The sequence below is a fragment of the Nostoc sp. 106C genome (genome assembly GCF_002154725.1).
In the GTDB taxonomy this organism is placed as follows: domain Bacteria; phylum Cyanobacteriota; class Cyanobacteriia; order Cyanobacteriales; family Nostocaceae; genus Aulosira.
Map to the genome: position 1 here is coordinate 1 of NZ_MTAW01000089.1, position 57,671 is coordinate 57,671.

At 42.2% G+C, this 57,671-nt stretch carries 46 protein-coding genes and 5 tRNA genes (1 of these 51 running past the window's edge); 30 read left to right on the forward strand and 21 right to left on the reverse strand.

The annotated features are described in order from the left end of the window. Window positions 1–612 precede the first annotated feature (612 nt). The gene (locus BV375_RS10120) at window positions 613–921 is read left to right on the forward strand and encodes a WGxxGxxG family protein (protein ID WP_086759995.1); all 309 of its coding nucleotides are present in this window, start codon (window positions 613–615) and stop codon (window positions 919–921) included. A gap of 119 nt (window positions 922–1,040) precedes the next feature. On the opposite strand, the gene BV375_RS10125 is transcribed toward BV375_RS10120, so the two are convergent. Further along, on the reverse strand, window positions 1,041–3,704 hold the full coding sequence (locus tag BV375_RS10125; protein ID WP_086759997.1) for a chloride channel protein: 2,664 nt from the start codon (window positions 3,702–3,704) through the stop codon (window positions 1,041–1,043). Window positions 3,705–3,866: 162 nt separating this feature from the next. Continuing rightward, on the reverse strand, window positions 3,867–5,267 hold the full coding sequence (locus tag BV375_RS10130; RefSeq protein ID WP_086759999.1) for a hypothetical protein: 1,401 nt from the start codon (window positions 5,265–5,267) through the stop codon (window positions 3,867–3,869). A 301-nt stretch (window positions 5,268–5,568) separates the two neighbouring features. Between BV375_RS10130 and BV375_RS10135 the strand changes: the two genes are divergently transcribed. Then, window positions 5,569–6,780: a type I restriction endonuclease gene (locus BV375_RS10135; protein ID WP_086760000.1), complete on the forward strand. Its 1,212-nt coding sequence runs from the start codon at window positions 5,569–5,571 to the stop codon at window positions 6,778–6,780. 128 nt (window positions 6,781–6,908) lie between these two features. Here BV375_RS10135 and BV375_RS10140 read toward each other — a convergent pair whose 3' ends face one another. Beyond that, window positions 6,909–7,442: a DUF6174 domain-containing protein gene (locus BV375_RS10140; protein ID WP_243713902.1), complete on the reverse strand. Its 534-nt coding sequence runs from the start codon at window positions 7,440–7,442 to the stop codon at window positions 6,909–6,911. A gap of 363 nt (window positions 7,443–7,805) precedes the next feature. Continuing rightward, window positions 7,806–8,882 carry a magnesium-protoporphyrin IX monomethyl ester (oxidative) cyclase gene (acsF, locus tag BV375_RS10145; protein ID WP_086760004.1) on the reverse strand — a complete coding sequence of 359 codons (1,077 nt, stop codon included), beginning with the start codon at window positions 8,880–8,882 and terminating at the stop codon, window positions 7,806–7,808. A gap of 764 nt (window positions 8,883–9,646) precedes the next feature. Between acsF and BV375_RS10150 the strand changes: the two genes are divergently transcribed. Beyond that, window positions 9,647–10,144, forward strand: a complete 498-nt coding sequence (locus tag BV375_RS10150; protein WP_243713909.1) for a TM2 domain-containing protein — start codon at window positions 9,647–9,649, stop codon at window positions 10,142–10,144. 171 nt (window positions 10,145–10,315) lie between these two features. Here the strand turns inward: BV375_RS10150 and BV375_RS10155 are convergent, their stop codons facing one another. From BV375_RS10155 to hemW, 3 genes are all read right to left on the reverse strand, one after another. Next, window positions 10,316–11,002: a DUF2996 domain-containing protein gene (locus tag BV375_RS10155; protein ID WP_086760006.1), complete on the reverse strand. Its 687-nt coding sequence runs from the start codon at window positions 11,000–11,002 to the stop codon at window positions 10,316–10,318. A gap of 259 nt (window positions 11,003–11,261) precedes the next feature. Continuing rightward, a complete protein-coding gene (locus BV375_RS10160) occupies window positions 11,262–12,305 on the reverse strand; it encodes a low specificity L-threonine aldolase (protein WP_086760008.1) in 1,044 nt (347 codons plus the stop codon). 143 nt (window positions 12,306–12,448) lie between these two features. Continuing rightward, the gene (gene hemW / locus BV375_RS10165) at window positions 12,449–13,633 is read right to left on the reverse strand and encodes a radical SAM family heme chaperone HemW (RefSeq protein WP_086760011.1); all 1,185 of its coding nucleotides are present in this window, start codon (window positions 13,631–13,633) and stop codon (window positions 12,449–12,451) included. A 252-nt stretch (window positions 13,634–13,885) separates the two neighbouring features. Between hemW and BV375_RS10170 the strand changes: the two genes are divergently transcribed. Further along, window positions 13,886–14,962 (forward strand): PIN/TRAM domain-containing protein, encoded by a 1,077-nt coding sequence (locus BV375_RS10170; protein ID WP_086760013.1) that lies wholly within the window; start codon window positions 13,886–13,888, stop codon window positions 14,960–14,962. Between the two features lie 105 nt (window positions 14,963–15,067). Here the strand turns inward: BV375_RS10170 and BV375_RS10175 are convergent, their stop codons facing one another. Next, window positions 15,068–15,862: an Rpn family recombination-promoting nuclease/putative transposase gene (locus BV375_RS10175; protein WP_086760015.1), complete on the reverse strand. Its 795-nt coding sequence runs from the start codon at window positions 15,860–15,862 to the stop codon at window positions 15,068–15,070. On the opposite strand from BV375_RS10175, the gene BV375_RS10180 reads away from it, so the two are divergent. Further along, the gene (locus BV375_RS10180; protein WP_086760017.1) at window positions 15,849–16,088 is read left to right on the forward strand and encodes a hypothetical protein; all 240 of its coding nucleotides are present in this window, start codon (window positions 15,849–15,851) and stop codon (window positions 16,086–16,088) included. The genes BV375_RS10175 and BV375_RS10180 overlap by 14 nt on opposite strands. Before the next feature lie 12 nt (window positions 16,089–16,100). Here the strand turns inward: BV375_RS10180 and BV375_RS10185 are convergent, their stop codons facing one another. The 3 genes from BV375_RS10185 to BV375_RS10195 are packed head-to-tail and all read right to left on the reverse strand — an operon-like array spanning window position 16,101 to window position 19,068. Continuing rightward, window positions 16,101–16,487, reverse strand: coding sequence for a VOC family protein (locus tag BV375_RS10185; RefSeq protein ID WP_086760019.1), 387 nt, complete (start codon window positions 16,485–16,487; stop codon window positions 16,101–16,103). 47 nt (window positions 16,488–16,534) lie between these two features. Then, a complete protein-coding gene (locus tag BV375_RS10190; RefSeq protein WP_086760021.1) occupies window positions 16,535–17,815 on the reverse strand; it encodes a VWA domain-containing protein in 1,281 nt (426 codons plus the stop codon). Next, window positions 17,812–19,068: a VWA domain-containing protein gene (locus BV375_RS10195; protein ID WP_086760023.1), complete on the reverse strand. Its 1,257-nt coding sequence runs from the start codon at window positions 19,066–19,068 to the stop codon at window positions 17,812–17,814. Before BV375_RS10195 ends, BV375_RS10190 begins: the two co-directional genes overlap by 4 nt. A gap of 98 nt (window positions 19,069–19,166) precedes the next feature. On the opposite strand from BV375_RS10195, the gene BV375_RS35895 reads away from it, so the two are divergent. The 4 genes from BV375_RS35895 (at window position 19,167) to BV375_RS10210 (ending at window position 21,720) form a co-directional block, all read left to right on the forward strand. Next, window positions 19,167–19,367, forward strand: coding sequence for a hypothetical protein (locus BV375_RS35895; RefSeq protein ID WP_143842046.1), 201 nt, complete (start codon window positions 19,167–19,169; stop codon window positions 19,365–19,367). A 157-nt stretch (window positions 19,368–19,524) separates the two neighbouring features. After that, entirely contained in the window at window positions 19,525–20,187 is a 663-nt protein-coding gene (locus BV375_RS10200) for an ATP-dependent Clp protease proteolytic subunit (protein ID WP_086760025.1), read from the forward strand. A gap of 84 nt (window positions 20,188–20,271) precedes the next feature. Continuing rightward, the gene (locus BV375_RS10205) at window positions 20,272–20,865 is read left to right on the forward strand and encodes an ATP-dependent Clp protease proteolytic subunit (protein ID WP_086760027.1); all 594 of its coding nucleotides are present in this window, start codon (window positions 20,272–20,274) and stop codon (window positions 20,863–20,865) included. A gap of 228 nt (window positions 20,866–21,093) precedes the next feature. Then, a complete protein-coding gene (locus tag BV375_RS10210; protein WP_086760029.1) occupies window positions 21,094–21,720 on the forward strand; it encodes a J domain-containing protein in 627 nt (208 codons plus the stop codon). 25 nt (window positions 21,721–21,745) lie between these two features. On the opposite strand, the gene BV375_RS10215 is transcribed toward BV375_RS10210, so the two are convergent. Beyond that, window positions 21,746–23,077, reverse strand: coding sequence for a Rieske 2Fe-2S domain-containing protein (locus BV375_RS10215; protein WP_086760031.1), 1,332 nt, complete (start codon window positions 23,075–23,077; stop codon window positions 21,746–21,748). A 459-nt stretch (window positions 23,078–23,536) separates the two neighbouring features. Here BV375_RS10215 and BV375_RS10220 point away from each other — a divergent pair, with 459 nt between their 5' ends. The 6 genes from BV375_RS10220 to glmU all read left to right on the forward strand — a co-directional run bounded on the left by BV375_RS10220 (window position 23,537) and on the right by glmU (window position 31,040). Then, complete coding sequence (locus BV375_RS10220; protein WP_086760308.1) at window positions 23,537–23,797, forward strand: MoaD/ThiS family protein; 261 nt, start codon at window positions 23,537–23,539, stop codon at window positions 23,795–23,797. A 134-nt stretch (window positions 23,798–23,931) separates the two neighbouring features. After that, window positions 23,932–24,348: a hypothetical protein gene (locus BV375_RS10225; RefSeq protein WP_086760033.1), complete on the forward strand. Its 417-nt coding sequence runs from the start codon at window positions 23,932–23,934 to the stop codon at window positions 24,346–24,348. Window positions 24,349–24,951: 603 nt separating this feature from the next. Continuing rightward, window positions 24,952–25,407: a hypothetical protein gene (locus BV375_RS10235; RefSeq protein ID WP_086760035.1), complete on the forward strand. Its 456-nt coding sequence runs from the start codon at window positions 24,952–24,954 to the stop codon at window positions 25,405–25,407. Next, entirely contained in the window at window positions 25,404–27,776 is a 2,373-nt protein-coding gene (locus tag BV375_RS10240; RefSeq protein ID WP_086760037.1) for a tetratricopeptide repeat protein, read from the forward strand. Before BV375_RS10235 ends, BV375_RS10240 begins: the two co-directional genes overlap by 4 nt. An 81-nt stretch (window positions 27,777–27,857) precedes the next feature. Beyond that, entirely contained in the window at window positions 27,858–29,252 is a 1,395-nt protein-coding gene (locus BV375_RS10245) for a TldD/PmbA family protein (RefSeq protein WP_086760039.1), read from the forward strand. A gap of 432 nt (window positions 29,253–29,684) precedes the next feature. Then, a complete protein-coding gene (gene glmU, locus BV375_RS10250) occupies window positions 29,685–31,040 on the forward strand; it encodes a bifunctional UDP-N-acetylglucosamine diphosphorylase/glucosamine-1-phosphate N-acetyltransferase GlmU (RefSeq protein ID WP_086760041.1) in 1,356 nt (451 codons plus the stop codon). A gap of 110 nt (window positions 31,041–31,150) precedes the next feature. Here glmU and BV375_RS10255 read toward each other — a convergent pair whose 3' ends face one another. From BV375_RS10255 to BV375_RS10265, 3 genes are all read right to left on the reverse strand, one after another. Beyond that, window positions 31,151–32,137: an isoaspartyl peptidase/L-asparaginase gene (locus BV375_RS10255; protein ID WP_086760044.1), complete on the reverse strand. Its 987-nt coding sequence runs from the start codon at window positions 32,135–32,137 to the stop codon at window positions 31,151–31,153. Window positions 32,138–32,169: 32 nt separating this feature from the next. Continuing rightward, window positions 32,170–32,340 (reverse strand): DUF2256 domain-containing protein, encoded by a 171-nt coding sequence (locus BV375_RS10260; RefSeq protein ID WP_086686751.1) that lies wholly within the window; start codon window positions 32,338–32,340, stop codon window positions 32,170–32,172. A gap of 412 nt (window positions 32,341–32,752) precedes the next feature. Then, a complete protein-coding gene (locus tag BV375_RS10265; RefSeq protein ID WP_243713903.1) occupies window positions 32,753–35,644 on the reverse strand; it encodes a GAF domain-containing protein in 2,892 nt (963 codons plus the stop codon). 201 nt (window positions 35,645–35,845) lie between these two features. On the opposite strand from BV375_RS10265, the gene BV375_RS10270 reads away from it, so the two are divergent. Then, window positions 35,846–36,988 (forward strand): quinone-dependent dihydroorotate dehydrogenase, encoded by a 1,143-nt coding sequence (locus BV375_RS10270; RefSeq protein ID WP_086760316.1) that lies wholly within the window; start codon window positions 35,846–35,848, stop codon window positions 36,986–36,988. Window positions 36,989–37,169: 181 nt separating this feature from the next. Here the strand turns inward: BV375_RS10270 and BV375_RS10275 are convergent, their stop codons facing one another. Continuing rightward, the gene (locus BV375_RS10275) at window positions 37,170–37,901 is read right to left on the reverse strand and encodes a hypothetical protein (RefSeq protein ID WP_086760046.1); all 732 of its coding nucleotides are present in this window, start codon (window positions 37,899–37,901) and stop codon (window positions 37,170–37,172) included. 627 nt (window positions 37,902–38,528) lie between these two features. On the opposite strand from BV375_RS10275, the gene BV375_RS36745 reads away from it, so the two are divergent. From BV375_RS36745 to BV375_RS10295, 7 genes are all read left to right on the forward strand, one after another. Continuing rightward, a tRNA-Ile gene (locus BV375_RS36745) sits at window positions 38,529–38,653 on the forward strand. Between the two features lie 69 nt (window positions 38,654–38,722). Next, window positions 38,723–38,847 (forward strand) — tRNA-OTHER (locus BV375_RS36750). Between the two features lie 23 nt (window positions 38,848–38,870). Beyond that, a tRNA-OTHER gene (locus BV375_RS36755) sits at window positions 38,871–38,993 on the forward strand. Window positions 38,994–39,084: 91 nt separating this feature from the next. Further along, window positions 39,085–39,226: transfer RNA gene (locus BV375_RS36760), tRNA-OTHER, on the forward strand. Window positions 39,227–39,298: 72 nt separating this feature from the next. Beyond that, window positions 39,299–39,422 (forward strand) — tRNA-OTHER (locus BV375_RS36765). Window positions 39,423–39,459: 37 nt separating this feature from the next. After that, complete coding sequence (locus tag BV375_RS10285) at window positions 39,460–41,064, forward strand: TROVE domain-containing protein (RefSeq protein WP_086760050.1); 1,605 nt, start codon at window positions 39,460–39,462, stop codon at window positions 41,062–41,064. 676 nt (window positions 41,065–41,740) lie between these two features. After that, window positions 41,741–42,190: a response regulator gene (locus BV375_RS10295; RefSeq protein ID WP_086760054.1), complete on the forward strand. Its 450-nt coding sequence runs from the start codon at window positions 41,741–41,743 to the stop codon at window positions 42,188–42,190. Window positions 42,191–42,246: 56 nt separating this feature from the next. Here the strand turns inward: BV375_RS10295 and BV375_RS10300 are convergent, their stop codons facing one another. Both BV375_RS10300 and BV375_RS10305 read right to left on the reverse strand, forming a co-directional pair. Then, complete coding sequence (locus BV375_RS10300; RefSeq protein WP_086760056.1) at window positions 42,247–44,391, reverse strand: hybrid sensor histidine kinase/response regulator; 2,145 nt, start codon at window positions 44,389–44,391, stop codon at window positions 42,247–42,249. A 571-nt stretch (window positions 44,392–44,962) separates the two neighbouring features. After that, entirely contained in the window at window positions 44,963–47,305 is a 2,343-nt protein-coding gene (locus BV375_RS10305; protein WP_086760058.1) for a serine/threonine-protein kinase, read from the reverse strand. Between the two features lie 734 nt (window positions 47,306–48,039). On the opposite strand from BV375_RS10305, the gene BV375_RS10310 reads away from it, so the two are divergent. Further along, complete coding sequence (locus tag BV375_RS10310; RefSeq protein WP_086686744.1) at window positions 48,040–48,561, forward strand: NYN domain-containing protein; 522 nt, start codon at window positions 48,040–48,042, stop codon at window positions 48,559–48,561. 93 nt (window positions 48,562–48,654) lie between these two features. Then, window positions 48,655–50,259, forward strand: coding sequence for a 2-isopropylmalate synthase (locus BV375_RS10315; RefSeq protein ID WP_086760060.1), 1,605 nt, complete (start codon window positions 48,655–48,657; stop codon window positions 50,257–50,259). 487 nt (window positions 50,260–50,746) lie between these two features. On the opposite strand, the gene BV375_RS36770 is transcribed toward BV375_RS10315, so the two are convergent. Next, window positions 50,747–50,899 carry a hypothetical protein gene (locus BV375_RS36770; protein WP_166507422.1) on the reverse strand — a complete coding sequence of 51 codons (153 nt, stop codon included), beginning with the start codon at window positions 50,897–50,899 and terminating at the stop codon, window positions 50,747–50,749. An 80-nt stretch (window positions 50,900–50,979) separates the two neighbouring features. On the opposite strand from BV375_RS36770, the gene BV375_RS10320 reads away from it, so the two are divergent. Next, entirely contained in the window at window positions 50,980–52,425 is a 1,446-nt protein-coding gene (locus BV375_RS10320; RefSeq protein WP_086760062.1) for an ATP-dependent DNA helicase RecQ, read from the forward strand. A 147-nt stretch (window positions 52,426–52,572) separates the two neighbouring features. Here BV375_RS10320 and pheS read toward each other — a convergent pair whose 3' ends face one another. Further along, window positions 52,573–53,565, reverse strand: coding sequence for a phenylalanine--tRNA ligase subunit alpha (gene pheS, locus BV375_RS10325; RefSeq protein WP_086760064.1), 993 nt, complete (start codon window positions 53,563–53,565; stop codon window positions 52,573–52,575). A 251-nt stretch (window positions 53,566–53,816) separates the two neighbouring features. Between pheS and surE the strand changes: the two genes are divergently transcribed. Both surE and BV375_RS10340 read left to right on the forward strand, forming a co-directional pair. Then, the gene (gene surE, locus BV375_RS10330) at window positions 53,817–54,614 is read left to right on the forward strand and encodes a 5'/3'-nucleotidase SurE (protein WP_086760066.1); all 798 of its coding nucleotides are present in this window, start codon (window positions 53,817–53,819) and stop codon (window positions 54,612–54,614) included. 294 nt (window positions 54,615–54,908) lie between these two features. Further along, complete coding sequence (locus tag BV375_RS10340) at window positions 54,909–55,805, forward strand: MBL fold metallo-hydrolase (RefSeq protein WP_086760070.1); 897 nt, start codon at window positions 54,909–54,911, stop codon at window positions 55,803–55,805. Window positions 55,806–55,859: 54 nt separating this feature from the next. Here the strand turns inward: BV375_RS10340 and BV375_RS35905 are convergent, their stop codons facing one another. Beyond that, entirely contained in the window at window positions 55,860–56,126 is a 267-nt protein-coding gene (locus tag BV375_RS35905; RefSeq protein ID WP_143842048.1) for a hypothetical protein, read from the reverse strand. Between the two features lie 147 nt (window positions 56,127–56,273). Between BV375_RS35905 and BV375_RS10345 the strand changes: the two genes are divergently transcribed. Beyond that, window positions 56,274–57,419 carry a bifunctional riboflavin kinase/FAD synthetase gene (locus tag BV375_RS10345; protein ID WP_086760072.1) on the forward strand — a complete coding sequence of 382 codons (1,146 nt, stop codon included), beginning with the start codon at window positions 56,274–56,276 and terminating at the stop codon, window positions 57,417–57,419. 204 nt (window positions 57,420–57,623) lie between these two features. Then, a protein-coding gene (locus tag BV375_RS10350) for a MoxR family ATPase (protein ID WP_086760074.1) crosses the window boundary here: on the forward strand, window positions 57,624–57,671 show its start. 861 nt of this gene lie beyond the right edge of the window; only the first 48 of its 909 coding nucleotides appear in the window; the start codon lies at window positions 57,624–57,626; its stop codon lies beyond the right edge, outside the window.

Sequence of the window (57,671 nt, forward strand, 5' to 3'; positions counted from 1 at the left end):
TGACGTTATTTTCAGCTTAATACCTGTCCCTTTCCTTATCCCGAACTCAGGTTAAATAATCTTTGCTTCTCCTTGAGAAAAACTAGTATGCTCGTGCTTGAGCTTCTTACTGGTTTCACATTTTTACTGACAGTATTCAACACAATCAATAGCCTTGAGATACTTCCATTCACAACAATTAGGCTGGTTGCAAAAATCCGAATAGAGATAAAAGGAACCACAGATAAATATAGATGAACATAGATAAATAACGGTATTTATCTATGGTTTGATAAGCTGTTACAGTTTTAACTTGCATTATTAAGGCGGGCAAGATGCACACCCCACAAGATTTATAGACGTTTCAGATATGCAAACTTAGTGTGGTTTAGTTTATTGAAAACATTGACTTATGCAATAGGTCGATTGAATTTAAAAAACTTTTGGTAAGTTTTTCGTTGAGGTAAGTGCTGACGATCAAAAAATCAACCTTTAGGATTCTGCCAACAAAGCAACTAATAAAAAATGCGACTTTAAGTTGATATACATCTCCAGCTAACGAATGATTCTAGTTCCTAAAAAAATCCATAAGCTGTAACTATTGCTGAAAGAAATTCAAGTAGGGGCTTAATCATGAAACACTCTAATTTAACCAAAGTTTTAGGAAGTACAGTTTTAGCGCTAAGCTTAGCGATTGTACCTACAGTTGTACCTGCTTCTGCTCAAACAACTACCAATTCCGATAGCACAACTACAGGTACATCTACAGGTACTACTACCACAGACCGCCCTGTTACCGATGGTAACTATGCAGATGGTGATTGGGGCTTGCTCGGTTTACTCGGTTTGTTTGGTCTATTTGGACGCAAGAACCGCAAACACGATGAAACCGCTTATAGCAACCGTGATGTAGTAGGCTCTTCTTCACGTTCTAATTTTTAATACCAAGACATCCTGCAATTTCCCGTAAATCCTACCAAGAAGTTTAAGTTGCAGCCTGCCTTTGCAGGCTTTGTTTTTTTGTAAGAGTTAGGGTGTGGTAGGTTTTTTCGTTGATTGGTCTAATTGTTGATCGCACCTCTAACCAAAATCACTGTACTTTCCACACCAGAGGCGATCGCTTCGGGAATATTACCTTGAATCGCCTGCTGTAATAAGCCCTCACGGGAAGCCCCCAAAACTACGACATCATAACCTTCGGCTTTCACCAGGTTAATTACACCTTGGGAAACTGAATCAGCTTTGACTGGAGAAGCAACTACAGTACTAGATAATTTGCGACGGCGGATAAGGTGGCGAATGGCTTGTTCTAAAACTGTCATGTCTGGTGCTAACTCAGATGGTTTAAACACCCTTGTCAGTCGGATTTGGGGGTCTGTTCCCAATGTAACTAGAGCAGGAAGTAATTTAATTGCCATTCGTGCATTGGGTCCCCCTGCCATTGGCACTAGCCAGCTGTTGAAAGAGTGCTGATTATTAAGTGCTGAGTTTTTGCTTTTAACTCTTGAGTCTTGACTGTTGACATTTGACTGTTGACTATTACCTAGTTTCACCAACACAACATCGCAGGTGGCTTGGCGAATTATTGTATCAACAACAGTACCAAAAATACGCCCAGGGGTAGAAGTGTTACCTTTCCAGCCCATTAAGATCAAGTCGATGTGACGTTCGTCGATTGTCTCTAAAATTGCTTGAGCGACATCGTGAGCTACACGAATCTGTGTATGTAGAGGAATTTGCCACTTTTTCGCTAAGACTTCTGCTTGTCGTAATAAGCGACGACTTTTTGCTGTCCTGACTTGGGTTTCTGTGGGGGAGCTGTGGCGCGATACTAAAATAACTTGTACACACTCAATTTCATAGTGGCGATCGCTCGCAATGGCTGCGGCCATTTGTAGTAAAGTACCTGCTGTTTCAGGATTAGCGACTGTCACCAACAATCTACCTCTACCGATGCTTGGTGCTCGTGTTTGGTAAACCACATAAGATGGTTCCGGTTGTGGTCCCATAGTGGCATTGTCACAATTAAGATGGTCTGCTTCGGCTCGGATAATATCTGCACGGGTAATAATACCAATGAGTTTCCTTCCTTCCACCACTGGTAAGCGACTAATTTGATAGCGATCGAGCAAATAAAGCACATTACGCAGATTGTGTTTTGGTGTGACTGTCATCGGGCTGGGTGTCATAATTTCTCTGATGGCAGTATCGTTTGGGGAATTGCGATCGCGAATTTTGAGTAAATCTGTTTGAGTAACAATCCCTACTAGCTTGCCTTCTTCCACTATAGGAAACCCCCGATGATGGGAGCGAGAGAATGCTTGGATGGCTTCATCCATAGTCATATCGACATCAAGTGTTTCCACCCGTTGTTGCATTACATCTTTAGCAGTTAAAGTTGTGAGTATTCCCTCTATAGGAACGTTTGCAGCCAGTGTGATGCCGTTCAACTGTAAAAGTTTTTCATAAAGTGAACCTGGAACTACTTTCTCTGCAACTAAGTAAGATGCTACAGACACAATCATTAAAGGTAGCACCAGGTTAAAATCTGTAGTCATCTCAAACACAATCACAATTGCTGTGATTGGTACTTTAGAAACGGCGCTAAAAAATCCCCCCATTCCGGCTAAAGCATAGGTAGTGGGGGAACCTCCTCCCACAAGCTGGGACTCAAACACACCAACAATGTGTCCTAAACAAGAACCCAAGATGAGGCTGGGAGCAAATAAACCTCCAGGTGCGCCAGAACCAAACGCTACCAAAGTGAGAAGAAACTGAGCTACAAAAGCGATCGCTGCTAATAAAGCATTTGAGTCACCAGTAATTAAGTACTCACGCAAGCCTGTATTATCACGGAAAGAAGCAGGGAGCATTGCCACGACACAACCAGAAATAAAGCCAGCTAAAGCTACTCTTAGCGGTAAACTGACGTGCAATCTCCGATAAATTTTTATACTAAAAAGTAGACCTTGATGAAATAAGCCACCCAAAAATCCAGCTAAGACACCCAACAGTAAAAAAAAGGGAATTTCTGGAATCGAAAATTGACTGAGAGATTGAGTTAAGTGCAGATTTAGATCTAGACTACCGCCACCTAATAACCGAGAGATCACCCCACCAATAAACGAGGCGATAATTGCAGTTCCTAGAGTTATTCCCGATAAGTCTTGGAGTAACTCTTCCACGATAAACAGTACACCAGCGATCGGAGCATTAAAAGCGGCGGCTAAACCTGCACCTGCACCCGCAGCAATCATCTGCCGTCGATGATCTGGAGAAGTAGGAACCCAACGACTCATTCCGGCTGCCAAACCTGCCCCAACATGAACGGTAGGGCCTTGTCGCCCTAGAGTTATACCCGAACCTAAAGCGATAATGGCGCTGATTAACTTTACAGCTGCCACACGCCAAGATAGGGTCATCGGCACATTAGCCAACGTAGCTTTAACTTGAGGAATACCGCTACCTGACGCCTCCGGAGCAAACCGCTGCACTAGCCAGCCTGCGAGAAATCCAAAACCCATCCCAACTAAAGGTAACGCCAGCCATGCTGGTAAAATGCTGGCACTATGGACTCGCCATGTCCCCAACCATCCCGACCCCACTTTGAGAAATACCGCTGATAGGGCAGCAACAAGACCAATCACAGAAGCCTCTGCGATCGCTAAACCTCTTCTTGGCTGCCACAGACTGCGAAAGCGCTGAGTCAGAACAGGAAGCGACATACAAGTTTACATATTAAATTATTGATAAGTAAAATCATATTTTAGATTTGGTAATCTTTCTTACCGATATCTATAAAAGATTTCAATAAGTAGTCATTGGTCATTTGTCATTGGTCATTTGTTATTTATTATTTTTCAGTATTTCTGTGTTCCCGTTGCCCCTTATCTGTTACGAATCTGACCTTGCCAATTAATGTTTTGCTTTGCCGAACGTCCTCCTAATGAGCGAGTTGCTAGCACTTCTATATCAACTTTTACCCCAGGATTGAGGGCGGTAGCTGGAACTGGTAGCTTGCCTAAAGCGATAATAAAACGGTTATAGTCGCGGGTCACAAGTTCAGCCGGGATATCACCTTCATATACAGTTCGATAATCAGACAAGCCGGAAGAATTATCTTGTGCCCGAAATTTGACGCGAAACTGAGTCTGAATAGCATAAGATTTTGCTGCCAAATCTACTATTTTTAAGTTGAGATTTTGTTCTACACCAGCAAATTCTGCCACGGCTAACCGCGTTACATCTTTTTTAGGAATTGCATTATTCACAGTAAAGGTGGTCAAGTTGGCTTCAGTTTTGCTGCCACCTTCAATCCATAAATCTTCAGGAAAAGTAATTTCGACTTCTTTGTTGTCATTAAGATTCAGCTTTGCAACTTGATTACCAAAGCTCGTTATAGGTTGCTTCTCCTGCCAAACCAATTGAAAAGTCCCTTCTAAGCGTTGCTCAAACACTCGATATTCATCTGCGATCGCAGAACCAGGAGCAAGTAAAGAAGTTGCTCCGGTGCGGAGATTCCACTTATTTTTTGAGAGGTTGAATTGCTTTGCTGTAAGTTCCGAAATTGCTGTTTGTAAAGTTGGAATATCATCCGCCAAGGATTCTTTACCTTGAACAATACTCAAAGTTCCTAAGCTACCTCGGCTACCATTGCTACCATCATTGCCATATCGCCCATCGCTGCCATCGTGGCATCTATAGGTCTTTTCTGTACATTTATAATCTGGACTACCAGGAGTTCCTGTACAAGTTTTTACTTCCCATCTGCGTCTGCGACAATTACAACCGACTCCGCCATTAGCACCTCGTCCACCGCGTCCACCTTCGCCTCCTACTGCACGAACTGAAATTTTCCGTAAGTCTGCCAAGTTACTGTAATAGACGGTGAGAGAACCACCATTCCCCCCATCTCCGCCTTTACCACCATCACCACCAGCACCGCCATCCGGTGCGTGAATGTCGTGGGTTACATTATCTGGTTGATCACCGCAGTCAGGCTTATAACCACGTTGCCCATCTTCACCATCCTCACCATCCTGACCTGATATATCGAGATTGATTAGTGAACCGTCAACAGAAATAGTTTGGTTTTCGCCGTTACGACCACTTCTACCCGATCTTCCATCAGTTCCTTTGCTACCATCTGTGCCATAATCTCTGCCTGTTCTACCGTATTCTTCATGGGCAAATGCAGGACAGAAAACCGCTCCAGAGGCAGGCAAAAAGCCAGTAAATAAGCAGAATGTCAATAGCAGTGGCAGCTTACTCGAAAATCCCTTATGCATCGGTGGATATTTAAATTATTGCAACTATTTCGTCATCTGACGCTGATTTCCAGGATTTTGCTCCCGATTATCAAGTGGTGCTTGATACTAATTTCTTTAATCTGTGACAAGTGCGATCGCATACGTAGCTAAGTTATGAATGTTACAGCCTGGTAGCCATTCGGGAATACTTTTATAGGAGTGAATAGGAAGGCGATCGCACTAAAATCTTGCAATCAACCGTACTACATCATCTTACAATCACTTCTATTTTGTAAAAAATATTGCATCAATAAATACTTAACTATCAGGAGCAAGCAACATGGGATTCACTGAAGATATTTCCAGGCTATCTGAACAAGTGCGTAAGCGAGCTGATCAGGTTGTTGGTGAAGAAGCTACTAAGATGGCACTAATTGTCCCTTTCTTAAGCGCTCTTGGGTATGATGTCTACGATCCAAGCGAAGTAATGCCGGAATATGTAGCGGACTTTGCTACTAGAAGAGCAGGGCAGTTTGAAAAGGTAGATTATGCTTTAGCTATTAACGGTACTAAAGTTATGCTTGTAGAGGCAAAAGCCCGTGGACAAAAAGCCGAAGCACATGATGGGCAATTGAGTAAGTATTTTAATGCACTTGTGACAACAAAAGTAGCTATTGTCACTAACGGTATAGAATATCGTTTCTTTACTGATCTGCGTGACAAAAATGTCATGGATAAAGAGCCATTTTTCACTTTTAGTATCCTTGAATTTGAATCAAAAGATATTGATAACCTCAAATTTTTCCATCGTGACAATTTTGATGTTGCAGCAATTGCCAGCCATGCTGGAGAAATGGTTTATGTAAAAGGTATGACTCAGCTTGTAGATAATCTTTTACGTTCTCCCTCTGATGAGTTTATTCGCTTTTTGGTGTCTGAACTTCGGACTTCTGCTCCAAGATATGAATTTGAAGGTAAAATTAATACCAGGGTTATTGAGAAATTTAAGCCTATCGTTAAAAAGTCTATTCAGGGAAGTTTACTTTCATTAATGACAAGCTCACTGAGCCGGGAAATGGCTCAACCAGAAGAAATCGAAGTAGAAGCAGAAGTTGAGGAAGACGAGAAACAGCAAGAAAATCTAGAATCAAAAATAGTAACAACGGCTGAAGAAATTGAAGCTTTTGAAAAAATACAAGCGATTACAAAAACTTCAAAAAATTATAATTTTGAAATTAAATACAAAGACACTACTTCCTATCTGGGGATAAATCTTGGTAAAACTACCTGGTGGTTTCTGCGGCTGTATCTGTCTTCTCAGAAGAAAAGTATTATTACTCGGCTGACTGTAAATGAAGTTAAGTCTTTAGCACCAAATATTGAAGTTCAGGAAGTAACTGCTTCGTTAGGAGATGCAGCGTCAAAAGTAACTATTTCTTCTGTAAGTGATATCGATAAGCTTGCATCACTTATTCTCAGATGTTACGAGGTAGAGGCTGCCAAACATCAAGTAGTATTATCAAATGTAATTAGAATGGAAAAATCTGCTTAGAGCAACTCGTCTAAATAAATTTAGACGAGTTGAAAAACTTTGTAGATATGGGTGGGTGCGTATTGCCCACCCTACTTATTTATTATTTTTTACAAACGATTGAGAATTGCCATAATATTTCAAATTAATTACTGAAGAGGTGTGAATCCACTAACAGTAATTTTCCTGCCAACAAAACCAATTAATGTGCAATACTCCCCCAGAATTTGACTGCGCCAGTAACCAAAATATAACCAGCGTTGTTGTGGCTTTAATCGAAATTCAAGTTGATTTGGGTATCCATATTTAGCATCATAAATTGCATCTATACCCACTGGCCCATCGCAGGCACATCCATTTGGCCCGCATTCTTTGCCATTGACCGCAGATTCAATTTGAGCGAACAACTCAGCCACAGTTTGCGGAGGTATGATTGAGCAAGTATTTTGTTTAACAGCAATTACTTTATGCTCTTTAATTTCCACCTCTTGCTGGCAATCATGCTGGGAATAATTAAGAGTTAAACGATAATGTGTAACATTCTGTGCTTCCCATTTTTTCTTGGCTGCTGTTAATTGTTTTATGGATGTATTGCTGAATAATGTATAGTTAGTAAAAATTGCAATTCCACTAGTTAAAAGTATGGTAATAATAAGTGCCCATCGCAGCTCGGGTTTATTCATAACAGCCATATTTTTTATATATAGTTAACTCTGGAATATTTTCGGATATTTTAAAACACAAGATTTCCCGCTCACATTCCGGAGGTGATATCATGTCCGGCAAATTAGTTGTGATATGTCATTGCGAGTGCAAAGAAGTGGAACGAAGCAATCGCAAGGGTTTTGGGATTGCTTCGCTTCGCTCGCAATGACAACTGTTTAACCGCACATGATATGAATTAGAAAATCTGGTTATAAGTGCGATCGCAACTTCAGAACATCCCAGTGCATTATAAAAAGATAGTGACTGACACGCGCAGCGCAACAAAAAAGTGGCTCTGCGATCACACAGAACCACTAAAAATTAAGTAAAACCGTTATCAATTAACGGGCCATACCTTGAGCAGAAACAGCATCAATTGGTTTCATCAGGTACAACCGTAGCATGTGCCAACCAATGGAGGTTAAAATTGGTAACTTCTGGAAGAATTGCAGGAATTTAGGAGTTTTAGAATTAGTGATCGCGTTCAATTTTGCCATCTTTTCCACACAATCATCTAACCGCTGATAAAACTCTGGATTCTCTACATCCAGTATCAACGGGAAAACTCTTCCTGCGGTTTCATTAGTCTTTTTGATCACATAGATGTCGTATTCCCGCGCATCCAGACCAATTGACGCGTAAAAGTCTTTGCGCTGGATGTCATTGAGATACATTGTCACAAATACTGACAACAGGAAGAACCGACTCCATAGCCTTGCCTTCCAATCATTCAACATTTGCGGTTGGGATTTCATTATTGCATCGAAGAAATCACCATGACGGTTTTCATCCTGACACCAGTTCTCAAAGAACCGGAAAATCGGATAAATCCGGTCTTCAGGATGTGCTTCTAAATGACGATAAATGGTGATATACCGCCAATAACCAATTTTTTCTGAAAGATAAGTAGCGTAAAAGATAAATTTTGGCTTAAAGAAGGTATAGTCCCGACTCTTTGTCAAAAACCCTAAATCTAGGGAGAGATTAAAATCTGACATCGCTTTATTCAAAAAGCCTGCATGACGTGCTTCATCCCGTGACATCAAGTTGAAGCATTCTGCCAAAACTGGACTTTTGTCCTTCAAGCGGCGTCCGAGTTCTTTATATAGCAAAAACCCAGAAAACTCGGCTGTACAAGAACGTTCTAGAAATTCAACGAACAAACGGCGAGTTTCCCCATCAATATGATCCCAGGATTTTTCAAACTCGGCATCCCGAACAAAATGATGGCGGTTATAGTCTGCACGAAACTCTTCGAGAATGGCTCTTAACTCGTCTTCGTTGACGGAGATATCCATCCGCGCCATTTCATCAAAGTCGGTTGTGTAAAACCGGGGTGTTAATAGTGTTTCTTTTGCCGGGACCTTGATCCCTGGACGCAATTCTTCAAAGCCTGGTTTTTTTAGGGAATCTACCATGTCTTAATTGCTCTTTTGTCTTTATTATCTTGAGTACACCAGAAAGCCAAAGTCAGTCTTTGACAAGGCGCAACTAGATGACAATAAACCATTTGTATAAAATTCAGTCTACCAAGGTGCTGGATCAAAACAGGTAGAAGAAACGTTAAGAGTTGCAACAATACTTCAATGTTGGTGGAACTAAGAATTGGCGATCGCTAGTCTATTGATGAGAAACCCCAGATCGGCCCCTAGTGCATTTGCACACGCCCAGACTGTCGAAACTGTAAAATTTTTGTAAAACAACCATACTAGCAAAGCTATCAATGAGTAATTATTCGGATAAGGTGCGCATAGGCTGGGAGCGACTCCAAAAAGCTGGCAACGACCCGGAATTACTGGGTTACGCTTTGGTTAGTTTTCACGGTGCTTTAGAAGACTATTTTCGGGACTGGCTGGCGGCAAATCATTCTGTTGAGGCGGAAACGCGTTACAAAGTCTTAGACCGACAAACAGCGCACTGGCAAGAGTTAATGGATTTGATGCAACAGTATGGCAATCTAAGCTACGAGGCGCGTAGTCGTATCATCAACGGCAACAGGCTGTGTCAGGAGGTTGCTCACGGTAATCGATTCCAAGGAACACGTGCCGATGTAGAAGACTACGGCAAATTTGTTCAAAAACTGATTGCCAATCCTTACGTAGCAGCTCCTACTTCACCAAATGGGAACGCTACCAGCTATAAGCCTACGAATGCATTACAGGTAAATAGTTTATCTGAGGCTTTGAGAAACGAAATTAATCGTAGCAACAACAATCCAGTTATTACTTCCTACTTATTGTGTGCAGTTGGTTTTGTAGGTATAGGAGGACTGCACCGTTTATACAACGGCAAAATATTAACGGGTTTTTTATGGCTGTTTAGCGGTGGTTTATTTGGCGTAGGGCAGTTCGTAGATCTTTTCCTTATCCCTCGGATGGTAGAAGAATACGAACAACAACTCAGAGCCAAAGCAGGGGTATCTCCCTTTGGTGTGCCACTACACCAGCCAGTAGTTGCGACCTCGACTTACCGTCCTAATGGTAACCAACTCATGGTTAAACTGATTGAAGCAGCGGAGAAGAATGGTGGCTCTCTCACTGTTACTCAAGGTGTCAAAGCAACAGGAGTCGGCTTTGCTGAAGTGGAAAAAAGCCTCAAGGAGATGTTCAAATCAGGTTATGTAAGAATAGATAACGACCCCATTACTGGAGCCGTCACCTACCATTTCCACGAACTTTAATTGTCATTTGTCATTTGTCTAAAACTAATGACCCTTCAGGTACTCTACGAGAACCCCTGCGGGGAACATCAGTTGCTCATGGGGAAAACCCCATCGCCCTTGGCGTCTCCCCTTGGGAGAAGAACGCACTGGTTCACCAATGACGAATGACTAATGACCAATGACTCTTGACTAATTTCTACCTAGCCACTTTTGACCGTTCAAGCGCTGCACTAAACCAAATACCAACAAGTCAAGAGTAATTTTACGTTCATCAATTAAGAAGGACTCAAGAGTGCTAGGTTTTTTACCTTCATTACAAGAAAATCCTTTTTTACCTTGAATATCTTCCTCAGGGAAATAAAGGTTAAATTGGCGCAAACCATTTTGCCAACTTCCTATAAGCTGCCACCATTCTTCAGCGGATTCAAAGCCAGTGATGGGAACCTTCTGTTTCGCAAAAGACAGCTGTAAATCTGACACCCCCTGCTGATTAATCGCCTTTTGCACGGCTGGCAAGTAATCTTGCTGTATGAACTCTACAAAGGGCTTATCTTCTAAAGCTGGGGCTTTTTCCTTTTTTGCGGCGGCTTTAGCGGCGGGTTTTTCTTCTGCATCAGCTTTAGCGGCAGGTTTTACCCCTGGTGCTTTAGCAGCAGCGGGTTTTTCTCGCTTGGGGGGTGCAGTTGTGGTTTTAGCAGCATTCGGGTTAGTTTCTGGGTTCGCTGCTTTGGGATCTGGCGCGTTGGCAGTAGGGAGGTCTGTCGCTACTGGTTCGTCGGTGCTAGGAGCGTGTTCTTCAGCGACACTGGGGGCCTGTTTGTCAACAGTGCTGGGAGCTACCTCTCCCGCTTCATTATGATTGGTTGGTTCTGCCATAGCTCAGGTCAATCCTTTATCTAGCTTTCAGAGCGATCGCTCACCTTAAAAGTATTAGTCACTTTTATTTTGGCATAGGAGAGCTTGGCTATAGCTAGTAAACATAATTTCCTCGCGCTACTCTAAATTCAAGTAGCGTGTGTCAGGTACACTCACCAGTGAGGTTTTTGAGTATTGCACGAATTTTTACGCCGTAACGCATTGCCTGCGTTTTCATGAAGCGTTATGCACCCCACAGACTTAAGATTTACTTTATAAATCAACTCTCAGCGATCGCACTTTTTATATCATTGACCAATTCATCAATTCTTAATTGGGTTGTATTCCAAGAAGACATAAAACGGACTCCTCCCACACCAATAAATGTATAAAACTGCCAGCCTTTTGCTTTTAAAATTTGAATGGCATGTTCAGGTAGTTTGGCAAAAACAGCGTTTGCTTCTCTAGGAAACATCATTTCAACGCCATCTATGCTCAATAATTTATTCTCCAGATATTCAGCACATTGATTTGCATGTCGCGCATTTTTCAGCCACGCGCCAGTTTCTAATAAACCCAACCAAGGAGCAGAAATAAATCGCATTTTTGAAGCTAATTGCCCTGCTTGTTTGCAGCGATAGTCAAAATCTTCGGCTAAACCTTTGTTAAAGAAAATTATAGCTTCACCTAATGCCATTCCATTTTTCGTACCACAAAAACATAGCACATCTACACCGCTCTTCCAAGAAATTTCCGCAGGGCTTTTATTCATGGCGGCGACTGCATTCGCAAAGCGAGCACCATCCATATGAATTTTTAAGTTATGCTTGCTAGCAATTTCTTTAATACTTAAAAGTTCGTCAATCGAATACAAAGTTCCTACTTCAGTAGATTGGGTAATGCTAATAACTTTTGGTTTGGGATAATGAATATCAGTGCGTTTAGTGACTAGTGATTCTATAGCTTCTGCTGTTAACTTGCCATTTTCGCCTTGAGCTAGTAGTAATTTAGAACCATTAGAAGCAAACTCCGGTGCGCCACATTCATCCGTTTCAATGTGAGATGTTTCATGGCAAATTACGCTGTGATATGACTGACAAAGTGCAGCTAAAGATAGCGAATTTGCTGCTGTACCATTAAAGGCAAAAAATACTTCGCAATCAATTTCAAAGAGTTCACGAAAATAATCGGTTGCTTTTTGCGTCCATTCATCATTACCATAAGCAGGAGCACTACCTTGATTAGCTTTAAGCATGTATTCTAGTGCTTCAGGACAAATCCCAGAGTTATTATCGCTAGCAAATTGTTCTAATTGATTATTCATAAATTTTGTTCTAAATTTAATCTATTCGCTAGATCCGCTGCTAGCGTTTTTAAATTAGTAAAAATTGATTGGCTACTTAAGCTACAATCTCATTCCAAACTCTAGTCTTGGCAAATTTTCACAACATTGTGCTTCTTCACAGTTTACTCACTCAATTCTGCAAACAACTCTGCTAACACAACATTAGAGAATAAAAACCCTTGGGGATCGCTCAAACGCAACCTTTCCTCAACAACTTTTACCCAACCTTTCACCAAATACGGCTGTAAAAACTTGTAAATTTCCTCTACCTTCTTCTCTCCAAACTCCGCCGCCAACTTCGCTAAACTCACACCTTCAGCCAAACGCAATCCTAACATTAAGGTTTCTAACAAAACCTCATTTGAAGGTGTTACTTCACAATCAATTACAGCCCCAGCTTTTACCCATTGGTAATACTCCTTAGTCTTACGCGGACGAGTGAACCGCTTCTCCTCAACATAACTAGCCGCACCCATACCAAAACCATAATAAGGACGATTTTCCCAATAAACCCGATTGTGCTGACATTGATGACTAGGCTGGGCATAATTAGAAATTTCATAATGCTCATAACCTGCACTAGTCAAAACTTGCTGTGCCATTTGGTACATTTTGACTGTGGTTTCATCTGTGGGCAAAGGGAGATCGCCTGGTTTGTAATAACGACCAAAAGCTGTACCTGGCTCAATGGTAAGGTCATAGATAGAGATGTGCGTTGGAGATATCCCTACAGCTTTTGCTAGTGAATCCTGCCAACAATCCAAAGACTGATGTGGTAAACCAGAAATCAAGTCTAAACTAAATTCGGGAATCTCGACTTTGCGGACTAATTCCACTGCTGCAAAAATATCTGCAATTGAGTGCGATCGCCCAGCAACTTTTAGTAAGTCTTCTTGAAAAGCTTGTACACCCAGACTTACGCGATTCACCCCTAAATTACGGTAACCTGCTATATGTGCTAAATCGAACGTGCCAGGGTCCATTTCCATTGAAATCTCTGCCCCTGGTAAAATACCAAAACGCCTTTCTAGCGCTTCTAGTATTTGCTGTAACTGGTCTATTGAGAGTAACGAAGGAGTACCACCACCAAAGAAAATAGTCTTTAAGGGTTGACCAAATGTCGGTGTAATGCTGATTTCTTGAGATAGTAGTTCCACATATTGAGAGATAGTACCAGATGTTTCACCACGCAAGCGATCGCCCACAACAGATATGGGAAAATCACAATAAAAGCACCTACGCCTGCAAAATGGAATATGCACATAAGCAGAATTAGGAATGCTATAAAAATTAACTTTTTGATCCATTGTGAGAAAGAATAAAATTAATCATACTGAGAATTACAAACGATAAAAATTAGTAGTTTATTTACAGGTTTTATCGTTTTACAACAAAACGATGAAGAATATTAAGTTAAAACTATTTCGTTATAATATTTGCAGATATTGCCTGCTTAAACCCCTAGAGTTAAGTAAACATTTATCAATCTGTTTTGCCGATGAAATAAAAAATACTTACACTCTCTCGGTTAATACCAGTTGCAGGAAAACAACAAAACCATGCTGGATGCAATTATTATTCTCTCATTTATCCTAGCAGCAGCGGGAATAGGGTTCTATAGCATTGAACTACTACCCAATGGCTCGCTAGACCGGGTGACAAACTTAGAAGCTTTACGCTTCGTTGTTGCCGTCTTTAGCGCTATTATTGGCGGTGCAGTTGGGCTGAGTTTCCAAACGACATATCGTCGCTTAGAAGCACAAGTCCGAGAAATGCCTCTGGAAATGATCTTAACGCGGGCGATCGGTTTAGTGATTGGACTATTGCTAGCTAACTTGATGCTAGCCCCGCTATTTTTGCTACCTATTCCACCTGATTTTAGTTTTATTAAGCCATTAGTGGCAGTTGTCGGCAGTATTATACTGGCTGTCACTGGCATGAATTTGGCTGATACCCACGGGCGAGGTTTATTGCGATTCATTAATCCCAACACCGTAGAAACGATGGTAGCGGAAGGGACACTCAAACCTGCCAATACTAAAGTTTTAGATACTAGCTGTATTATTGATGGTCGCATTGAAACCCTTTTAGAAACCGGCTTTCTAGAAGGGCAAATTATCGTACCGCAATTTGTCTTGCAAGAATTGCAACAAGTAGCTGATGCTAGTAAAGACCAAAAGCGGGTGCGAGGAAGGCGAGGACTAGAGATTCTCAACCGCATCAAAGAAGCTTATCCCGATCGCATTCTTATTAACCCAGCAGACTACGAAGATATTCCCACCGTAGATGCGAAGTTAGTGCGATTCGCTCAAGAAATCAACGGTACGCTACTAACTAACGACTACAATCTATCGAAAGTTGCTAGCGTGCAGAAAGTACCAGTATTGAATGTGAATGATTTAGTTAACGCTGTGCGTCCCACCTATTTACCAGGTGATAACCTTGATTTGAAGATTCTCAAGGAAGGCAAAGAACCCAGCCAGGGAATTGGCTACTTAGACGATGGCACAATGGTTGTCGTAGAGGAAGGTAGTAGTTATGTAGGTGGTGAACTGCGAGTTGTAGTCACCAGTGCTTTGCAAACTACAGCAGGACGCATGATTTTTGCTAAACCACAGGCTTCAGCATTGGCATAAGACAACAGAATGTTTAATTCATGTGAATTTAGCGATCGGTGCAGGTTAACTGCACCGATTGTTTATTATATTCATGAGACTAACTTAATCAAGAAATAATGAACATTATTGGTTATCGTCGCTTCCTAATTCCGCCTGTAAATTTTCTAACCGATCCGTTGATAAGCCTGTAACATTTGCTATTTGTTCTAATGGCATACCAGTATTAATTAGATTTCTGGCCACTTCAAGTAAAGCCTCAGCTTTACCTTCGGCTTTGCCTTCCGCCTTACCCTCTTCTAAAATATCTTGATAAATCACTGATTCACGCATAATATCTGACCTCAAAACTCGTTTGATGACCTCTTTATCTAATACTAAACCAGCTAAAACTGCTGTAGCAGCAGCGATATTAGTTTGAGCTTTTAATTCCGTTATGGTGTTAATTTGCTGTGCGACATCATTAAGAACCACTTCTGGATCAATTGTACTACTTAATGCAGCAAAAGGTAAAAGTCCGGGCGTTCTTATAAATACTTCAGTCGGTTGTTCCCAAAGTCTGATAACTGTAAATTCATGGTGCGTCTTAGGAATTGAAAATGTATTTTGTTGCACCAAATCTGAATTCGTCTGTTTCAGGTAAATTACGACTTGATGCATTGCTTTTTTTGGGAAGCGACGATAAACGCGAACTCGATAATCTAGCATCCGAAAAGGAATTTCAGCATCGGCTTGTGTTTGAAATTTTAGATGCAATACATTTTGTGCTGACTGTAGCAAAATTAGAGCATCGGCACGAATGGGTTCAAGAGATAATTCTTGAGGGCTAAGTTCAGTTAAAGTGATAGGTTCTCCTAACAACCAGGTGGCGAAGTCGGAGGAGAAGTTTTCAGCGAGGAATTTGCAAATGTTGTCAAACATCTTGCAATTTTACCAAGTAGTGTATCAATGCTGTATTTGGATAAGTAAAATGCGAGTTAAATTGTGCGATCGCTGTAGTCAATCTGCACCAATTTTGTACAGGGTGAAATATGAACAAGGCGGACAATGGATATTTGTTTGCCCTGACTGTTGGTCTTCAGTAAGTGACAACAACCCATTTTATGTTTACGGAGGAACGTGGAAAGCTCAGAAAAATAAAAAGTAAGAAAAAGATATTTTAATGTTCATAAATCTCTAATGGCAAGCCATCAGGGTCTTTAAAGAAAGTAAATTTCTTGCCTGTGATTTCATCAATTCTAATATCTTCTACTTCTATACCTTGCGATTGTAATTCAATAACGGTTTGCTCAATATTATCAACTGCAAACGCCAGATGCCTTAAACCGCAAGCTTCTGGATTACTAGGTCTTTGGGGAGGGTTGGGAAAAGAAAATAGCTCAATTTGGGTGTTTTCGCCAACTTGTAAATCTAATTTATAAGAATTTCTGCGATCGCGAAAAGTTTCTTGGATAATTGGAAAGCCCAAAACCTCTACATAAAATTTTTTTGAGCGTTCGTAGTCAGAACAAATGATAGCTATGTGATGAATGTTATTGATTTTCATAAATTACGAATTACGAGGGCAGGCGATCGCCCACCCTACCCTATAAATTATTCTTGTAAAATCGTCTTTGATACAATCCTAGTCTTCTTGCGGTCGGCTTCCGACAGTTCTTCACCAGCTTGTAGACGGGTGGCAGAAGTTTGTAAGACTGTGGCTGCACCTTTATCTCCTATTTGTAGGGCTGTTTTAGCGGCTGTTTGCAGCATGGTTGCTGCACCGATGAGATCGCCTTGTTGTAATTTCGCTTCTGCTAACTGAGTTTGGCGATACTTGGCTAATGCTAAAATTGACTGCTGTACTTGGGGATTAGGATTTGGCTGGTAAACGCGAACCACATCTGCATACACAGGTGCGATCGCAGAAAGTAAGTTTTGTTGATCTACAGCCGGATCGTCGTAGCGGATTTGAATATGCCCAATCTCTTGTCTACCTTCTGGTAAATTGCCTAGATAAATATTGGCTAAAACTACCCGTTCGACATCTTGCATCAAGTCTCCCAAGCGCACAATAAAGCGCCCATCAGCTTCTTGTTGCACGGGTAACTCAATGGTATCTGGGGCTACTTGGGCAATCGGTTTGAGTTCTGCTAGCCGGACATTTGGCATCAAGGACAATAACAAGTAGGCATTAGTTAGCCCAACAGACTGAATGCGTCTAAATAAACGGCTAAATTCATCTACTGCTTGTTCAGGATGCTCAATATAAGCTAGAGTTCCACCACCAGCATCGGCAATTTTTTCTAGTAGATCCTGGTTCCAGCTACTCCCAAACCCCAAGGTATTGAGAGTTAAGTTGAATTTAGTAGCCTTATGGGCAAGTTCCAGACAGCGTTTGTTATCATCCGGGCCTAACTCCCACTTCCAAATCCGCAAGCTGCTTTCGCCATGTCCATCTGTCAGCAAAAACGCCTGGGAAACAGATCCTCTTGTACCTTTCATCAGTTCTGTAATTCCCAGCGCCAAACCTTCAGCAATTACCGTACCACCGCTAGCGTTAAGTTTATTTTTAATTTGTGATTTAATGCTTCCCAAGTCTTGAACTACTTGGTTGGGGACAATAACTTCAGCAGAACCAGCAAAAGCCACAACCGAAATGCGATCGCCTGGTTTTAGTTGATCGAGTAATCCCTCTACTGCTTGAATTACGGTGTTGATTGGTTGGCCATGCATGGAACCACTCTTATCGAGAATCAAGCATAAGTTGAGGGGCAAATTGCTATCAAATTCGCCAGCGATTGCAGAAATCGAAATTCCGATTTGACGCTGACTATTCGCTTGCCCTACATCAACATTACTATCATTCAGCACCGACAGTAATTTAACTTTCATTGGTGAGGAGTATCCTGCAAAACTGTTTTTGAAACAATTCTAGTTTTCTTGCGATCGCTTTCCGATAACTCTTCACCAGCTTGCAAGCGAGTGGCAGAAGTTTGCAACACTGTTGCTGCACCTTTATCTCCCATTTGCAAGGCAGTTTTAGCAGCAGTTTGTAGCATTGTTGCCGCACCAGCGCGATCGCCTTGTTGCAATTTCGCCTCTGCTAACTGAGTTTGGCGATACTTCGCTAATGCCAGGATAGAATGTTGCACTTCTGGATTAGCAGCGGGTTGGTAAACTCTAGCCACATTTACATAAACTGGGATGTTAGGAGTGAATAACCCTGTCTTGTTGTTAGCGGGGTCATCGTAGCGGACTTGCAGATTTGCGATCGCTTGTTTGCCTTCGGGCAACTGTCCTAGATAAATATTAGCTAAAATTACTCGTTCCACATCTTTCATTAAGTCTCCCAAACGCACCGCAAAGCGTCCATCGCCTTCTGGTTGTACTGGTAACTCAATTGTATCTGGAGAAACTTGGGCAATCGGTTTAAGTTCCGCTAGCCGAACATTTGGCATTAGGGAAAATAGCAGATAAGCATTAGTTAAGCCAATTGTTTGAATTCGGTTAAACAATCGGCTAAATTCCTCCACTACTTGATCGGGCTTTTGAATGTAAGACAGTGTACCTAGTCCAGCATCGGCAATTTTTTCTAAAATATCCTGATTCCAGTTGTCACCAAATCCCAAGGTATTTAAAGTCAAGTTATAGTTAGCAGCCAAGTGGGCAAATTTTAAACAGCGATCATTATCGCCATGTTCATTTTCGCCATCAGTTAATAAAAAAACTTGAGAAACAGTATCTTTTTTCCCCTTTGCCAACTCCTCAATGCCCAAACGCAAACCTTCATCAATTGCCGTACCACCATCAGCACTCAAGCGGTTAATTTGCTTTTTGATGTGTTCTCGGTCTTCGATAACTTGATTAGGTACTAAGACTTTGGCACGGTGATCGAAAACTACAACACTCAAGCGATCCCCAGGATTGAGTCTGTCAACCAAGCGATTTGCCGCTTGCTTGACAGTTTCTAGGGGCCGCCCATTCATCGAACCACTATGATCGAGAATTAGACATAAATTAACAGGGACATTGCGATCCAAAATTTCGCCGATCGCAGAAATCGAAAGGGATAACTGACGCTGACTGTTCGGTTGATTTGCGTCTAAATTACTATCATTCAGGACGGGCTGCAAGTTAACTTTCATAACGCAAAGTTCCTAGTGAGGATATACATTTTTATAAATAACTTCAAAACGCAACATTAGAACTACGGAAAACAAATACATTAATAAGCTGTAACGTCTTGAAACGTCAAAAGCTCAGAGTCAAGAAAAACTCTAAACCCTTGGCAGAGATGCTATTAATCGCGTCTCTACTGTTGACAGTCAATCATAGGCGATCGCCCATAACTAAGCATCAAAAAGGAATATTCCTTAAACCTCTGTACCTTTACACCCCTACACCTTTTTTCGAGCTAGCCTTAACGAAAAAATATGCAACTTAAAATCGCAGTAGCTTATATTCAAGAATATCTTAGAAGCTAAGGATTAGCAGATGTTCAGCCCCCTGACTCATTAGCCAGAAATCCGCACCTTAAAGATAGCTAGCATCGCGCTAGTATGTATTACAGTTAACGGCATAATTTCAGGCGCTCAGTTGCTATGGACATTTCCCCCATCAAGGCTGTTCAAGCCCCCTATTACGGCGATAACTCTTACCGGACACCGCCGCCAGATTTACCCTCCCTGTTGTTGAAGGAGCGAATTGTCTATCTTGGGATGCCCCTGGTGCCTGCTGTCACGGAGTTGATCGTCGCTCAACTACTATATTTACAGTCAGACGACCCCGAGAAGCCGATTAAAATCTATATCAACTCAACCGGCACATCCGGTTATAGTGGCGATCCAATTGGTTTTGAAACCGAAGCTTTCGCTATCTATGACACAATGAAATACATCAAGCCACCCATCCATACTATCTGCATTGGTTCAGCAATGGGTATGGCAGCGATGCTACTCGGTGCTGGTACTAAAGGTTGCCGCGCTAGTTTACCCAACGCTAATATTATCCTGCACCAACCTAAGAGCTACGCCCAAGGTCAAGCAACGGATATTCAAATTCGCGCGCGAGAAGTTCTGGCAAACAAGGCATCAATGGTTGATATCCTAGCTCACACCACTGGACAAGCCCCAGAAAAAATTTCCAAAGATATGGATCGCCTCTTCTACATGACTCCCTATCAAGCTAAAGAGTACGGTTTGATTGATAGAGTGTTTGAAAAAGAAGAACTTGCCAATCCACCTTTGCCTGCAAGCATCCTTTGATTTGTCATTTGTTATTTAGCCTTTGTATTAGGCAAATGACTAATGACTAATGACTAATAACTAATTACAAACGGAGTAGCGAAAATGCCTATAGGTGTTCCTAAAGTTCCTTACCGGATGCCCGGGGGGCAATTTACAGATTGGATTAGCATCTACGATCGCCTCTACCGAGAAAGAATTATTTTCTTGGGGCGAGATATTGATGACGAAATTGCCAATCAAATTATTGCTGTTATGCTATACCTGGACTCGGAAGATCCAGGTAAGGACATTTATTTGTACATCAATTCTCCTGGTGGTATGGTTACCTCAGGCTTGGCAATTTATGACACCATGCAACACATCAAATCAGATGTGGTAACAATATGTGTGGGTTTAGCTGCCTCAATGGGGTCTTTCCTGTTGGCTGCTGGCACTAAAGGCAAACGTATGGCATTGCCTCACTCACGGATTATGATTCACCAACCTTCTGGCGGAACCCGTGGACAAGCAACTGATATCGAAATTGAAGCTAGAGAGATTCTGAGGATTCGTAACCAGCTCAATCAGATTTATGCCAACAACACTGGTCAGACCATAGCCAAAATTGAAAAAGACATGGATCGTGACTTTTTCATGTCGGCCCAGGAAGCTAAAGAGTACGGTTTGATTGACCGTGTAATTGAAGAACGCCCGTAATTGGTGCAGGGGAGATGGGGAAGTGTGGGGAGAGAGGGGAGAAATGAACCATACTTTCTTTCTTAGCTCCCCCCATCCTCCCACACTTGCCACATTCCTTGTTTGCCCCATGCCCAAAATAAATTGTCAATACTGAACTTTCAATTAGAATATAACTCTTTATTATTAATTACTTCAGACTTTAAGTTGAAAGCTTGAAGCTGAATATTCGATAGCTGATAGCTCAAGATGGATCTTGGAGATTACTACCGTATATTAGGTTTAAGATCGGGGGCCTCTTTTGCCGACATCAAAGCGTCTTACAGACGATTGGCGCAGCAATATCATCCCGATATCAACCCAGATGACCACAAAGCTAAAGATAAATTTATTGCCTTGACAGAGGCTTACAAACTGCTGTTGACGGTAGTAATACCAGAAGATACGGTTGGCACACAGTCGAGTCAATCGCCAGTAGCTGCGCGTCAGGAAACAAAGGCAACACCTCAGGAGAAAGCACCAGCAGCTTCGGTAAAAACCCAACAGGCGACGACACCAAAACCACCAAGTGTTACAGCAATAGAACAGCGCCTAAAGTGGAAGACTTACGAGCAGTTGCAACGGTTTTTAAAAGAAAAACGTTATCCCCAAGCGATCGCCTTAGTAGAAGCTTTGGCTGATCGTTTACCAGACGATGCAGAAGTTCGTCAGTGGCAAGCTATTGCTTATCAAGTTTGGGGACGAGTGCTAATTGATCAACATCAGGTGCTCAAAGCCAGAATTTATCTCAAAAAAGCCCTCAAGACTGACCCCAACAACAAAGCTCTGTTCAATGAAGTGCAACGGGATTTCCAACGCTTGGATCAGATTTTTTAAGATATTACATAAAATTTATCAGAGTTTATCTTTGGGCGTGTACATAGTCTACAAAGTAAAATTTAGGACTTAGCCAGAATCTTAGCCAAGTGTAAACGCTGAGGCTGGCTATTGCTGTAATCATCAAAGGTAAACCAAGCTTCATTCGCAATGTATCAGGAAGAATGGCAACTCCTGAGACTACTGTGACAAAGTATGCCAAAAGTAACACTTGTAAGCGCTGGATATTTTTTAGCGCTCCACGACAGCTACTACAGTGCTGGGTATGTTGTTTGTAGCGATCGAGCATTACCGAGCGATTATCGTTGATTGTTGGGCTTTCTGGAACTTTAATTCCCGCTTCGTTCCAAGGTAGTTGCCCGTGACAATACTTATCAAACCAATTCCGAAATTCAATTACTAAGCGATCTGCGCTTGTAGCTAGTTTGTAAGCTGTTTTCCAACTTTCAACGGATGTTCTTTGTTGAAGAAAGTACTCTTGTTGTTGCAAGAGTACCATATCACCATCGAGAACCGAATTTCGAGTTTTAATATGTGTCCACCAACGTGGTATTAAACGTTGAAGTCTTGTAGCAAAATTGCGGGGAAATTGCGCTACAATTCTTGATTTACCTGGAGAAACGGGAATGCAGTAGGTGACAAGTCCTAACTGCTTACCAGAGTTACCAAGACCGATTGCATATTCCAAGTGGCAAGGTGGTTCAAATGTGATTGTTGTTTTGTTGTTTCTGTCGATATATACTTCAATTAAATTTGGCGTTGATTGTGCAACTTTTAGAGGAATAGGTTTTCCTTGTTGGCGATCGCCTTGAACGCCATGATGGGCAAAAGGAACATGGCTAGGATCTGCGACATTTTCTACAAGGGTTTGCCAATCGTATTCTAAGTCCCGTACAAAAGAATCCCAAACAAAACCTTTACTAGCATCTACTAAAGGTGATAAAGGTAACGATGTGGTAGCAGCATTTTCAGTTGATTTAGCATCCGGCCAGACCCAAAGTAAATCATTTTCTTGGCGAACTGGCAGCGAAATTGCGCACAAATTTTGTTGATTTTTGGTAATAACTTGTGAATCTTCAGCTTGGGGAATTTGGGTACAGATTCCTTGGGAATCAAATTGCCAGCCGTGATAGCTACACATTAAATTGCCTGTTTGCTCGTCAACACGTCCCTCACTCAAGGGAGCTAGGCGATGGGGACATCGATCTAGAAATACACGGTAAGTTTCAGATGTTTTAGGCTTCCAGATGACTAAGCGAAGCCCCAAAAGAGTTACTGGGGTTGGTTGCTTGGGATCGAGATCTTCAATTGGTGAGAGAGGATACCAGTGCTGAAAGAAGTTGAATTCAGATTGCATTTTACTTTTAATACCTTTAATGATTTAATCAATTAGATTTGATAACAAACGCATCTAAAATATCTTTTAATGGCATATTTCATCACTATTTATCATGTTGGAAAAGTAACACTTGTGTTACATATCTGATTGAAGAAGCCTTATTTAAGTTTACTAACCTGTTCTCAGCCTTTTCTCTACTCGCAGGTTTAATTATTGTATATAAATAATAAAAAATCTCTATAATTCTACTTTTAATTGTTTTGGCGAGACAATGATTAGCTACTCTTAAAAATGGGATACTGACAAAATGTAACTTGACGATCTCGAAAGTAGTATTATAAGTTTTAGAGAATTACATGTTTCAAAATTAAGTCTAAAGCATAACAATATTACCTTGTATAGGTGAAAACCTATCAAGGAGACTGCAATCTGGAAACTAAAAATCCCCGGATTTACGACTGGGGAATACTAAAGTTTATGTCTAATTCTACAATTACTATAACTGTCAAGTTATTTGCTGCTTACCAAGAAGCCTATAAGGCCTCAGAACTGGTACTAGAATTTTCCAATGGTACGCCAGTGAGAGCAGTATGCGATCGCTTGATTGCGGAACATCCAGAACTGAGCCAATTGCGAGATATTACCCGCTTTGGAATTAATCTGATATTTGTTGAACCGGATACACCCCTGCAAGATGGGGATGAAGTGGTGTTAATTCCACCAGTCAGTGGTGGTTAAGGACTTCTAGCTAAAAAAGGCAGAGGGGCAGGGAGCCGGGGGAGGAAGGAAATTATTATTATCTGAGTAAATTGGATAATTTATTTTCTGGCAGTCCCTTAACATAAATAGGCGATCGCTAGTAATAAAATCTGATGACTAAACCAATAGTTTGGGTACATGGTGACTGTCTGAGTCCCCACAATCCTGCATTGCAAAAATATCCCGACGTCCCAGCTATCTGGGTTTGGGACGATGCTTTGATAGCAGAATGGCAACTGAGCCTCAAACGCATCACCTTTATCTACGAATGCTTGCTAGAGTTACCTGTTGAAATTCGGCGTGGTAATGTAGCACAGGAAATTATCGCCTTTGCCCAAGAACATGATGCCGACTTAGTTGTCACCACCGCAAGTCCCAGTCCGCGCTTTGCGAATATCTGCAAGGAAGTTGAATCTTCTTTAGCTATGGAAGTGCTAGAGGTGGAACCGTTTTTTGATTACGACGGGTATATCGATCTCAAGCGGTTTTCCCGCTATTGGAAAGTTGCCGAGAAGTATGTTTGGGAATAAGCAGGCGAATGGAATTCGCAGCTATACAGACAAAACCCACCGCCGTGGGTTTCAAATTCTTTGAGTCCGCTTAGGCGAAGGGTAGCCACGATTTTTAATTGCCTGGTATATTTGCAAAGCTGAGATGCTTCCCTTATTCACGAGTATCAAAGGCTCATTAATGGAGTTAAAAGGCTCGTTGACGGAGTTATAAGCCTCATTCACGAGTATCAAAGACTCGTTGACGGAGTTATAAGCCTCATTCACGAGTATCAAAGACTCGTTAACGGAGTTATAAGCCTCATTCACGAATATCAAAGGCTCGTTGACGGAGTTATAAGCCTCATTCACGAGTATCAAAGACTCGTTAACGGAGTTAAAAGCCTCATTCACGAATATCAAAGACTCGTTAACGGAGTTCAAAGACTCATTCACGAGTATAAAACACTCAACCGCATAACATCTTGTTAAAAAAATATTCCTAAACTCCGGCTGAGAGCAAGAAATATCGTGGTTAGGAGCAGAAAATTGTTGTGCTACTAAGTTGGTATCACTATCTCCCTAAGTTTACTGAAAAAATTCCTTATAATCGTTGGTAATGGTCTAATATCGTACCAAATTACTATGGAACCAATTACCGTCGGTGCGATCGCTCTTTTAACTTTTATCGGCAATAAAGTCATTGATTGGTCAACAGAAAAGGCTTTGGATGCTGGTTTAGACAAAGCCAAGCAAGTTCTTAAAGCTAAATCACCCGAAACAGCCGCCGCTTTAGAAACCGCAACCGCACAAGCAGCCTTACCACCAGGAGAACGAGAATATATTGGCGAAGCTGTATTAGTAGAAGAGGTAAAAAAAGCAGCAGCAGCAGACCCGGAAATTCAGGAAGCTGTCGAAGCATTAGGAAATCAAGCCAGTACTGCTGCACAAGCTAACCCAGAACTGGCAAAGGCTATTGCAGAGTTAACCGCAGCTATTAAAGCGCAAAGTCCGACAACGTTAGTCAATCCGCAAGGTGTAATCACTACGGGTGGTCAGACTACAGTCAAGGGTTCCACATTCAACTTTGGCAGCAAATGAGCAATGAGAATTTGCAAGGGATAATTACCCAAGGTGGAAAGGTCATTGTTCAAGACTCAACATTTAATTTTGGGTCATCACAACAGACTTCTCCGCCAAATATCCCCAATAATCTAATTTACAAAGGCGCTATTAACTTTGTTGGGCGGGACAATGAACTTACCGACATCCATCAGAAATTGCAGCAGTCGGGTAAAGTGGCAATTTCGGCGGTGGCTGGGATGGGTGGTGTCGGTAAAACAGAACTAGCAACCCAGTATGCACTAAGACATGAAGCTGATTATCCTGGCGGTATCTGCTGGCTGAATGGGAGAGAATCGGAGTTAGCCGCTAGCATTGTGCAATTTTATTTGTTGTACATCGGTCAAGAAATCCCAAAAGAACTGGGCGGAAAACTGCTGAATCTCCAAGAACAAGTACGGTGGTGTTGGCAGCATTGGCATCCATCCGAGGGTTTGGTGTTGGTAGTATTAGATGATGTCACTAATTTAGAGAATCTGCGAGAGGTACAGCCAACAACCAACCGCTTCCGGGTACTCGTCACCACCCGGTTACGCAACCTCAACCCCAATTTTGTGCAGGAAATTTCCTTAGATGTACTCCCGGAAATCAAAGCGTTAGAACTGCTAACAGCTTTTGTGGGTGAAAAGCGGATACAACGGGAAGAAACAACCGCTAAACAATTGTGTCAATGGCTGGGATATTTACCCTTGGGGTTGGAATTAGTCGGACATTATTTAGCTGAAGATCCAGATTTATCTTTAGCAGAAATGTTAGAACGGCTGAAGGTGCAACGGCTAGAGGATGAAGCACTGGAACGAAGACAGCCAACCCTGAGTGCAGCACAGCTGGGAGTGAAAGCTGCCTTTGAATTAAGCTGGCGAGAACTGGAGGACAAAACTCAGCTTGTGGGTGCGTTATTGAGTTTATTTGCACCTAATGTTATTCCTTGGCAATTGGTAGAGTTTAGCAGTGAGTTGCTGAATTGGGCCAAGACAGATGTCACGGAAGCCAAAAAGCAACTCTACAAACGTCATCTTATTCAAAGCTTAGAAGATAAAAACGCTTGCTATCAAATTCATCCTTTAATTCGGGAGTTTCTCCAAGGGAAATTCGCACAAATTAGCCTCTTTGCTGCTGGGGAAGAGTTAGGAGTAAAATTCAAACAAGCTTTTGCAGCCGTGATAGTAGCAAAGGCAAAAGAAATTCCTGAAACTCCCACCCGTGAATTTATTGAGTCAGTGCAAGATACTATTCCTCATATTCAGGAAGTAGCCCAAAATTTGATTCATGTCGTCAAGGATAAAGATTTAACTTGGGTGTTTGTTAGCTTGGGTAGATTTTATGAAGGACAGGGTTTGTATGCATTAGAAGAACCTTGGCATATACAGTGTTTATCAATAGTCAACGTCCGTTTGGGAGAAGAACATCCCGACATCGCCAGCAGCCTCAACAACTTGGCATTATTTTACGAATCCCAAGGCAAGTACGCCGAAGCTGAACCCTTGTATCTGCAAGCTTTGGCAATGAGAAAATGCCTGTTGGGAGAAGAACATCCCGACATCGCCAGCAGCCTCAACAACTTAGCTAATCTCTACGAATCCCAAGGAAAGTACACCGAAGCCGAACCCTTGTATCTGCAAGCTTTGGCAATGAAAAAACGCCTGCTGGGAGAAGAACATCCTGACATTGCCACTAGCCTCAACAACTTGGCTACTCTCTACGAATCCCAAGGAAAGTACGCCGCAGCTGAACCCTTGTATCTGCAAGCTTTGGCAATGAAAAAACGCTTGCTGGGGGAAGAACATCCTAACATTGCCACTAGCCTCAACAACTTAGCTAATGTCTACAATTACCTGGGAAAGTGCGCCGCAGCTGAACCCTTGTATCTGCAAGCTCTGGAAATGAAAAAACGCCTGCTGGGAGAAGAACATCCTGATGTTGCCATCAGCCTCAACAACTTAGCTTATCTGTACGATTGCCAGAGAAATTACACCGCAGCCGAACCCTTGTATCTGCAAGCCTTGCAGATTGGAAAACGCCTGCTGGGAGAAGAACATCCTGATGTTGCCATCAGCCTCAACAATTTGGCTAATCTCTACAATTCCCAAGGAAGGTACACCGAAGCCGAACTCTTGCATCTGCAAGCTTTGGCAATGAGAAAACGTCTGCTGGGAGATAACCATCCCAACGTCGCCACCAGTCTCAACAACTTGGCTAAACTATACTATTCCCAAGGAAAGTTCGCAGAAGCTGAACCCTTGTATCTGCAAGCCTTAGCAATTTTTGAGCAAAAATTAGGTGTCAATCATCCTCATACAGTTAAGTGTTGTGAAAATCTTGAACGTCTTCGTGCTGCTAACTCTTAACTCTTTACTTTGTCCTTCAGTAGCAGACAGCGATCAAATAATTGCACAATAAAAGTAGTTCGTCATAGTTACTACTTAGAAATGCCGACTAAACTAGCTGATGCACAAAATTTACTTTCCGATCTAATTGCCCGCTACTCATCGCGTGTAGATTATTTGATGATTCGCCTGGAAGAAGCAGAAGGTACTGATATCTTGTTGCGTGGCGACAAGGTAGAAACCCTCAGCGAAGGTATCTCAATGGGTGGACATATTCGCGCTTGTTATAAAGGCGGGTGGGGCTTAAGCTGCTTTAATCGGCTTTCGACAATTCAAGAACGCATCGAAGAAGCGATCGCAGCTGCGCGCATGGTGGGTGATGAAGAGACTGTACTCGCTCCCATTGACCCAGTGCAAGCAGTATGTCAGCTACCCCTCACAGGAACCGATCCGCGCAAAATTTCTTTGAGTCAGAAAAAAGAATTATGCGATCGCTATTCCGATCTACTCAAAAGCGTTGATTCGCGAATTACTACAACTTCAGTTCGTTACGGTGATAGCGCCCAAAAAATTATTCTTGCCACCTCAGAAGGTACATTAATTGAGCAATCTTGGGTGGATATGGAAATGCGCTTCGCCGCGACTGCGAGAAACGGCGAAACCGTCCAAACTGGGAGAGAAACTACAGGCTCTCGCAAAGCCTATGAAGATTTAACCAATTTAGACGCACAAGTTAAGAGTGCAGCAAAAAGAGCGATCGCCGCTTTATCTCTACCATCAGTAAAAGGTAATACTTATACCGTCGTCATTGACCCTATACTTACTGGTTTATTTGTTCACGAAGCCTTTGGACATCTATCGGAAGCTGATATGGCTTACGAAAACCCTGATATTTTAGAAGTCATGACCATTGGACGACGATTTGGCCCAGAAGAACTGCAAATTTTTGATGGTGCTGCGCCCGAAGGACATCGTGGTAGTTATTTTTACGACGACGAAGGCACACCTGCCACAACAACCCAACTAATTAAAGATGGAATCTTGGTAGGACGTTTGCATTCCCGCGAAACCGCAGGCAAATTAGATGAAGCACCCACAGGTAACGCCCGTTGTCTGAATTATCACTTCAATCCCATAGTCCGGATGACAAATACCTGGATTGAAAGAGGTAAAACACCAGTTGCAGACTTATTTAGCAACATTAAAGAAGGCGTATATGCCCGTAATTGGCTGGGTGGGATGACCAATGGGGAAATGTTTACCTTTAGCGCAGGCGAAGCATGGATGATTAGAAACGGCAAAATCGCTGAACCTGTAAGAGATGTCACCCTTTCTGGTAACGTTTTCCAAACCTTAGCAGATATTGAAGCAATTGGTGATGACTTTTACTGGGACGAATCCGGAGGTTGTGGTAAAGGCGGACAAAACGGCTTACCTGTAGGTTGTGGCGGCCCCAGCCTGCGAATTCGAGATGTAGTGGTTGGCGGTGAAACTTAAAAAGGTAAATGAAGTACACGGGTAGGGGCACAACAATGTTCAAACGTGTCAACTTAAGCTAAAACGCTTATCCCACGAGCGTTTTATCCCTCCCTTGAAGCAGGGCTGTTTCACTTCCTAAAATGGTTAAAATTGCAAGGGTCAAGAGATTAAAATTTAGAGCAAGCAGACAATTTTGGGCAAAATTTTTATGCCTTAATGCCTAAATTATGTTGTTTTGCTTTGCGCCTTTGCGCCTTTGCGTGAGAATCTCCTCTTGACAAATCTCACACAGCAACGAATGAAACAGCCTTGGCAATCATAGCTTAGATGTTTATCTAATTAATTATGGCTAGGGATTTCAGTCTATGATGATTAGCTGGTATTGTTTGAGGCTAAATCTCAGAATACCAAGCGCAAAAGCGCAATTCATTAATAGCTGATAGCTAAGTTATGGTAGTTGTAGCAATTCTAGCGGCAGGACGCGGCACAAGGATGAAATCACAGCTGCCCAAGGTTTTACATTCTTTGGGTGGGCGATCGCTAGTAGAGAGAGTTATCAATAGTGTAGAACCACTTTCGCCTTCACGGCGGTTAGTGATTGTGGGATATCAGGCTGAAGAAGTGAAAACAGCCATGCAGTCAATCCCTGGTTTGGAGTTTGTTGAACAGACTGTACAACAAGGAACGGGTCACGCTATCCAGCAATTGCTTCCTCATTTGGAAGATTACGCTGGGGATTTAATAGTGTTAAACGGCGATGTTCCGTTGTTAAGTACCCAAACACTGAAAATTTTGTGGCAAACTCACCAAGAACATCAAAATGCTGCTACTATTCTCACAGCATATTTGCCCAACCCCCAGGGTTACGGGCGCGTTTTTTGTGATAGTGAAAATATTGTGCAACAAATCGTCGAAGATAAAGATTGCACCACTGCCCAAAGACAAAATCGTCGGATTAATGCTGGGGTTTACTGCTTCCGTTGGCAAAATTTAGCCAAGGTGCTGCCCTACCTAGAAGCAAATAATAGTCAAAAAGAATACTATCTTACCGATGCCGTAACTCAAGTCGGGCAAGTGATGGCAGTAGATGTGGAAGACTATCAAGAAATTCTTGGCATCAACGATCGCTTACAACTCGCAAATGCCTACGAGATCTTGCAAAGACGAGTTAAGGAAAAATGGATGATGGCAGGTGTCACCCTGATTGACCCCAGCAGTATTACCATTGATGACACTGTGGAATTACAGCCAGACGTAATTATTGAACCCCAAACTCACCTGCGTGGCGATACTGTAATTAAAGCAGGAAGTCACATCGGACCTGGGAGTTTAATTGAAGATAGCCAGTTAGAGGAGAATGTCACAGTACAGTATTCCGTAGTTAAGGGAAGCATTGTGCAAGCAGGAACCCAGATCGGCCCCTATACCCATTTACGCAGTCAGGTGCAAGTAGGTGCTGGTTGCCGTGTCGGTAATTTTGTGGAATTAAAAAATACTCGCTTAGGCGATCGCACTAATGTGGCTCATTTGTCATATTTAGGCGATACCACGGCTGGTACTAAAGTCAATATTGGTGCAGGCACAATTACCGCTAACTATGATGGCGTTAAAAAACACCCAACTAAAATAGGCGATCGCACTAAAACTGGTTCCAATAGTGTCTTAGTTGCTCCAGTCACCTTGGGCAATGATGTTTATGTGGCAGCCGGTTCAACTGTAACAGAAGATGTCCCTGATGATGCTCTGGTGATTGCCCGTGCGCGTCAGGTAGTTAAACCTGGTTGGCGCAAGAAAAGTGCTGAGTGATGAGGAGTCACTGCGTTGTAGACGCCGGAGACGGCTTCCCTCAGGGTAGCGTCCGTTGGGGCTTCCCACCTGCAAGCAAGTGGCGTTGTTGAGTTCTAAGTTTGAATAATTTACTCAGCATTCACTACTGAAGACTCAGCATTAACGATACAGCCAACATTTGTCGCAAGTGGAAGTTCTAAAGTATCACCAATTCTGTTGCCATCGTGGTATGCAGCAAGTAAGACTTGGCTGGTTTTACCCCAAGCGATCGCCCCACTTGCATCTAAGGCGATCGCTCCCAAATCTCGTTTGTGATCGTGGGCTTCAGCAAATGAGCGTTTCATGGCTTCTTTAAGAGACATTCCATCAGTCACGCGTACTACAATCTTGGCCGCTAAACACTCATCAATGATGTCTTCTCCAATTCCAGTGCAGCTGACACCAGCATTATTTGTTGCATAATTACCCGCTGGCATTGCAGAATCGCTGACTCTCCCAATCCGCTCAAACCCCTTACCGCCTGTAGAAGTGCCAGCAGCTAATCGACCGTAACTATCCAAAGCCACTACTCCTATTGTGCCACGTCGAGCATTGCTGCTTTCCACGAGTTCTGGTTCTGCAACCACCCCAGCCATCGTGCTTTTAAAATTATCCTGACGTTCTTGTATCCATTCGTGCAACCGCAAATCTGTTAAAGCGTTGTAACTGGGAATTTGCAACTCCCGTGCCAGTTCAGCTGAACCGTAATCTGACAGTACCCTGTCTGGAGAGGTTTGTAAAAATTGTGCTAACTGTATAGGATTTTTTACCCGCGATATATTAATTACACCGCTAAAGCGTCCTGATGACCCATCCATGAGAGAAGCACTCATGCGAATTTGACCATCAGATTGCAGCACCGAACCAGTACCCGCATTAAAGCGGGGGTTATCTTCCAATAATTGACAACCCTGCACTACCGCCTCAGAAGCATTTGCTCCGGAAATGAGTAGAGAGTAAACTTCCTCTACCACTGTATAGAGCGCTTGGCGCACCGCCTCTACTCCACCTTTCCCGTGGAGTGAACTACCAGCCCCTCCATGAATAATTAATTTTGGCTGCACCTGTAACTTCATATATCCCTTGCGCTATTTGCGTCTCAGTGGTGTTAGTTCGAGTCAGTTTCATTTTTAACTTCAGAACGACGACGGCGGCAACGTTCTGAGCAGTATTTCACCTCGTCCCAGCAATCTTGCCATTTCTTGCGCCAGGTGAAGGGACGTTCGCATACCGGACAGATTTTTGTAGGTAAGTCAGATTTAGAACGTTTACGCCCCATTTTGATACTGTGCAGATTGGAGAAAAAATTTGCGAGAGCGATGGAAAATAATTATAACCAGATTGTTACAACGGCAGGATAGTTTTTGCGAATAAATGTGGGGTCAATCCCCCTAGAGAGTTATTCCTGGTTAACTTAGCAAGTATTTTAGGACTATTCACTGCTATTTGGACTCAATTTCAGGAGCGCAGCCTCTCTAGAGCAAGATTTTAGCAATATTACCAGTAATTCAAACATAGACAAATATCAATTGCTACAAGCATTTGTTACCTGGAATAAGCCCACAAATTTATGGGTTATACCCCTCACAACCTGTGCTAAAAATTTATGTAATATTGAGAACTTAGCTCTTTTACGGTAATTACTGTGTTAAAGAAGGCGAAATTGCCTAGGAAGGCAGGACTAAAAATTACTAAGAAATATGAGTAGCTAACAGTAGCAGTAATCGGCTGACTACTCGATTATCTGGTAACTGATAGAAATGCAATTCTCCTTTCATTTGCCGTATGAGATTTTTGCAGATGAGGAGGTGCAAACCTGGTGGTTGATCTAGGCTAGAGACAGCAAGCAAATCCTTGGGTTGATCTTGATTTAGCTCTTCTAGTAGCAGCGCTTCCATAGGACCACTGTCTGTTATCGAAATATCTAACATTCCCTCATCTAAGCGACGACACCAAATATCAATTCTGCCTCCAGGCTGAGAACGTTGACAGGCTACCACCAACAATTCCTGAAGCACTAGTTCAATTTTTCTAATGTCCCCGACGATCGCCATTGAGGACTGATTTGCTAAAGTTTGAGTACCTTTAAGATCCGCAGAATTTTTTGGTGAGTCCTGAGGTACAACAGACTGTCCTAAACCATGCACACCTACCCAGAGCTTATGTTGTTTAAGTAAATTGTCTACTTTTTCAATGGCTCGCTTCAGCAAACTGGCTACAGGTATAGTTTCCCATTTCATTTGTAACTGCCATTGCTCATATTTGAGCAGTTCTGCGATCGCGGCTGTTGCGTGCTCTAACTGCCGTAGTAGTGGCTGGGGACGTGTTTCTCGCATTTCCTGAGCAGAAATACCCGAATCATGGCTTTGAGAAAGTAACGGTGTTGCTGCTCTGTGAATTTCTTCTAGACGACGATGCTTGTACCAATTGAGTTGTCGTAAGTCGTCGGTTGCCAACTCTAGAAGTTGGGTAATTTGCTTTTGACGATGCAACCAAGCTAATTGACAAACAAGAGTTTCAGCCGCACTGAGGCTTTGTTCTGACCAATAACGCTCTCGATGGTCTGCAAATAACACCACACTTGTGGGTTGATAAGCATTGGAAGTACGTAATATCATCACCAAAATTTGACCAATATCCGACCCGTTCAACCAATTTCTGGTTTCTGGGGGCAAATCATCTACTCTGAGGCTGAGGTAACCTTCTTGAGCAAGTGCCCATTGAATGAGAACTTCAGTCTGAACAAAGATCGATGTATTAGCAACAATCTCAAATCCCTTATTGGTAACTACTCCAGGGATAATTTCTGCCTGATGCTGACCAGGCGACCAAGATAGCATCAATGCCAAGGGACAACCTAGAACAGATGCTATTTGTTGCAGTGCGGTGCGTTCTAGATGATGTTCTTCTGTATCTGGTGTTTTACTCTGGGTTTGTGCCAAAATACGCAAGCATTGTTGTAAGCTGTGTAAGATTGTTTTTTGCTGCTCGTTATTGCCTTGCAGCTGCCATTGCCGGACAATCACACCAACTTGTTGGCTGACAACCCATAGCAGTTCCTTTTCTAAAGCCGTCCAACAGCGGTGGGTTTCATGAGCAATGACTACAAGGGCTATTGGGGAATTACCTTGAGCGCAGTTGCAAACTAGCAAGGAATGCACGCCATTTTCAATAAAAAAGGGACGCCAATTAAAAAATCGCAGATCTTCGTCTAAATTCTCAATCTCCACTGCTTCAGTAACACGCTGCAAAAGCTGTCTATCCAAATCTTTGAGAGCATTGAGGTTAAATGTCAAAGGTCGGCGATTCTGAAGCTGGCTTTGGTGCAGAATTTGATAATGATTTTGGTCGGGGTCGTACCGCAACAATAAAAAGCGGGTGGTACCAAGTCGCTCTAAAACTCTCTGAGCACAGATACGTAGTACTTCTTGCAGGTCATGCTCACTATAGATAGCTTGGGCAACTTGACTAGTTAACTGAGCATCCGCTTGAATTTGTTTGATAGTGCTTTCCATGTTATCAGTGGGGGCAACCAAAGAGATTAACCCAGCAGCACCTTGGATGAAATTTTTGTCTGTATCTGTCCAGATACGGGGTTGATTGCCTTCCACTGCCAGAAAACCCAGCAATTCCTTTTGACAGATTATGGGGGCTGCCAACAGCGATCGCACCCGTAGGCGTTGGAGTAGCTTGCCTGTAACATGACTATTGAGAGAGCTACGCGACTCTCCAATCGAGACGGTTTGATTGACTACCAAAGCATAATAAAATTCGCTTAAGTCCTGCACGGAAATTCCTACTGCTGGTTGCTGGGGACCAGAGTTGCGACCGAGATTGAGCAGCTGATTGCTCATCCGACACCAAAAGTAGCGTCCTTCTCGTTCAAACCAGTAAATATTTGTTCGAGATGGGGAAACAAATTGATGAGTGGCTTCTACTACGGCTTCTAGTTTTTTATCAAGATTACTTAAGGAGCGTAAGTTTTCTAACAATCGCAACAAAGGCTGTTCAATATGCTTAGTTTGCTTTTGCTGCAAATCTATTTCATGTTGATAAAGTACTGCCCCCAGTTCGGCTAAAACCATTAATAGCCTTGCTTTTGCGTCTCCAGCCAGTAAATAGCCCCAGGTTTGTGAACCTAACAAAACCAAACCCAAACAGCGGTCTCGATAGCGAATCGGTAAAACAATCGTTCCTTGGATTTGAAATTTTTTTGCCACTTCCTGTAATGTATCAGCGCGGTGTTCATCTCTTAAATCGGCTACACCTAAAGGTCGCTGTTCAATTACGACTTGTTCTAATAAATCTCCTGAGCTGAGAACTAAACGCTGTTGTAAAAAATTGGTGTCTTTAGTAGGCGTCATCCCGCCTTTGCCAGACAATGTGTGATTCAGGCGATCGTAAAGAGCAATCCAAATTAGTTGGTAGTCAAACTGCTCTTTAATATAAGCAATAGTAGTTTCAATTAAAACTTCAACATTATCCTCTTCCCTGAGTTTCTGGAGGACACGCCCCAAGGAAATTATCTGTTTTTCAGCAGCTATTGGTTTTTCTGGCGGTCCCATCTGATTATTAGTCAACATAACTTGTAATATATAAGATGCCCAGAAAAGCACCCTGATAATAAGTTGCGTTTAAAATTAGCATCTGAAAATAAGGCAGAAGGCAGAGAGCAGAATAAAAAGATGAGTAAGGTTGACAAGGAGATAGAGGACGCGGGGACGCGGTGAAATAATTAATGCCCAATGCCCCATGCCCAATGCCCAATGGCAACTGTGATTGAAATGGATATTTATCAATTAGCAATTAGTCCGCTGTTGTTTAATCTGCTCAAAACAGATCCAGAGTGGTTACACCAAAAGACGATTAACACTCTTGGCTGGCTCTCCCAAAGAAGCGATCGCCTACCTGCTAGATGGGTTAACCACCTCCTCCAGCATTCATTTTGCTTATATGACCCACGTCTAGAACAAAATCTGTTTGGGCTAAACTTTCCTAACCCTTTAGGTTTAGCAGCTGGATTTGATAAGGATGGCATTGCCTCTCAGATCTGGCCAAGCCTTGGTTTTGGCTTTGCAGAACTAGGAACAGTGACATTTATTCCCCAGCCCGGAAATCCCCGTCCCCGCTTGTTTCGTTTACCGTTAGATAAAGCTGCCCTCAACCGCATGGGTTTTAATAATAGCGGTGCAGCAGCAATGGCGGCACGATTGGCGCAAGGAAAACAAGAATTAAACCAGCGAATACCTATAGGTATAAATTTAGGCAAGTCTAAAGTAACCCCCTTAGAAGCATCTGCAAACGATTACCTCAATAGTTTTCGTTTACTTAAAGATTTGGGAGACTATTTTGTAGTTAATGTGTCTTCCCCTAATACGCCAGGGTTGCGATCGCTCCAAGATGCAGCCATGCTCGGCTCTATCTTGGATTTATTGCAACAAGACAATAAAACACAGAAGCCGATTTTTGTCAAGATAGCACCTGATTTAGAATGGGAAGCGATCACTGATATTATTGCTTTGGCTAATACCTACCAAATAACAGGGTTAATTGCTACTAACACCACTATTCGCCGTGATTTGCTGAAAACCCAGGTGATTGCAAAAACAGGCAAAACTGTGCAAGAAGAAGCTGGTGGAATTAGCGGCGCACCATTACGCGATCGTTCCACTGAAGTAATTCGATTTATTTGGCAGCAAACCCAAGGGCAATTGCCGATTATTGGCGTTGGTGGCATCTTTACCCCAGAAGATGCTTGGGAAAAAATTACTGCTGGTGCTAGCCTGATTCAAGTCTATACAGGCTGGATTTACCAAGGACCAATGATGGTACGTCGCATTCTCACAGGTTTACTTTCTAAGTTAGAAGAAAGCGGATTAACTTCCATCAATGCAGTTGTAGGTTTAGACGCAAAAGCTCAAAAGTGAAATTATTTAGCAATTATTTAGTTATCAAAGTTTGAGTTGGGATTTATACCTCAACTCAAACTTATGAATTCCAGAAATGGGTTAATTTCAATCCCATCTGAAAAACTCCTCACAGTTCACTGTTGAGTGATTTTAGACATTTTTTCCTTGGCAAAAAGCTAGGAAAATCAAGTTTCTAGTTTTAACTTTTATCTTCATCCAAGGGGAAAAACTCCTTAGATTTTCGGGAGAATGACCAGGCAATGCCATCTGGATCGCGACTGCGGCTCCATTCAGGAAAGTCAGGGTCATTTCGCCTTTTATATACTGTGCTGGAATAAACATTTAGCCGTTTAGCAAGTTCTGATTGAATCAGAGAGCCAAAAAGTAATTGTTTTTCCAAAGGTATTTTGACTTCTTCATGAGTTGCTGGAGGCAATAATTCAGCCTCTGTTTCTTCTGGCTGGGGCTGTGGTAGCGTTGGTGCCAGTAATATGGGAGCAGCTTGGGCAACTGATTGAGACGGAAGTTCTTTAACAGGCTCACTACTTTCAAGTATGCTTCCCAAAATGGTGGCATTGATAAAGTAATAGACTGGACTTCCATCTTCAGAATTCAGAATACTGGCACCAAATTCGCTGGCTTTAGTATCTAGGTAGCGTTTGGCTATTGTTCCAGAAAAATTACCCTTGATTGCCAAGTCCATCGGTGTCACTCTGCCTTGAGTGTCCTGAATCAATCGATGAAAAATTGGATTAACTTGCTGACACCACTGTTGCCATTGATGCCACTGCCAAATATTGAAACCAATGATTAGCAGCATTAAAGCCAGCCAGAATTTCCAAGTAGAAACAAGGAAAATAATCAAAAACGAGATTGGCAAAAGCAGAACGAGAAAAGCCTTCCCGCTGCCTTCTAATGTTTTTTCACTCATGCTCATTGCTGCCAAGTGAATTGTTAGAAAAGAAATAATTATTATCTTGGCAAAAATTGTGACATTTTTTTGTATCTTTTGGCAAACTTACGGCAAATTTGTTGGAAAAATATAAAATTAATAATTTTTATGCACTGTAAGCTGCCTGAAGTATTGGCAAATTATTCAGCTTGTAAGCCTTTTAAATCAAGAGTTTTGCCTAAAAAAGCAGCTTTTGCCAATGATGTCAGATGGGCAAAAACATAATAACTATGTTTATATATACTTTTTCATTTCGGGATAGTGGTGGGAAGCTCTAGGAGTTATAGATAACTTTTTGACTAAAATCATAAATTTCAAACTCAGCGTCCTAAATACTTGACACCTAGTAATACACATACTACATTAATAATACAAGCCGATGTTCCAAAAGGAGTAAGCTTTAACCGTAGCGGATAGCTCAAATACCAGAGCGCCCACCTTGCCCGCAAGGGCCGACATATCGAGGGTTACCGCAAATAACATTAAATATCCTTGATTTAAGTTCTGGAGGTGCAGGTGAAAATCCTGCTTCGCTACACCAAACACCAAAATTAGTACTAAGCTTTGAATTTTTCACTCAGCACTCATAACTCATAACTTTTAATGTGGCGGGTAGCTCAGTGGTAGAGCGCCAAAAACATCTTTGTTCATCCCTTGTCTGAAAAGACCGACGAATGAAGGTTATCGACTCATAATCGGGAAGGTCGTAGGTTCAAATCCTGCCCCGCCACACCAAAATCAGTACTGAGTTAAAAATTCCAAACTCAGCACTCATAGCTAACAACTCATAACTTTTAATGTGGCGGGTAGCTCAGTGGTAGAGCGCTAAACATCCTTTTTCACCCCTTGCCTGCAAAGGCCGACGAATTAGGGTTATCGATTTGGGTTCGAGAGGTCGCAGGTTCAAATCCTGCTCCGCCACCCAAAATTTAATTTTGAATTTTCATGTGGTGGGTAGCCAAGTGGTAAGGCGCTTAATATCCTTATTCACTCCTTGCCTGAAAAGGCCGACGAATTGAGGGTTATCGTATGCAAAACGAGCAATCGCGGGTTCAAATCCCGCCCCACTACACCAAAATCAGTACTAAGTTCTGAGTACCGAGTACTGAGTTAAAAATTCTAAACTCTGCACTCATAGCTCACAACTCATAACTTTTCATGTGGGTGGGTAGCTCAATCTGGTAGAGCAATGAACGGGTTAATTACCCATAGTCCTTGGTTCATAACCTTGCCTGAAAAGGCCGACGAGTCGAGGGTTATCGTTAATTCATCGGTTGTAGGTTCAAATCCTACTCTACCCCCCAAAATCAGAACTTAGTACTGAGTTAAAAATTCCAAACTCAGCACTCATAACTCACAACTCATAACTTTTCATGTGGCAGGTAGCTCAGTGGTAGAGCGCCTAAAACATCCTTGTTCGCTCCTTGCCTGTAAAGGCCGAAGAATGAGGGTTATCGCCTTCCAAGCGGGATGTCGCAGGTTCAAATCCTGCCCTGCCACTTTTCATTTTTGCCCGCAAGGGCCGGGAGATGAAATTATGAATTACAACTTTTTTACTAAAAAGAAAACAAATACACCGCAAACTCAGCCTATACCCGGACGAGAAGCAGAGATGATTAAGGGGCGTTCTGGTGGGTATATGTTTGATGCGGGTATTTGGAAAGTGCTGCGCCGTTGTCTGTTGATTGGTACAGCAAAAAGCACTTACTACGCTGGCAAACAGGAATTAACAGAAGATTTTGTAGATGTTGTCAAACAAGCTGTAGCAGAGAATCCAGGGCGTGTGGCAGAAGAAATTCTCTATGCTAGCGATGGCCGCGCCATCAACAACAGTGCGCCTATCTTGGCATTGGTGCTGCTATCTATGGGTGAAACACCAGAAGCTAAAAAAGCATTTGGTGAAATCTTTGGGCAAGTTGTTCGCACAGGTAGCCACTTCTACGAATGGCTGAACTACACCAAATCTCTGCGGGGATTTGGTAAGGTAGTGCGCGAAGTTGGGAAAACTTGGTTATCTCGCGAAGATGTCAAGGGTTTAGCTTATCAACTGTTGAAATATCAACAGCGTCAAGGCTTCTCTCACAGAGATGCATTGCGGTTGTTCCATGTCAAACCACCTACAGAAACTCATCGCGAATTATTTGAGTGGGTAGTTAAAGGTTGGGAAGATTTGCCAGCAGACATACCTTCTGAGGCATTGGCGCAGATTTGGTGGTATGAGTGGCTGAAGCGCAATCCTACCGAAACTCATACAGCGATCGCACAAGGACGCCTGACTCACGAAATGGCTGCTCCTGTGGGTAAAATGGATAAACAAGCTTGGCAGTTGCTTTTCCAAGAAATGCCAATAGGTGCAATGCTGCGTAACCTTGGTTCTTTGACAGAACTGGGTGTACTGCGAGCTGATGAAAGCGCTAATATCTTGCGAGTAGAAGCAGTCCTGAACAACAAAGAACATCTGCGTAAAGGTCGCATTCATCCGATTGATGTTTTGAAAGCGCTCAAGACTTATCACTCTGGTGGCAAATTAGGACGCAGCCAGAAGACTTGGGAACCAGTTGCCCGGATTGTAGACATTTTAGAAAAGGCGGTTGAACTGTCTTTTGATGTTGTGCAACCCACAGGCAAAGTTTTCATGCACGCTGTTGATGTTTCCGGCTCCATGTCTTGGGGTGTGGTTGATTCAGTGGGCTTAAGCTGCTGTGAAATTGCCACTACAATGGCACTGGTAACAGCAAAGGCAGAGCAAAACTACATGATTCGCGGCTTTGCTACCGAATTTCGAGAATTAGGTATCACAGCCAAAGATAGTTTTAGTTCTGCACTTCGCAAAGCTAGCAACCAAAACTTTGGTGGAACAGATGCTTCTGTAGCTTACGACTGGATGATTAAGAACAAGTTCAAAGCAGATGTAGTTTGCTTTTGGACTGATAATGAGTCATGGGCTGGGTCTAAGCATCCAAGTCAAGCATTGGCACAGTATCGCCAAAAAGTAAATCCCAACGCCAAGGCAGTGTATGTGACCCTTGCACCTTACAACATTACCTTGGTAGATCCTCAAGATCCTCTGTCCTGGGATTTAGCTGGGTTCGACCCTGGAACACCTCGCATCATCCAGATGCTGGCTACAGGTGAACTTTAAAAAGGCTGAAACATGAAGGATGAAATCAAAAAATCTTATTTTCATCCTTCATGCTTTATAAATCAAAATACATGGCGGGTTATCCTTGTTAACAACTTGCCTTTCGGGGAAGAAGAACTTAGGGTTATCGGTTTTATCTCTACCTTTCGGGAAGGACTTCGTCCAACGAGAACGCTTCGCGTACGCGTCTACAATTCCCGCACCCGCCTTTAAAGCTATTTTTGCAGAAAAGATAAATTTCCAGCAGATTACAAGTTGTGCGATCGCAATGCTCACAAACCTTATCCAGAAGAGGTTTTGCACATTTTTGCTGGAAAATAAATTATGACAGCGTTGTCAATGTCTGATTTCGTCAGTTATATCAGTTATTAGCCTTAATTACCTAGGGATGCGGAAACAGGCTTTATACTGAGAAAAACATGATAAATATCTAGCGCTTCTTGAGTTCCTGTACTTTTAGCTCAAATTCGCTGGCAGAAAGCTTAAAATCAAAGTAGAAATTCTCATCCAGGCTCAAAGAGATTGTATATTGCATTCAGCCAAAAATATTTCCCCTGGCATAAGCCTAATGTTATGGTAGCTTGTTGTTAGATTCCCACGAGACAGCTATTACATAACTGTCTCGTGAGACTTCCTCCGTAATTGATGCAGGCAACTAAGGAGGCACATATTAACCATGACAACTAATGCTGAAGATCCACATCCCCAAGAAGATACAAAAAATTTTCAATCTCTAGATAGCTTGCGAGTTCTGTTAGTAGATGATAACGAAGATAGCCTGATCCTAACTACGTTTATCCTTGAAAACATCGGCTTGCAGGTAAAAACAGCAACATCAGTCTCACAAGCTTTAGAAACAATTAAACAGTTAAATTTTGATATTCTAATTTCTGACATTGCTATGCCAGATGTCGATGGTTATTCGTTAATTCGTAAAATTAGAGAAAGCAGCATTTCAACACAACGACAGATACCAGCGATAGCTCTAACTGCTCTTAGTTCTGACGAAAGTCGTAGCATGGCTCTGGCATCAGGTTTTCAAAGTTTTGTTAATAAACCTGTAGAACCTACCGTATTATTAGCAGAAATAAAACGTGTAATTAGTATTAATAAAATTGTTTCATAATAAAATATGTAGCGATCGCTGCTTTATAAATAAATTAGTAAAACTTTAAGCCAAAATTAGCAATCCTGGCAATTTCCTCGTCGTATCCCAGCCAGTCTAACAATGGCTGCAACTAATTCTTCTGGGTTAACAGGTTTGGCTAAATGAATCTGAAACCCGGCTTGGAGTGCTTGCTGCTCATCGTATTTTCTGGCAAAAGCAGTCAGAGCGATCGCCGGAATTTGTTCTCCTTGTTCTGCACTCCAAGCTCTCACCTGGTGCATTAGGGTATAGCCATCCATATCGGGCATACTGATATCGCTGACTAATACATCTGGCTTTTTCTGTTCTATGACTTGTAAGGCTTGTAATGCCGAAGATGCTGCAATTACCTCAGCCCCATCTTGCTCTAATACAAAAGTAACAAACTCTAGCGAATCTGCATCATCATCAACAACCAAAATTTGCACACCAGCTAGGGACAAAGAGTTAGGTGTTAAGCAAGAGGAGTAATTGTGTTCATTCAAACTTTCATTTTTGTCTTGCGGAAGCGGTAAATTGACTGTAAAAGTTGCTCCTTGATCTTCACCTTGGCTAGCTGCTGTGACTGTACCACCATGCATTTCAACGAGATTTCGGACAATTGCCAATCCCAAACCTAATCCACCAAATTTTCTTGTATAACTGCTATCTGCTTGACGGAAGTAATCAAATGCATAAGGCAAAAACTCAGCGCTAATTCCTTTACCTGTATCGCTAACTATGATTTGAGCATAGCCATCAGCCTTGCCCAATCTTACTTCTACCTTTCCCCCTTTAGGAGTAAATTTAACAGCATTAGAAAGAAGATTCCAAACAACTTGTTGCAAGCGAGTAGAATCTCCCAATACTAGCCCTACATTTTGTTCAAATACTGTACTTACCTGTATTGACTTGGTTTGTGCAGCTAAAGCCATTGTTTCTAGTGCAGACAAGACAATAGATTCTAAGTCAATATTGGTAACATTAAGCGTCAGTTTGCCTTGTAAAATTCTGGAAATGTCGAGCAAATCCTCAATTAGTTGCACTTGTAATTTGGCATTGCGCTCTATTGTTGCTAGCGCTTGAGATGTCTTTTCAGGTTCTAATTTGCTACTTTGCAACAACTTTGACCAGCCCAGGATCGCATTCATTGGAGTACGTAGCTCGTGGGAAAGTATGGCAAGAAATTCATCTTTAATTCGATTGGCTGTTTCTGCTTTAGCTCTTGCTGTTTGTTCTAATTCCAGTAAGTGGGCGCGTTCTTGTTGTAGCTGTTTTTGTTCATCAATATCCGTACAAGTTCCAAACCACTTCACTACATGACCTTGTTCATCTTTAAGCGGTAGACCTCGCCCTAACTGCCAGCGATAAGAAGCATCAGCCGCCCGTTTGAAGCGGTATTCTATTTCATATAAAGTGCCGTTATTAACAGCATTTAACCACACCTCATGAGCAGTTTTTACGTCATCTGGATGCAATGCTGCTACCCAACCAGAACCCAAGGATTGCTCTAATGTTAGCCCAGTATAATTGCACCAGTTTTGGTTGAAATAGTCACCTTCTCCGTTAGCATCAGCTGTCCATACAAGTTGAGGAATTGCTTCAGCCAAATAACGGTAACGCTCCTCACTTTGCCGTAGAGCTTCTAATATGCGCTGACGCTCAGCGATTTCCTGCTGTAATTGTTTATTGGTTTTAGTAATTTCATTAGTGCGCACAGCAACCAAATCTTCCAATTGATTTTGGTACTTTCTTAATTCCGCTTCTATCTTTAACCTTTGGGCTATTTGTGTTTGCAGTTGTAGGTTTGCTTGTTCTAATTGAGCCGGGCTAGGAAGCGCTAAGGCTTGTGGAACTAACGGTACAAGTTGTGCAGCTGTAAATACAGATATGGTTGCGGTTCCAGCTTTGATTAATCCTGACAGCCAATAGGTTGGATGCCAAAGCGTCCAAATCTCTATGAGGTGAGTTGTGCCACAAGCTACAATAAATCCACTAAAAAGTAGAAATATCCAATGGAAGGGTAGATCCTGCCGCTTGTTAACGAAGTAGAAAAGTGTAGTTGGAATAGAGTAATAAGCTAGTGCAATCAGGGCGTCAGATAAGATGTGCAGCCACACTAAATCAGTTTGCCATAGATAGCAGTGCCCATGCGGGATAAAAGGTCCGGAACTAAAAAAAATATTCCATAAATCTGACATACACGTCTTGGCTCCCTACCCCTTGAAAGCTCTGTGAGTACTGAAGTTTAACAGATAGGACTGATCATTAATACTCTTTCGTCTTGCGATCGCAATACAAATCATGTCAAGTTTTAAATGCTTTCGTTATTGCAATTTAGCTCTTTGTTAACAATTAAATGGGAAAAATAAACCCTACCAAAGACTAGGAAGGCAGGGTGATAAGTCCAAAATTGTTAATATTATTGAATATATATAGATAAACGTCTAATCTATACAGGCTTTGCCTGAAAGTGCGTAGACGCAAAGCGGTGTTAGCGCAGCGGTAGCGACGAGCGTCAGCAATTCCTTAGGGAGCTAATGCGTTCATACATGTCAACTTAAGCTCAAACCTTTATGGCGCAAGTGTTTCACCCCTCCCCTTACTCTGCTCCTCCGAAGTTTTGTCGTCAGACAAAACAGGGGTGGGATAACGAGGGGCTGATTGGTAATTAAGTGAACTCAAGATCACGACTTTACAAAGGGTTTACGTTAAGTTGAAACCAATGCGCTGCGATCTACATAGTTTATAAAGACTAAGTATGAACTTCTGTTAAGATCGTTCTTCCCAAGGTGTGGTAGGAGCATCAGGATCATCTGAAGGTGCAGTTTTCATTGATGAGCCGTTTTCGTTTGCAGAGTTTATATCTGAATATCTTACCAACTGATCAAACGCCACTAGAGCCTCTATTGCAGATTGATAGCGCTGCTTGTAGTCTTCCAAAACCATTTTACTGAGAATCTCTGCCAAGGGTTGGCTGACCATTACCTTATCTCTCCATTGCAACTCTCCATCAGCATCTCTATCGAACTCATGGGGTGCGATACCACTCAAAGCTTTGATCCCAATCATACCGACTGCATAGATGTCGCTACTGTATTGGGGGCGGCCAAAACATTGCTCGTTGGGTGCATAACCCTTAGTGCCAATCCCAATGGTAAATGGAGTTTGTTCTTGATTTTCCATTTGCGGCGCAGTGACTTGTTTTACAGCACCAAAGTCAATCAATACTAGCTTCCAGTCTGAATGTCTCCGGATAATATTGCTTGGTTTAATATCGCGGTGAATCACATTGTTTTGATGCACAAATGCCAATGTTTGCAATAAATCTCGTAAAATCTCGATAGTTGTGGTTTCTAGAAGGGGTTGTCCTGGTGGCAATTCCTGACTGAGAGGATGACCAACTATATATTCTTGAACTAAATAAAATTCTTCGTCTTGTTCAAAATAAGCCAATAACTGAGGAATTTGAGGATGTTTTCCCAATCTTTCCAATGTTTCCGCTTCAGAGTTAAATAAACGTCTAGCAAGTTGTAATGTCGTCGATTTGGTGTTGGCGGGTTTTAGCTGTTTAACTACACATCGAGGGTTTCCTGGACGTTGAATATCTTCTGCAATATAGGTTTCGCTAAATCCGCCAGAACCGAGAACTTTAACAATTTTGTAGCGTCCACCAAGTATTTTCCCAGCGACGGCTAAATCACGTTGCTGAAGTAGATCTTGTAAGTCACCTTGTTGACTGATAATTTCTTGGACAACTGGAGAAGATTTATATTTCTGAAAGATATCTACTAATTGGCGTTTTTTAATGCTTTCTCTGGCCACTTCAGTTCCTAGGTAAGACAATCCACTTAAGGCGATCGCTACCATTGGTATAGTTGTGGGGAAAATTAACTGCTCATGTACAAATAATACATAGCTCATCCCTCCCCAAATACTGGCTAGGAAAATGCTGTTTATAAATCGATTTATGCCTCGCTTGCTTCTAGTACAGAGGAAGACTGCTCCTGTGACTATAGCTAGCACAAATAAACCTCGCATGGGTAGACTGACAATTCCTGGCGCGATCGCTTTATTGTTCATTAAAGTTGCGATCGCGTTGGCATGAATTTCTACTCCTGACATGCGTTGAGGATACACCCCATTGTTGCCAGCCACTACTGGATGATAATCATTGCCTAACTGTGCTGTGGCTCCAATCACCACGATTTTATTTTTGAAAACCTTTCCCTGCTGCAAATAGTTTTTCCAGTTTTGTGGGTCGAGTACGTACCAAAAGGGAATTGCCTCAAATGTCCCGGCTGGTCCCCAAAAATTAATGCGATCGCCTCTTGGTCGAGAATAATTAATTTTAGCTGCCCTTAACACTGCTTCGTCAAAAGACGGCACCTTATCTATTAAGAGATCTTGTTGATCTAATGACTTATTAAACTCACTCGCTAATCGATGAATCTTGCCATCTACCTCTAGAGGGAAATTAACTGTGCCTATAGATACAGCCCCTACACGAAACATTGGCTGAGGTTGCGTTAGTTGATTCCAAGTTCCTTGATGTGACTCAGAATTTTCATATAGCGCTGCTAAGGTAACTTTACTGCCGTATTTTTGCAAGACTGCTTGGAGTTGGCGATCGTCTGCAACCCCATAACTACTTGGCGTATCAAAAACTACATCTAATCCAACAGCTTTGACACCAGCCTGCATCAATTTTTCTATTACTTGGGCGTATCCAGCACGTTTAAATGGAAAAGATTTCAGTGGTTCCAGGTAAGCATACTGTTGTGGATTTGTTTTATAGTACTGTTCAGGGACTGATATAGACTGATTATCAATTGCTAAAATCACGATGTCTTCTGGAGGCGCAACTAAACCGCGCAGTTGAAAAAAAGTGGAAACCGCCTGACTTTCCATCAATTGCACCATGCCTATCCCAGAAGTACTCAGCACTGCTGCTCCGATTGCTGAAGCACCAGCCAGCAGATGACCAAACCAAGTCATCAGATGGGAATGGTAGGTTGATGTTGTGGTCGAAGTTGCTTTTGTCGGTTTGCCTGACCGTCTATTGGCAGTAGAGACATATTTTTTAGTTAGGCTAGATGTAGGTTCTTCTGCCATATCGTGTTATTGATTAATTTAGGTACAACACTTTTATTTATTTATTCAGACCCTGTTTTAGTGCAACCACATTGAAATAAGACTTAAATGAAAAACTTATACATTTGTAAACTATCCATTATTCCTCTACAAATTTGCATTGTTATCGCCTCTGTGCAGGAGTCTCCCCATCTCAACACTGCCGACATGATTCTCTGCTAAGAGGTGCAATCTGTGATTGTTCTACAGACCTCAACCAGAGATGCTTTGTTTGTGCATTTGCGTTGATGTAAGGAGCTATCCAACTCAACAGCTATGCCCCTAGTAGAGCATTTACTAGAAGTTTCTCTTGAACAACTTCTGCCACTGCGGCAACGGCGATCTTTTCCAAAAAGTGTGTGCTGTTGTTGATGGCAAAACTTAGAGATGGGCATTAGCCTACATTCTACCTTGGAACATCTACCATACCTCTTTAGGAGTAAACTTGACTGTTATACAGTTAAGAATGCTGTTACCAAGTCAATTTTATTGGTAGATTTTGATCACAGGGTAAGTCTTGCAGCGTCTGGAATGAAAAAGTTTCAGCGTCCAGGATCTGCTCTAATGTTTCCACCATTTTTATGAATTAAAAGAGGTTAAGATAAAAGCTATACATGAAGTTATACTTTATAGATATTAGCAAATTGAGCGTTTGATAATTGCTATAATCTATTGTTCAATCTAAAATTCTTTTCTATTATTAGGTGTAATTTTCTATGGGTTCTCCAATGAATCGTCTGTCTATTTTTGTAGACGGAAACAATATGTTCTATGCTCAACAAAAAAATGGCTGGTTTTTCGACCCACGGCGAGTATTAGAATACTTTAAAAACGAACAATCAGAAACAACATTAATTAATGCATTCTGGTACACTGGCTTAAAAGACCCACAGGATCAACGAGGTTTCAGAGATGCTCTAATTAGTTTAGGATATACAGTCCGAACGAAAATTCTTAAAGAATATTATGATGATTCATCCGGGCGGTACTCGCAAAAAGCTAATTTAGATATTGAAATTGTTGTAGATATGTTTAATACAGTAGATCAGTACGATAGAGTAGTTTTATTCAGTGGTGACGGAGATTTTGAGAGAGCAATTGAATTATTACGCTCAAAAAATACACATATTACAGTAGTTTCGACAGAGGGAATGATAGCTAGAGAATTACGTAATGCTACTGATAGATATATAGATTTGAATGATATTAGAGACAGAATAGAAAAAACTGAAGGTTAATATATTTAACAATTATTTACAAATGTAAAAATAAAAAAATTAAAATCCTAGTTATTTATAGCGAAAAGTCCACCCTAAACTAAATAACAAAAAATGATCACCCAACCAGAACGAATCATAATTTTTGATACTACATTACGAGATGGAGAGCAGTGTCCAGGAGCAACCCTAAACATAGACGAAAAGCTAGTTATCGCTAAGCAGCTGGCGCGTCTGGGCGTAGATGTAATTGAGGCCGGGTTCGCCTTTGCCAGTCCTGGAGATTTTGAAGCAGTCAGCAAAATTGCCCAAATTGTTGGCACAGAAAATGGCCCTGTGATTTGTAGTTTGGCAAGAGCAAGGCAAGATGATATCAAAACAGCAGCAGAAGCGATTAAACCAGCTGCTAAAGGCAGAATTCATACCTTTATTGCCACATCTAATATTCACCTTGAGTACAAGCTGAAAAAGACAAAATCAGAAGTTTTAGCGATCGCCGAAGAAATGGTTGCTTATGCTAAAACTTTCACTGATGATGTAGAATTTTCTCCCGAAGATGCAGGACGCTCCGATCCGGAATTTTTGTATCAAGTATTAGAGCGAGCGATCGCAGCTGGCGCTACAACAGTTAATATTCCCGATACTGTTGGCTATACAACCCCCAGCGAATTTGGGGCAATAATTAAGGGGATAAAAGCAAACGTCCCCAATATTGACAAAGCAATTATTTCCGTTCACGGACATAATGACTTGGGTTTAGCTGTTGCTAACTTCTTAGAAGCCGTTAAGAATGGTGCTAGACAATTAGAATGCACTATTAATGGGATTGGCGAACGTGCAGGAAATGCAGCCTTAGAAGAATTAGTTATGGCTTTGCATGTCCGACGGCAATATTTCAATCCCTTCTTAGGACGCCCAGCAGATTCGGAAGAACCACTCACAAATATCGACACTCGGGAGATTTACAGAGCCTCACGCCTGGTTTCCAATTTAACAGGGATGCTAGTGCAGCCCAATAAAGCAATTGTCGGGGCAAATGCCTTTGCTCACGAATCTGGCATTCATCAAGATGGTGTATTAAAAAACAAGCTCACCTATGAAATTATGGATGCCCAATTGATTGGCTTGACAGACAATCAAATAGTTTTGGGCAAACATTCTGGCAGAAATGCCTTCCGCACCCGCTTGAAAGAATTGGGCTTTGAACTATCAGAAACCGAATTAAATAAAGCGTTTATCCGATTCAAAGAAGTCGCTGATAAAAAGAAAGAAATCTCTGATTGGGATTTAGAAGCGATTGTCAATGATGAAATCCAACAAGCACCAGATTTGTTTAGGGTAGAATTGGTGCAAGTTTCCTGTGGTAGCAATGCTAAGCCTACCGCCACAGTCACTCTGCGCACTCCAGAAGGTGAAGAATTAACCGATGCAGCAATTGGTACTGGGCCTGTAGATGCTGTTTACAAAGCAATCAACCGGGTAGTAAACGTACCCAACCAGCTAATTGAGTTCTCTGTACAGTCAGTAACAGCAGGTATTGATGCGATTGGGGAAGTGACTATCCGATTAAGACATGAATCGCGCATCTTTTCTGGTCACGCAGCCAACACAGATATCATCGTTGCATCAGCTCAAGCCTACGTTAATGCACTGAATCGGCTGTACGCATCTTTGCAATCAAAAGAGAAGACCGAGAAAGGAACTCCGCAGAAAGTCTAAATACATTTAAGCCTGTAACCCTTGCAGATTCACCGCCTGTGGAGATCTGCAAGGATTTTTTTTTGAGGAATTATACACATACTGAAGCTTGAAACCTCTTTTAGCAAGAATAAACCTTAATTTTCATAACCATTGGGATGTAAACGCATTATCATTTTTTCTGGTTCTGTCAAATTTTTCAAACCGTAACGTCGATATAATCCATAGGTGAGCTATTTATTCTAAAAACTAGTTTATTTGTTAAACTATTAGTCCGGCAATCTGTAAGCTTTACAATATCTAACATTGCCTGCCGATCATTATTATAAAAGTGAAAGTCATATTTAATTGGTTCAGTATTCCATCTGACAACTGTGCGATCGCTTCTCTTCACAAAAATTAGCACTGCATCTATGAGTTCAATAAATGAATTGTCAGGTGTATAAGAAGCAATGAATGATAGTTGCTGTTCTTGACTTAAACCACATCTATTTTGATAACCATATTTTTAAAAGTAGTGGGAGCATCTTGCTCCCTGCTCTTCGTAGTGGGCTTTGCGTCCCGCACTACTCCAGGTTTCAAAATGGACGAGGTTTAAAACTTTAACAGATATCCAACCATGTGCTAGGCATTCAAAACGGACTTGAAATGTTTGCAGCATAAGATGATGAAATTACTGACACGTTATCTGAATGAGAGAGGCTATATTCAGCAAAGATATGGGTACATCTACTATTAATTATGAATCAACCAATAACAACATCTTGGAATTTAGTTCTTGCTACCTTTAAAAAAATTTGGGGTTACGACGATTTTCGTTCGCCACAGGGAGAGATTATTAGCAGTTTATTGGCGCAAAAAGATGCACTGATTATTATGCCAACAGGTGGGGGCAAGTCGATTTGTTTTCAACTTCCCGCACTTTTACAAACAGGATTAACTTTGGTAGTTTCCCCATTAGTGGCACTGATGGAAAACCAAGTTCAAGAACTACGTCAGTTAAACCTGAGTGCAGCACTATTACATAGCGAACTACCTTCACCCCAACGTCGCTTGACGCTGCAAGCGTTGGATAGGCAAAAACTCAGATTACTGTATTTATCACCAGAAACTTTACTGAGTACTCCAGTTTGGGAGAGATTGTGTCAACCGCAATTGCAGATTAACGGCATCATTTTGGATGAAGCTCATTGTTTAGTGCAGTGGGGAGAGACATTTCGACCAGCTTACCGCAGATTAGGGACAGTGCGATCGGCATTACTTAAATCAAAACCACCTGGAACAAAAATTAGCCTTGCAGCCTTTACAGCGACTGCTGACCCTTTAGCTCAAAAAATCATTTCTACAGTTTTACAATTGCAACAACCAGATATTTATCGCCTCAATCCCTACCGTCCAAATCTGCATCTCAACGTCTGCATAGCTTGGACTCCAAGGGGTAGAAAGCAAAAATTGGTCAAATTTATTCAAAATAGACCGCAACAAGCTGGATTAGTTTATGTGCGTACCAGACGAGATAGTGAGAAGTTAGCAGCATGGTTAGCAGAGATGGGTTATGCCACAGCTAGTTATCATGCAGGATTAAGTGCTGAAGAACGCCGTGCTGTGGAAGCAAGCTGGTTAAGTAGCAAGATGCCATTTGTGGTTTGTACCTGTGCATTTGGTATGGGAATAAATAAACCAGATGTGCGTTGGGTAATTCACTTTCACGCGCCGCTACTGCTTTCGGAATATGTGCAAGAAATTGGACGTGCTGGCAGAGACGGTAAACCAGCCGAAGCGCTGACTTTGGTAAGTGAACCTACAGGGTGGTTAGATTCAGAGGATAAGCAAAGACAGCAGTTTTTTGAAGAACAAATGCGATCGCAGCAGCAAACAGCGCAACAATTGGTAAAAAAACTACCGAAACAGGGAGAAGTGAATACAGTAGCACGACAATTTCCCGAAGCTACAATGACACTTTCTTTACTCCACAGCAGCGGTCAGTTAAACTGGCTTGATCCTTTCCATTACATCATCAAACAAGATGTGGACAAGCAATCTGCAACCCAACTACAAGCTGCCAAGCAAATGAATCAGTATTTGCATACCAAGCAGTGTCGCTGGCAGTTTTTATTAAACGCCTTTGGTTTTGACGAAAAAGCTGCTAACTGGCGTTGTGGACATTGTGATCGCTGTTGTCATTAGTCATTTGTCCTTTGTAAATACTAGTCTCTATTTATCTTCCCTCAGTGTTCTCCCCGTCTCTGTGGTTCGTTAATTTGTATAAATTTTTTCACTTTTCCAAAGTCAAAAGTCAACAATCACTCTGGACTATTGACTATTGACTTTTGCCTAAAATTGCCGTAAAAACCGCAAATCGCTGGCGTACAAGCGACGAATATCATCAATTTGATGTAAAACCATCGCAAAGCGTTCGACACCAAAACCAGCAGCAAACCCAGTATAAACTTCTGGGTCATAACCGACAGATTTGAGCACATTTGGATCGACCATACCGCAACCCATAACTTCTAGCCAGCGACCATTCCATTGCAAATCGACTTCAGCAGAGGGTTCTGTAAATGGAAAATAACTAGCACGGAAGCGAATTGGCAAATCGCCAAACATCGCTTGCAAAAATATCTTAATCGCACCCTTGAGGTCTGTAAATGTCAGTCCCTCATCAATGGCTAAAAGCTCTATTTGATGGAAAACAGCCGAATGAGTGGCATCTACGTTATCTCGACGATAAACTCGCCCTGGTGCAACTACCCGGATCGGTGGTTCTTCAGTTTCCATGTAACGGATTTGCACTGAAGAGGTATGAGTACGCAGGAGATTGCCATCTGGTAGGTAGAAGGTATCTTGCATATCACGGGCCGGGTGGTCAGGCGGGGTATTCAGCGCCTCAAAATTGTAATAATCTGTTTCCATCTCTGGCCCTTGAGCTACGGTGTAGCCCATACCAACAAATATATCTAGCGCCCGGTCGATGATGCCATTTAGAGGGTGGATACGACCTTGGGGGCTGTAAATTCCCGGCATGGTCACATCCAGAGTTTCAGCCTCTAACTGGGCTTGAATTTGAGCCGCTTCTAGGGCAGTGCGTTGCTTGTCTAAACTATTTTGTAAGGATTCTTTAACCGTATTGGCGATCGCCCCAATTTTTGGGCGTTCCTCTGCACTCATTTGCCCCATACTTCGCAACAGTGCCCCAAGTTGCCCCTTCTTACCCAGATAATTGACTCTGAGTTCTTCCAGGCGTTCTAAGGTATCAGCGGCTGCGATCGCTTTTTCTCCTTCCTGCCGTAGTGCTAAAAGTTGAGCCTCTAAATTGCTAGTCATTAGTTATTAATCATGAGTCATTCGACATTGGTCATTAGTCCCACAATTGAGAACAAATTACCAGTGACCTTAGTAATATGACCTTAACAGGTCAAAGGCAAGGGTCAAAACCAAACCTCTGTTTACCAGTTTAGAGGTGATTAGGTGTGTGAGGATTGTTTTTTTTGCTTAGGCTTGTGACACCTGACATTGACAAATGAGTGATAACAAATCACTAATGACTAATGACCCATGACTAATAACCAATAACGATGAAATTACTCATTAGCAATGATGACGGAGTTTCTGCCTTGGGTATTCGTACCTTGGCCAACAGCTTGGCAGAGGCAGGTCATGATGTGACTGTAGTTTGCCCAGATCGAGAGCGATCGGCGACTGGACATGGATTAACCTTACACCAACCAATTCGCGCGGAAATTGTGGAGTCTATTTTTCATCCCGCAGTCAAAGCTTGGGCTTGCGATGGCACTCCCTCTGACTGTGTGAAATTGGCACTTTGGGCTTTATTAGAGTCACCCCCCGACTTGGTGCTCTCTGGCATCAATCAAGGTGCCAATTTGGGAACTGAAATTCTTTATTCCGGAACTGTGTCTGCTGCTATGGAAGGTATAATTGAAGGTCTTCCCAGCGTCGCCTTAAGTCTTGCCAGTCATACATCTAAAGACTTTCAAGCTGCTGCTCGCTTTGCCCAAATTTTAGTAGCACAACTGGCGGTAAAACCCCTGCCAGAGTTGATGTTGCTCAATGTTAATATTCCCCCAGTACAGTGGGAAGAAATTGCTGGAGTTACAATCACTCGTCAGGGAGTGCGACGCTACGTTGATGTTTTTGACAAGCGAGTTGATCCTCGTGGTAAAACCTACTACTGGTTAACTGGTGAAGTTTTAGAGGATGTAGAAGCGCCAGAAGGCTTAAATTTACCTCAAAACATACCTATAGACGTGCATGTTATCCGTAAAAACTACATTAGTATAACGCCATTACAATACAATCTCACCTACGCAACTGGAATTACCCAATTGTCAGAGTGGGAATTTAAATTTCCGTGAAAACTTTGTTATTTAAAGAAAACTTTGAAACTCTGGAGGTAGTTAAATACATGATCGCTAAATTTAGGCTATAAAGTAGAAACGCTCTTGATCCCACTGCTAAACTTAAGCCCAAACAACTTAAGGCTTGTGCTTAGTAATATCTCACTCAGGTTTACAAAACTAGCCTTAAAAAGGGTATGCTGTTTTACCAAGAAATTCTCCTCTACCAAAATGGTAAGACCGCATAAACTGAATAAAAATAAGTAACAATTTGTTTTATTGATCGCCCGCTCAGTCCAGCAAGCAACACCCATGTCTAGGTTAGATAACCAATTTACCGTGCAATTTTGGGGCGTTCGCGGCAGCATCCCCAGTCCAGGGCCACACACCGTGCGTTATGGCGGTAATACCCCTTGCATTGCAATGCAAGTAGGGGGTAAACGCTTAATTTTCGATGGTGGAACCGGGCTACATGTTTTGGGGCAATCTTTATTGCACCAAATGCCGATAGAAGGTCATATATTCTTCACCCACTCCCACTGGGACCACATGCAAGGATTTCCATTCTTTGCTCCAGGGTTTATCAAGGGGAACAATTTTAAGATCTACGGCGCAATTGCTCCTGATGGTTCCACAATCGAACAGCGTCTCAATGACCAAATGCTTCACCCAAATTTTCCCGTGCCTTTGCAAATTATGCAGGCAAATTTGAATTTTTGTGACATTACCGCAGGGCAACCAATACATATCAATGACATTACTGTAGAAACAGCACCACTCAACCATCCAGGTGAAGCTGTAGGATATCGAATTAATTGGCGTGATGGCGCTGCTGCTTATATTACCGATACAGAACATTTTCCCGATCGCTTGGATGAAAATGTCCTCTGGCTAGCTCGTAATGCTGACATCCTGATCTATGATTCTACCTATACTGATGACGAGTATCATTCTCCAACTTCGCCCAGAATTGGTTGGGGACATTCTACTTGGCAAGAAGCTGTTAAGGTAGCTATAGCCGCTAAAGTCAAAACTCTGGTAATTTTTCACCATGATCCTGCACACAATGATGATTTTTTAGATGGTGTAGGTAAACAAGTAGTTGAGCAATTTCCGAATGCAATTATGGCTAGGGAAGGAATGGTGCTCAATATTCCTGTTTCTGTTTCTTTTTCAGAATCTTGTCCTGTGAGCAACTTTTCAGTGTAAACGTTGCAGTCGAAGCGATGGTAGATTTTAGATTAGATTGATGATCAGAAGTTCTCAGCGGGAGAGGTTACCTTTGGGGTAAACTGCGAAAACTGGAGGACACGCTTTGCGGGTTCGCCAGGGTAAGGTAAATGCCTGGAGACTACCTCTATTGTGCCCTTGGGGGTAAAATAGCCGCCTTTTTGGCTTTGGTGTGGGGTTCTCTGGACTCAGCAACGAGCGGTCAAGCGATGGCACAAGACGCCCTTGCTTGCGACTTCCTGTGGGGTATGCTTTGGCTATTAGCCATAGGGGTAGTGTAAACACCTCGGCTGATGGCACAAAATGTCAGGGTTAGAGCCGAAAAGGCTCCAGCTTCACAATCAAGTGAAGTCGTAGCCAGTTCGTCAGGCGTGTCCTCCTCTAAGCGATTACCCATAAGGTAGCTTGTGGCTGATTGCTAAATAAACCTAAAATCCCAGAATCCACGTGCTAAATTTGTCTCAAAATGGGTGTTCTGTGTGGGTTGCTTCTTCGACAGAAGGGCTGCTAACGCCAACTGCTGTTGCTCTTGGCAAATTTGATGGTGTGCATCTTGGTCATCAAAGAGTAATTCAACCAGTTTTGCAGCAGACAAAAAGACAAGTCCCAGAGACTACTTTGGGCGAGCAAAAGTTGGTTGCAGATGAGAGAAATTTGCTAAAACTCTCACCCTCTGACTCTACTACTGCAACAAGCCAACAAAGAAACCCCACAGCATCAACACACGAGCATACATACTCAACTGTTGTCACTTTTCATCCCCATCCACAGGAGTTTTTTTCGGGACAACCCCGTGCTTTGTTAACTCCACTAGATGAAAAAGTCGAAAAATTGCGATCGCTGGGGATAGAACAGCTGGTATTATTGCCCTTTGATAAGGAATTATCTGCTTTATCACCAGAAGACTTCGTTGAAAAGATTCTCGTGCAGCAACTACGATGTCAGCAACTTAGTGTTGGGCAAGATTTTTGTTTTGGCAAACAGCGCACTGGTACAGCAAAAGATTTACAATTACTTGCCGCAAAGTATCACATTCCTGTAACAATTGTTGCCTTAGAAACCTATACAGGTAATGATAACTTGCCAACAGACAGTAATTGTCTCAGCATTCCGCCAACTCAAGAGCCACCAATTAGCACTTCACTGATTCGCCAAACACTAGAGAATGGGGATATCAAAAGCGCAAATCTCCTCCTAGGAAGCCCTTACACTCTCTTTGGTGTTGTGATTCAAGGTAAGCAACTTGGCAGAACTATTGGCTTTCCTACAGCGAACCTCCAACTACCAAAAGATAAGTTTTTGCCGCGCTTAGGTGTTTATGCTGTCCGTGTTTTTATTATCGATGAAACACCAGATGTTGCTCACCCCCTATTGGGAGTGATGAATATCGGTAACCGTCCCACAGTCGATGGTACTGATACATCTGTGGAAGTTCATTTGTTCGATTGGTCTGGAAATTTGTATGGCAAAAAGCTGGCTGTGCAGATAGTACAATTTTTACGACCCGAACAAAAATTTTCTTCTCTAGAGGCTCTGAAAACGCAAATTCAACTTGATTGCACTGTCGCTAAAGAAGTTTTGCTTTCTGAGTGATGAGTTCTGAGCAGTGATTGGGAACACTAAAGGGGACTAGGGACAAGGAATTTTAGATTTTGCGAAAAGTTGCGTGGGCGGGTTTCCCGACTTGAGCAAACTTTTCAAGACAGATTTTGGATTTTAGATTGAAATCGAATTCAAAATCGCAAATCCAAAATTGTTTCCGATGCCCAATTCCCCAATTCCCCAATCCCACGGTGCATGAGAGAAAAAATTGACGCTCTAACACAAAACCTGTCTCGTACCATC

What these genes read in the sequence shown, in the direction of transcription:
- BV375_RS10120 (WP_086759995.1), top strand. Translation starts at nt 613, where the DNA reads ATGAAACACTCTAATTTAACCAAAGTTTTAGGAAGTACAGTTTTAGCG.
- BV375_RS10125 (WP_086759997.1), bottom strand. Translation starts at nt 3,704, where the DNA reads ATGTCGCTTCCTGTTCTGACTCAGCGCTTTCGCAGTCTGTGGCAGCCA.
- BV375_RS10130 (WP_086759999.1), bottom strand. Translation starts at nt 5,267, where the DNA reads ATGCATAAGGGATTTTCGAGTAAGCTGCCACTGCTATTGACATTCTGC.
- BV375_RS10135 (WP_086760000.1), top strand. Translation starts at nt 5,569, where the DNA reads ATGGGATTCACTGAAGATATTTCCAGGCTATCTGAACAAGTGCGTAAG.
- BV375_RS10140 (WP_243713902.1), bottom strand. Translation starts at nt 7,442, where the DNA reads ATGAATAAACCCGAGCTGCGATGGGCACTTATTATTACCATACTTTTA.
- acsF (WP_086760004.1), bottom strand. Translation starts at nt 8,882, where the DNA reads ATGGTAGATTCCCTAAAAAAACCAGGCTTTGAAGAATTGCGTCCAGGG.
- BV375_RS10155 (WP_086760006.1), bottom strand. Translation starts at nt 11,002, where the DNA reads ATGGCAGAACCAACCAATCATAATGAAGCGGGAGAGGTAGCTCCCAGC.
- BV375_RS10160 (WP_086760008.1), bottom strand. Translation starts at nt 12,305, where the DNA reads ATGAATAATCAATTAGAACAATTTGCTAGCGATAATAACTCTGGGATT.
- hemW (WP_086760011.1), bottom strand. Translation starts at nt 13,633, where the DNA reads ATGGATCAAAAAGTTAATTTTTATAGCATTCCTAATTCTGCTTATGTG.
- BV375_RS10170 (WP_086760013.1), top strand. Translation starts at nt 13,886, where the DNA reads ATGCTGGATGCAATTATTATTCTCTCATTTATCCTAGCAGCAGCGGGA.
- BV375_RS10180 (WP_086760017.1), top strand. Translation starts at nt 15,849, where the DNA reads ATGTTGTCAAACATCTTGCAATTTTACCAAGTAGTGTATCAATGCTGT.
- BV375_RS10175 (WP_086760015.1), bottom strand. Translation starts at nt 15,862, where the DNA reads ATGTTTGACAACATTTGCAAATTCCTCGCTGAAAACTTCTCCTCCGAC.
- BV375_RS10185 (WP_086760019.1), bottom strand. Translation starts at nt 16,487, where the DNA reads ATGAAAATCAATAACATTCATCACATAGCTATCATTTGTTCTGACTAC.
- BV375_RS10190 (WP_086760021.1), bottom strand. Translation starts at nt 17,815, where the DNA reads ATGAAAGTTAAATTACTGTCGGTGCTGAATGATAGTAATGTTGATGTA.
- BV375_RS10195 (WP_086760023.1), bottom strand. Translation starts at nt 19,068, where the DNA reads ATGAAAGTTAACTTGCAGCCCGTCCTGAATGATAGTAATTTAGACGCA.
- BV375_RS10200 (WP_086760025.1), top strand. Translation starts at nt 19,525, where the DNA reads ATGGACATTTCCCCCATCAAGGCTGTTCAAGCCCCCTATTACGGCGAT.
- BV375_RS10205 (WP_086760027.1), top strand. Translation starts at nt 20,272, where the DNA reads ATGCCTATAGGTGTTCCTAAAGTTCCTTACCGGATGCCCGGGGGGCAA.
- BV375_RS10210 (WP_086760029.1), top strand. Translation starts at nt 21,094, where the DNA reads ATGGATCTTGGAGATTACTACCGTATATTAGGTTTAAGATCGGGGGCC.
- BV375_RS10215 (WP_086760031.1), bottom strand. Translation starts at nt 23,077, where the DNA reads ATGCAATCTGAATTCAACTTCTTTCAGCACTGGTATCCTCTCTCACCA.
- BV375_RS10220 (WP_086760308.1), top strand. Translation starts at nt 23,537, where the DNA reads ATGTCTAATTCTACAATTACTATAACTGTCAAGTTATTTGCTGCTTAC.
- BV375_RS10225 (WP_086760033.1), top strand. Translation starts at nt 23,932, where the DNA reads ATGACTAAACCAATAGTTTGGGTACATGGTGACTGTCTGAGTCCCCAC.
- BV375_RS10235 (WP_086760035.1), top strand. Translation starts at nt 24,952, where the DNA reads ATGGAACCAATTACCGTCGGTGCGATCGCTCTTTTAACTTTTATCGGC.
- BV375_RS10240 (WP_086760037.1), top strand. Translation starts at nt 25,404, where the DNA reads ATGAGCAATGAGAATTTGCAAGGGATAATTACCCAAGGTGGAAAGGTC.
- BV375_RS10245 (WP_086760039.1), top strand. Translation starts at nt 27,858, where the DNA reads ATGCCGACTAAACTAGCTGATGCACAAAATTTACTTTCCGATCTAATT.
- glmU (WP_086760041.1), top strand. Translation starts at nt 29,685, where the DNA reads ATGGTAGTTGTAGCAATTCTAGCGGCAGGACGCGGCACAAGGATGAAA.
- BV375_RS10255 (WP_086760044.1), bottom strand. Translation starts at nt 32,137, where the DNA reads ATGAAGTTACAGGTGCAGCCAAAATTAATTATTCATGGAGGGGCTGGT.
- BV375_RS10260 (WP_086686751.1), bottom strand. Translation starts at nt 32,340, where the DNA reads ATGGGGCGTAAACGTTCTAAATCTGACTTACCTACAAAAATCTGTCCG.
- BV375_RS10265 (WP_243713903.1), bottom strand. Translation starts at nt 35,644, where the DNA reads ATGTTGACTAATAATCAGATGGGACCGCCAGAAAAACCAATAGCTGCT.
- BV375_RS10270 (WP_086760316.1), top strand. Translation starts at nt 35,846, where the DNA reads ATGGATATTTATCAATTAGCAATTAGTCCGCTGTTGTTTAATCTGCTC.
- BV375_RS10275 (WP_086760046.1), bottom strand. Translation starts at nt 37,901, where the DNA reads ATGAGTGAAAAAACATTAGAAGGCAGCGGGAAGGCTTTTCTCGTTCTG.
- BV375_RS10285 (WP_086760050.1), top strand. Translation starts at nt 39,460, where the DNA reads ATGAATTACAACTTTTTTACTAAAAAGAAAACAAATACACCGCAAACT.
- BV375_RS10295 (WP_086760054.1), top strand. Translation starts at nt 41,741, where the DNA reads ATGACAACTAATGCTGAAGATCCACATCCCCAAGAAGATACAAAAAAT.
- BV375_RS10300 (WP_086760056.1), bottom strand. Translation starts at nt 44,391, where the DNA reads ATGTCAGATTTATGGAATATTTTTTTTAGTTCCGGACCTTTTATCCCG.
- BV375_RS10305 (WP_086760058.1), bottom strand. Translation starts at nt 47,305, where the DNA reads ATGGCAGAAGAACCTACATCTAGCCTAACTAAAAAATATGTCTCTACT.
- BV375_RS10310 (WP_086686744.1), top strand. Translation starts at nt 48,040, where the DNA reads ATGGGTTCTCCAATGAATCGTCTGTCTATTTTTGTAGACGGAAACAAT.
- BV375_RS10315 (WP_086760060.1), top strand. Translation starts at nt 48,655, where the DNA reads ATGATCACCCAACCAGAACGAATCATAATTTTTGATACTACATTACGA.
- BV375_RS36770 (WP_166507422.1), bottom strand. Translation starts at nt 50,899, where the DNA reads ATGCTGCAAACATTTCAAGTCCGTTTTGAATGCCTAGCACATGGTTGG.
- BV375_RS10320 (WP_086760062.1), top strand. Translation starts at nt 50,980, where the DNA reads ATGAATCAACCAATAACAACATCTTGGAATTTAGTTCTTGCTACCTTT.
- pheS (WP_086760064.1), bottom strand. Translation starts at nt 53,565, where the DNA reads ATGACTAGCAATTTAGAGGCTCAACTTTTAGCACTACGGCAGGAAGGA.
- surE (WP_086760066.1), top strand. Translation starts at nt 53,817, where the DNA reads ATGAAATTACTCATTAGCAATGATGACGGAGTTTCTGCCTTGGGTATT.
- BV375_RS10340 (WP_086760070.1), top strand. Translation starts at nt 54,909, where the DNA reads ATGTCTAGGTTAGATAACCAATTTACCGTGCAATTTTGGGGCGTTCGC.